Source organism: Streptomyces sp. NPDC002784, assembly GCF_053592135.1.
Genome location: NZ_JBSFVD010000001.1, coordinates 417,971 through 474,534, shown reverse-complemented (window position 1 = coordinate 474,534; position 56,564 = coordinate 417,971). Strand labels below are relative to the sequence as shown.

The following is a 56,564-nucleotide window of genomic DNA, read 5'->3' as shown; positions in this document are numbered from 1 at the left end:
GGTTCGGGGTCGGCTGCGGGTGGGTGGGGGCTGGTCGCGCAGTTCCCCGCGCCCCTGGGTGGGCTTGGTGCGGGGTGCTTGGTCAGTTCTGGGGTGGTCGCGGGGGATGCTCTGCTTCAGCCTTGGCCGACTGCGCGCCTCGGCTGCGGCCGACTGCGCCTAGGGTTGGCCGGTTGCGCCGCCCAGGCTTTGGCCATCCGCGCCGCTCCAGCTACGGCTGACTGCGCCGCTCCAGTCTTGGCTGGCCGTACGGCTTCAAGTACGGCTGGCCTGCGCCGTCCCAGTCACGCTTGTCTGCGCCGTTGCAGCCTTGGCCGGCCGCGCCGTCCCAGCCAGGCTTGTCTGCGCCGGTCCGGCCGGGGGCGGCCGCGTCGCTCCAGCCGCAGCCGACTGCGCCGCCCCGGCCTTGGCCGGCCGCGCCGTCCCAGCTACGGCTGTCTGCGCCGCTCCGGCCTTTGCCGGCCGTGTCGGTCCAGCCACAGCCGACTGCGCCGGTCCGGCCGGGGGCGGCCGCGTCGCTTCAGCCGCGGGCAGTCGTGCCGCAGGGCGGCACGGGTGGGCGCGGGCGGTGACCCGGCAGTGCCGGGCTGCGCGACCCACCTGCACCCGGCCCGGCGCCGGTTGCCGGAAGCGGCGGTTGTTACTCGACTCTTCTCAGTGCGTCCGCCGGGCGGAGGCGGGAGGCTCGCCAGCCGCCGAAGGCGCCTGCTGTCAGGCCGCCTGTCACCGCCAGGCCCACCGCCAGGGCGATCGTCGTCGCGCTCACCGGGGCCGTGAGGGCTACTTCCAGGGCCGTGGAGGTCTGCTGGGCCGCGGGGCCGCCCATACCGCCGCCCCCGGGGCCGCCGCCCGTGGCGCCCAGCTGCGCTTCCAGCGTCGGGCTGATCGCCGTCACCGCGTAGGCGCCCGCCAGGCCCACCGCGATGCCCAGGACGCCGCCCACCAGACCGTTGACGACCGCCTCACCGACGACCTGCCGGGTCACCCGGCCGGACTTCCAGCCCAGCGCCTTCAGCGTGCCGAACTCCCGCACCCGGCGCGACACCGCCGACGACGTCAGCAGGCCCGCCACCAGGAACGCCGCCACCAGGACCGCGACCGACAGCCACTTGCCGACGCTCGACGCCAGGTCGGACGCCGTGGACAGCGACCCCGACACCGTGTCCGCCAGGTCCGCCGAAGTCGTCACCGTCGTACCGGAGATGTTCTGCTGGATCTCCGACTTCACCGCGTCGATCCGCTGCGAGTCGGTCGCCTTGACGTAGATCGTGGTGACCTTGTTCTTCGAGTCGCTCAGCGTCTGCGCCTGCTGCAGCGGGATGTAGAGATCGGCCGCCGCGTCCCCGCTCTCGGGCGTGGCGATGCCGATCACCTTGAACTTGCTGCCCTTGACGGTCACCGTGGAGCCGACCTTCAGCTCCTTCTCCTTGGCGTACGACGCGTCGGCGACGACCACCTCGGCGTTCGTCTCGGACGCCTTGAACGTACGACCACTCGTGATCGTCGAGGAGGTCAGCGGACCCAGCGCCGGCTCGGTGACATCCGTGCCGTAGACCGAGTAGTTGTTGACGTCGAACTCGGCGCCACCGCCCTGCACCCGGCCCTCGGGCGCCTGCGTCCCGCCGCCGGGACCGCCCTGCGCCTGGCCGCCCCCGTCCTGCTGGAACTCGCCGCGCCGGAACTGCCCGCTGACCTTGATGACCTGAAGGCTCAGCCCGCCCACCGCGTCCGCGACCCCGTCCTGCGCGCCGACCTTGTCCACGGTCGAACTCGCCAGCGTCTGGAAGCCCTGGACCATGACCCGGTCGCTGCTCTGCTCCTCCTCGGAGTCGCTGTCCCGCGCGTCGAACTCGAAGCGCGGCCGCTGCGCCTGACCGCCTTCCGCGGCGGCCGCCTTGGTGACGGTCATGTCGGTGCCGAGCCCGTACAGCGACTCCAGGACCCTGTCCTGGGCCTTGCCCATGCCCGAGGACACGGAGTTGACCACGATGACCAGGGCGATGCCCAGCGCGAGGCCGGAGGCGACGACGAGGGCCGCCTTTCTGCGGCGGCGCAGTTCGCGCCTCAGGTAGGTGAAGAACATGCGCCGCAAGCTAGGCAGGGCGCGTGATGAAGGGATAAGGCCGCGATAAGAGAAGGATGAGAAGGCTGTCCGCGAAGCAGGAACCATGTCGTATCCGACTGTGCTTGTGTGGGCGCATGACGGCTCACACGGTGGAATACGTCCGGTACCGCATCCCTGAGCAGCAGTCGGCGGAGTTCATGGCCGCCTACACCCGCGCCGCGGCCAGCCTCGCGGCGGCCCCGCAGTGCGTCGACTACGAACTGGCGCGCTGCGACGAGGACTTCGAGCACTACATCCTGCGGATCACCTGGACCTCGACCGAGGACCACATCGAGGGCTTCCGCACCTCGGAGCTGTTCCCTCCCTTCCTGGCCGAGATCCGCTCCTTCATCAGCCACATCGAGGAGATGCGGCACTACATGCCGACCAGCGTGCGCGGCACGGGCTCGGCGGTGCCCACGCTGTACGCGTGGGCCGGCGGGGCCGAGGCGCTCAGCCGGCTGACCACGGCCTTCTACGACAAGGTCGCCAAGGACGATCTGCTGGCCCCGCTGTTCGAGGGCCTGGACCCGGAGCACGCCGAGCGCGTGGCGCAATGGCTCGGCGAGGTCTTCGGCGGCCCGACCGGCTACTCCGACACCCAGGGCGGCCACGGCCACATGGTCGCCAAGCACATGGGCCTGGCCATCACCGAGCCCCAGCGCCGCCGCTGGGTCAACCTCATCCAGGACGCGGCGGACGAGGCGGGCCTGCCCACGGACGCGGAGTTCCGCTCGGCGTTCGTGGCCTACGTGGAGTGGGGCACCCGGCTGGCGGTCCACTTCTCCGGCTCGGACGCGCGCACCCCGGCGGAGCAGCCGGTGCCGAAGTGGAACTGGGGGGCGGCACCGCCGTACCAGGGCTGAGGGGTCAGGGGGCGGACCGTGCCGTGGAGCCGGACTTCGTGGCGTCCGCACCCCAGCTCGCCAGCAGCCGCAGCGCCTCCGCGGACGGGGAGCCCGGCTCGGGATGGTAGGTGATCAGGGACTGTTCCGAGCCGTCCGTCAGGGTGAACGTCTCGAAGTTCAGGGTCAGTTCGCCGACCAGCGGGTGCCGCAGGCGCTTGATGCCGTAGCTCTTCTCCCGCACGTCGTGGGTGGCCCACAGCAGCCTGAACTCCTCGCTCTTCACGGAGAGTTCGCCCACCAGCGAGGAGAGCCGGGGGTCGTCGGGGTGGCAGCCCGCGTCCATGCGCAGGTAGCTGACGATGTCGGACGCCTTCTGGTCCCACTCCACGAACAGCTCCCGGTACTCCGGCTTCAGGAACACCAGCCGCGCCCAGTTCCGTTCCTGCGCGGGCAGTTCGGCCCAGTCACCGAAGACGGCCGCGGCCATCGGGTTCCACGCGAGGATGTCCGTGCGCCGTCCCGTGACGTACGCCGGGACGTTCTCCAGCGACACCAGCAGCTGCCCCAGCGACGCCCGGGCCTGCTCGCTCCGCCCCGCCGGCTTCTTCTTGTGCTGCTTGGGCTTGGCCAGATGCGTCAGATGGGCGTGCTCGGCGTCGGTGAGCCGCAGCGCCCGGGCGATGGAGTCCAGCACCTCCGCCGACACATTGCGTCCGTTGCCCTGTTCGAGCCGGGTGTAGTACGCCACCGACACCCCGGCCAGCTGCGCCAGCTCCTCGCGCCTGAGCCCCGGCACCCTGCGGTGCCGCCCGAAGTCCGGCAGCCCCACGTCCTCCGGCTTCAGCCGGGCACGCCGGGTGCGCAGGAACTCGCTGAGCTCGGCGCGCCGGTCCAGGCCGCCGGGCTCCTGCGGGGATGCGGGCTGTTCGTCCATGAGCCCAGTATTCACGGTCGTACGCCTACCAGCCTGACCCCGTCAGTAGTAGGAACAGCAGACGTACGCAAAGCGGTGACCTGGGTGGATGCCGCCGGGTGGGGCAGGCTGGACAGCGTGCCCGGACAGAAGGCAGCCGGGCGTGCAACCCCTAGGAGATCCACTCCCATGACCACTGTCGCTGCGTACGCCGCCCCCTCTGCCAAGGCCCCGCTCGAGCGCACCACCATCGAGCGGCGTGCCGTCGGCGAGTTCGATGTGCTGATCGACATCAAGTTCGCCGGTATCTGCCACTCGGACATCCACCAGGCCCGCGAGGGCTGGGGCGAGGCCATCTTCCCGATGGTGCCCGGCCATGAGATCGCGGGCGTGGTCACCGAGGTCGGATCCGGTGTCACCAAGTTCGCCGTCGGCGACCGCGTGGGCGTCGGCTGCATGGTCGACTCCTGCCGTGAGTGCGACAACTGCAAGGCCGGCCATGAGCAGTACTGCACCGGCGGCGGCATGATCGGCACGTACAACGCCCTCGACAAGAACGGGGAGCCCACCTACGGCGGCTACTCCCGGCAGATCGTCGTGGACGAGAACTACACCGTCCGCATCCCGGACGGTCTGTCCCTCGACGTGGCCGCGCCGCTGCTGTGCGCGGGCATCACCACGTACTCCCCGCTCAAGCACTGGAACGCCGGCCCCGGCAAGAAGGTCGCGGTCCTCGGCATGGGCGGCCTCGGTCACATGGCCGTCAAGATCGCGCACGCGCTCGGTGCCGAGGTGACGGTCCTGTCGCAGTCCCTGCGCAAGAAGGAGGACGGGCTGCGGCTGGGCGCGGACCACTACTACGCCACCAGCGACCCGAAGACCTTCGAGGAGCTCCGGGGCAGCTTCGACATCATCCTGTCCACGGTCTCGGCCCCGCTGAACCTGGACCAGTTCCTCTCGCTGCTCAGGACGGACGGCGCCTTCGTGAACGTCGGCGCCCCCGAGGAGCCCGTCGCGCTCAACCTGTTCTCGGTGATCATGGGCCGCAGGTCCCTCGCCGGGTCCAGCATCGGCGGCATCCGGGAGACCCAGGAGATGCTGGACTTCTGCGCCGAGCACGGCCTGGGCGCGGAGATCGAGCTGATCGCCGCGAGCGAGATCAACGAGGCGTACGAGCGGGTGCTGGCGAGCGACGTCCGGTACCGCTTCGTGATCGACACGGCGACGATCTGACGGCCCCGGCCGCGGGCCTCACCGCCGGCCGCGCCACAGACTCCGGGGCCGCGAGCGGCGGTCCCGGAGTGTCCCGGCCGGACCAGCCGGTCACGCTAGGACGGGACGGGGGCGCCGGTGTCCGCCGTGCCGGGGCCCGGGTCCTCGGCGGGCTCGGCGAGCTGCTCACGCAGGTAGCCCCAGGCCACCGCGATCAGCGCGGCGACCGGTACCGCGAGCAGACTGCCCACGATGCCGGCCAGGCTGCCGCCCAAGGTCACCGCCAGCAGGATCACGGCCGCGTGGAGGCCGAGCCCGCGGCTCTGGATCATGGGCTGGAACACGTTGCCCTCGAGCTGCTGCACCACCACGATGATGGCCAGCACGAACAGCGCGTCCGTCAGCCCGTTGGAGACCAGCGCGATGAGCACCGCGACGAAACCGGCGAACAGGGCACCGATGATCGGCACGAACGCCGAGACGAAGGTCAGCACCGCCAGCGGAAGCACCAGGGGCACGCCCAGGATCCACAGGCCCAGGCCGATCAGCACGGCGTCGAGCAGGCCGACAGCCGCCTGGGAACGCACGAACGAGCCCAGGGTGTCCCAACTGCGCGCGGCCACGGTCGGGACGTCGGTGGCGAGCCGGCCGGGCAGCTGACGGGCGAGCCACGGCAGGAACCGCGGGCCGTCCTTGAGGAAGAAGAACATCAGGAAGAGCGCCAGGACGCCGGTGACCAAGCCGTTCAGCACGGTGCTCACACCCGTGACGACCGCGCCGGTGATGCTGCCCAGACCGTCCTGGGCGCGGGAGACCGCGCTGTCGAAGGCCTTGTTGATCTGCGCGTCGTCGATGTTCAGCGGCGGCCCGGCCGCCCACTCGCGCAACTCCTGCACACCCTTGATCACACCGTCGGTCAGTTCCCCGGACTGGGAGGAGACCGGCACCGCGATCAGCGCCACGATGCCCGCGGCGACCAGCAGGAACAGCACCGTCACGACCGACGCGGCGAGCGCGGGCGACCACCCGCGACGGAGCAGGAAACGCATCGGCGGCCAGGTCAGGGTGGTCAGCAGCAGGCCGATCACGAGCGGCCAGACGATCGACCACATCCGGCCCAGGAGCCACAGGCTCACCGCGAGCATGAGGAGTATCAGCAGCAACTCTCCGGAGGTCCGCGCCGATGTGCGCAGCGCGGCCCGGACCTTCGTGGAACTCAATGTGGCAGTCACGCAGGGCACCCTATGGGGACTCATGCCCCATGGGCACCACTGGTAACTTGCTGGACGGCTACTCGGTCGTCGCTTCCGGAGCCGCGACCAGGCCCGTCGGGCAGGACGCCCCCCAGTTCGTCTCGAACGGGGCGCTCAGCTTCACGCCGGTCCCGCCGATGCCGCAGTAGCCTCCCGGGTTCTTGTCGAGGTACTGCTGGTGGTAGCCCTCCGCCGGGTAGAAGGCGCGGCCCTCGGCCGGAAGGATCTCGGTGGTGATCGTGCCGTAGCCGGAGCCGGTGAGGACCTGCTGGTAGGCCGCGCGGGAGGACTCCGCCGCTGCCGCCTGGCCGGGGGTGTGGGTGTAGATCGCCGAGCGGTACTGCGTGCCCACGTCATTGCCCTGCCGGAAGCCCTGGGTCGGGTCGTGGGACTCCCAGAACGTCTTCAGCAGCTCGCCGTACGAGACCACCTTCGGGTCGAAGACCACGCGGACGACCTCCGTGTGGCCGGTCAGGCCCGAACAGACCTCCTCGTAGGTGGGGTGCCCGGTGTATCCGCCCTGGTAGCCGACGAGAGTGGTCCACACGCCCGCGGGGAGCTGCCAGAACTTGCGCTCGGCGCCCCAGAAGCAGCCCAGGGCGAAGTCGGCGACCTCCAGGCCCTCGGGGTAGGGGCCGAGCAGCGGGTTGCCGAGGACGGTGTGGCGGTCGGGGACGGTGAACGCCGGCTCGGGACGGCCGCCCAGCGCCTGCTCGGAGGTCGGCAGCTGAGGCGAACGGCTGTTCAGGAACATGCGGTCTCCAATCCCACGGGGTTCGCTCGGTTCAACAGGTCCGCGACCCCGGGCATTCCTCAGTGCGGCAGCGTCGCCGGGCTGCCGCCGTTGGCCTCGTAGCCGGCGACCGCCAGCGCCCGGTACACCGCGAACTCGGCGGCCGGGTCCGGGGAGAGCGTCCAGGGCAGGGCGCCGACATGGCCGTCGACGTGGACCAGCTGGTTCATGGCCTCCGCCCAGCGCTCGGCGCGCACCAGGAAGAACACCAGCAGATGGCGCACGTGCGCCAGCATCGGGTCGTCGGGGCGCGCCGAGTGCACCGCGTGCAGCGCGCCGTGCATCGCTTTGGTCACCACTTCGCTCTGGTAGAAGCCGCTGACCAGGTTGACCTCGGGCAGATGCTCGAAGACGGCGAACAGCGGCATCGCCGCGAGCAGCGAGCCCCGCGGCGCCCGGGCCGCCGCGGCCTCCGCGAAGCCGTACGCCTGCTCACGCGAGCCGTGCCACTTCTCGCACCAGTAGTGCAGGGCGGCCAGGTGCGCGCCCATGTGGGTCGGCGCGCGGTCCAGGATCTTCAGCCACAGCTGCTCGAACTCCGGCTGCGAGTAGGCCAGCCCCCGGGCCACCGACAGCTCGACGATGTACGGGATCGGGTCGCCGGGAGCCAGCAGTGCCGCATCGCCGCAGGCCGCCCGCGCCTCCTCCATGATGATCCGGAACTCGTCCGTGCCGGGCGCCGCGGTGCGCCACGCCTGCTGCACCAGGAACTCCGCGTGCACGGCCGCGCCGCCCGCGTCCTTGGCCTGCTCGGCCCGCCACACCCGCAGCCACTGCCCGCCGGGCGTGTCACTGACCCCGCCGGGCCGCTGCTGGAGTTCGAGGGAGGCGGCGCCCGCGAAGGCCTGCACCCGCTGCCAGCGCAGCTCGCCCTCCGTCTCGGTGCCCGCGAGCAGCTGCGCGGCCGCCCGGTGGTCCTGCGTGCGCTGCACCAGGTCCAGCACGTCCAGCAGGTCCTGGTCGGGTCCGGGCATCCGGACGTCCAGCTCCTCCTGCCGTACGAACCCGTAGTTCGCCGGGTCCGCGGCGTCCGGGTGGCCGGGCGGGACCTGCTCGATCATGCCCCGCCGGCGCCGCATGAACGGCAGCACCACGAAGCCGATCATGACCAGCGCCACCAGGACCCAGAGAATCTCCATGCCACAAGGGTTCCAGACCGCACTGACAATTGGCCAACCCGGTCCGCGCCCTGTGGAAAACTCCTGCGTCCGCCATCAGCGCCGTGGGAGCACTACGCTCGTGACCCATGAGCGACAGGCACATCAGTCAGCACTTCGAGACGCTCGCCATCCACGCGGGCAACACGGCGGACCCCCTGACCGGCGCGGTCGTCCCGCCGATCTATCAGGTCTCGACCTACAAGCAGGACGGCGTCGGCGGCCTGCGCGGCGGCTACGAGTACAGCCGGAGCGCCAACCCCACCAGGACCGCCCTGGAGGAGAACCTCGCGGCCCTGGAAGGCGGCCGTCGCGGGCTCGCGTTCGCGTCCGGCCTGGCGGCCGAGGACTGTCTGTTGCGCACGCTGCTCAGCCCCGGCGACCACGTGGTCATCCCCGACGACGCCTACGGCGGCACCTTCCGCCTGTTCGCGAAGGTCGTCGCCCGCTGGGGCGTGGAGTGGTCGGTCGCCGACACCAGCGATCCGGCCGCCGTACGGGCCGCCATCACCCCGAAGACCCGGGCCGTGTGGGTGGAGACCCCCTCCAACCCGCTGCTCGGCATCACCGACATCGCCGCGGTCGCCCAGATCGCCCGGGACGCCGGCGCGCGGCTCGTCGTCGACAACACCTTCGCCACGCCCTACCTCCAGCAGCCGCTGTCGCTCGGCGCCGATGTCGTGGTGCACTCCCTGACCAAGTACATGGGCGGCCACTCCGACGTCGTCGGCGGTGCGCTGATCGTCAGCGACGAGACGCTGGGCGAGGAGCTGGCCTTCCACCAGAACGCGATGGGCGCCGTCGCCGGTCCCTTCGACTCCTGGCTGGTGCTGCGCGGCACCAAGACGCTGTCGGTGCGCATGGACCGGCACAGCGAGAACGCCACCAAGGTCGCCGACATGCTCTCCCGGCACGCGCGCGTGACGGACGTGCTCTACCCGGGCCTGCCCGAGCACCCCGGCCACGAGATCGCCGCCAAGCAGATGCGGGCGTTCGGCGGCATGATCTCCTTCCGCGTGGCGGGCGGCGAGGAGGCGGCCGTCGAGGTCTGCAACCGCGCCCGGGTGTTCACCCTCGGTGAGTCCCTCGGCGGTGTCGAGTCGCTGATCGAGCATCCGGGCCGGATGACCCACGCCTCCGCGGCCGGCTCCGCGCTGGAGGTCCCGGCCGACCTGGTCCGCCTGTCCGTCGGCATCGAGAACGTGGAGGACCTTCTGGAGGACCTCCAGCAGGCGCTCGGCTAGTCCCTCACCAGCCCGTGAGCGGTGGAGTCACCTCCGACGGCGGCTCCGCCCAGGGGCGGGTCAGCAGGGCCCACACCAGGAACGCCACCGACGCGGCGAACATCAGCAGCCACATCAGCCGCAGGGCCGCCCTGCGCCGCCGCAGCATCCGCCCGCCGCGCCGCACGGCGTCCGCGCAGAGGCCGGGCGGTACCGCGGGGGGAGTGCGCTCCATGATCCGCCGTGCGGCGGCCTGCCGTTCGTTCCGGTTCATGACGCCGCCGCTCCCGCCGGTACGGCCACGGGCGCGGGCCCGCGCGGCGGGTGCAGCAGGGTCGCCGTCGCCCGGTCGCAGATCGTCCGCACCCGTTCCAGGGGCAGACCGAGCAGCGCCGCCGTCTGTTCCTCGGCGACCCCCTCGTACAGCCGTATGACGAGGATCAGGCGTTCCTGCGGGCCGAGGACGGCCAGTGGGCTGTCCGGGTGCGGGCGGGCCCGGCCGGAACTGCCGTGCTGATGCCACGCCCCGCGCGCGAAGCGGGTGGCCAGATACTGCCGGGCGTGGTCGTAGGGATCCTCCCCGCGCAGCCGGTCCCAGCCGGCGTACGTATGGGCGAGGGCGAGCGTCAGCAGGCGCCGCGCGCGCGGGTTGTCGGCCGGTGCCTCCGCCGTGAGCAGCGTGGCGGTGTGCAGCAGCCGGCCCGCCGCACCCGCGACGAACGCCTCGAACTCCCGGACCCGGCGGACGTCTTGGAACGCATGCCGTTCTCGCACCGCGCCTCCCGCCTGAGGGCGACCCCCTGAGTGAGCGGATCCCGGCCACGTACGGGCGTACGAAGAGGACCCGGTTTCATATGAGGCCAGGGGCGGCCCGGGGTCAAGAGCCGGGCGGCACGTGTGTGCGGACCCGGTAGTCCCTAGGACGCCGAGGCCGGGGCCGGCTCGGCGCCGGGCATGCCGTGTGCCGCCATCCGGGCGGACAGCGCGCTGTTGAAGCGCGTCAGGAGCGTGCAGAACGCCTCGCGCTCCTCCGGCGCCCAGTCGTGTGTCAGCTCGGCCATCAACTGACGCCTTGAGGAGCGCACTTCCTCGAGCCGGGACTGCCCGCGCGGGGAGAGCTGCAGCACCACGGCCCGCCCGTCCTCGGGGTGCGAGGTGCGCTTGACGAGCCCGGTGTCGACGAGCGGGGCCACCTGCCGGGTGACCGTCGACGAGTCGATCCCCATGCTCGCGGCGAGCGCCTTGACCCCCATGGGGCCTTCTTTGTCGAGGCGGTTGAGCAGCAGGTATGCGGCGCGGTCCATGGAGTTGCGCACCTGCCCGACCCCGCCGAGCCGGGTCTGTTCGGCACGGCGGGCGAACACCGCCACCTCGTGCTGCAGCGTGTCGAGGAGACCGGTGTCACCGACGGTCGACATGTCCATCGACATTTCAGGTGTTGTGGGCATGGCCGGGGGCTCACTTCATGAAGGGGTGCTGGGTTGGGGGACAGGTTACGCGGATGGGGCGCGGGCCGTACCGGCGCTGCGCAAACCAGTCTCGGTGGATGGTCACGGCGGGAGCCCGCACGTGTGAACTGCGAGACTTGAGTCATGAGCTACCGCAAGGCCGACCCGCTGCCGCCGGTCACGCTCGACGACGTGCGCGGCGCCCAGAAGATGCTCACGGGCGTGGCTCGGGTGACCGCGATGGAGGGCAGCCGGCACCTGTCCCAGCTCGTGGGCGCGCCGGTGCACTTCAAGTGCGAGAACCTCCAGCGGACGGGTTCGTTCAAGCTGCGCGGCGCCTACGTCCGGATCGCCGGGCTGCTGCCCGAGGAACGGGCCGCGGGGGTGGTCGCGGCGAGCGCCGGCAACCACGCGCAGGGCGTCGCGCTCGCCTCTACCCTGCTCGGGGTGGGCTCCACGGTGTTCATGCCGCACGGCGCCCCGCTGCCGAAGATCAGCGCCACCCGGGACTACGGCGCCGAGGTGCGGCTGCACGGCCAGGTGGTCGACGAGACGCTGGCCGCCGCCCAGGAGTACGCGGCCGAGACCGGCGCGGTGTTCATCCACCCCTTCGACCACGCCGACATCATCGCGGGCCAGGGCACGGTCGGCCTGGAGATCCTGGAGCAGTGCCCGGAGGTGCGCACGATCGTCGTCGGCATCGGCGGCGGCGGGCTCGCGGCCGGGATCGCCGTCGCGGTGAAGGCGATCCGGCCGGACGTGCGGATCGTGGGCGTGCAGGCGGCGGGCGCCGCGGCCTACCCGCCCTCGCTGGCGGCCGGGCGTCCGGTGTCGGTGCACAACCCGGCGACGATGGCCGACGGCATCAAGGTGGGGCGGCCCGGCGACGTGCCGTTCCGGATCATCGGCGATCTGGTGGACGAGGTCCGCACGGTCACCGAGGACGAGCTGTCCACCGCCCTGCTGCTCTGCCTGGAGCGGGCCAAGCTGGTGGTGGAGCCGGCCGGGGCGAGCCCGGTCGCGGCGCTGCTGAGCGACCCCGGCGCCTTCGAGGGCCCGGTGGTCGCGGTGCTGTCGGGCGGCAACGTCGACCCGGTGCTGATGCAGCGGGTGCTGCGGCACGGCATGGCGGCGCAGGGCCGCTACCTGGCGGTACGGCTGCGGCTCACGGACCGGCCGGGCGCCCTCGCCACGCTCCTCGGGGTGTTGTCAGTGGTGGACGCTAACGTCCTCGACGTGAGCCATGTGCGGACCGATCCCCGGCTCGGGCTCACGGAGGCGGAGGTCGAGCTGCACCTGGAGACGAAGGGGCCGGCGCACTGCGCCGAGGTCGGCCAGGCCCTGCGCGAGGCCGGTTACACGGTCATCGCCTGAGGGCTCGGCCGAGGGCATCGGTTGCGGGCATCGCTGAGGGCATCGGTCGAGGCCAGAGGCCCCTTGGTCACTCGTTCGAGTAATTCCGTTGAGAGACGCGATACATCGCGTTATGGTGTGTGTCGTGCCACACCTCAGACCTACCGAACCATCCCCGACGACGTGGAGACTGATATGCCAGGCGCCATCCATGCCGAAGGTCTGGTCAAGACCTTCGGCGACGTAAAGGCACTGGACGGTGTCGACCTCGATGTGCCGGAGGGCACCGTCCTCGGCCTGCTCGGGCCGAACGGCGCGGGCAAGACCACCACCGTCCGCTGTCTGACGACCCTGCTGCGCCCCGACAGCGGCAAGGCCGTCGTCGCCGGTATCGACGTGCTCAAGCACCCCGACGCGGTGCGCCGCTCCATCGGCCTCTCCGGCCAGTTCGCGGCGGTCGACGAATACCTCACCGGCCGCGAGAACCTCCAGATGGTCGGCCAGCTCTACCAGATGCGGGCGAAGGCGGCGAAGGCCCGCGCGGCCGAGCTGCTGGAGCAGTTCGACCTCGCCGACGCCGCGGACCGCCCGACCAAGACCTACTCGGGCGGGATGCGCCGCCGCCTCGACCTCGCGGCCGCCCTGGTGGTCTCCCCGCCCGTGATGTTCATGGACGAGCCGACCACCGGCCTCGACCCGCGCAACCGCCAACTGCTGTGGGACGTCATCAAGCGGCTCGTCTCCGGCGGCACCACCCTGCTGCTGACCACCCAGTACCTGGAGGAGGCCGACCACCTCGCCCATGACATCGCCGTCGTCGACCACGGCCGGGTCATCGCCCAGGGCACCTCGGACCAGCTCAAGGCCCGCACCGGCGGCGAGCGCGTCGAGGTCGTGGTGCACGAGCGCGAGCACATGCAGTCCGCCTCCGAGGTGCTCAGCGGCTTCGGCAAGGGCGAGACCACCGTCGAGGAGCACATGCGCAAGCTCACCGTTCCGGTGACCGGTGGCGCGAAGCTCCTCGCCGAGGTCATCCGCGAGCTGGACACCCGAGGGATCGAGATCGACGACATCGGGCTGCGCCGCCCGACCCTCGACGACGTCTTCATGTCCCTGACCGGTCACGCGGCCGAGATGCGGGACAAGGAATCCGACAAGGAGGCAGCCAAGTGAGCGCCGTCACCGACGCCGTGCCGGTCACGGCCCCCGCCCACCCGCTCGTCCAGTCCGTCCGGGACTCCCTGGTCGTGGCCAAGCGGAACCTGATCCGCATGTCCCGGATCCCGGAGATGGTCATCTTCGGGCTGATCCAGCCGATCATGTTCGTGGTGCTGTTCAGCTATGTCTTCGGCGGCTCCATGAACATCGGCGGCACCACGGAGTCCTCCGTCTACCGCGAGTTCCTGATGGCCGGCATCTTCGCGCAGACCGTCACCTTCGCCACCGCCGGCGCCGGGGCGGGCATCGCCGACGACATGCACAAGGGCCTCATCGACCGCTTCCGGTCCCTGCCGATGGCGCGGGGCGCGGTGCTCACCGGCCGCACCCTGGCCGACCTGGTGCAGACGGCGCTCACGCTGTTCGTGCTGGCCATGGTCGCGCTGCTGGTGGGCTGGCGTACGCACACCAGCTTTGGCGAGGTGCTCGGCGCCTTCGGCCTGCTGCTTCTGCTCGGCTACGCGTTCACCTGGGTCGGAGCGCTGATCGGCCTGTCGGTGCGGACTCCGGAGGCCGCCACCTCGGGCGGACTGATCTGGCTGTTCCCGGTCACGTTCATCTCGAACGCGTTCGTGGACTCCAGCCGGATGACCCCCTGGCTCCAGCACGTCGCCGACTGGAACCCCTTCAGCGCCACGGTCCAGGCGTGCCGCGAGCTCTTCGGCAACCCCGGCGTCTCGCCCTCCGACGCCTGGCCCATGCAGCATCCGGTGTGGGCGTCGCTGATCTACTCGGTCCTGATCATCGCGCTGTTCCGGACGCTGGCGGTCCGCAAGTACCGCTCCGCGGCGGCATGACAACGCCCCCGGCGTCACAAGGACGCCGGGGGCGGGTCAAGGGCGTACGGCCGGGGGCCGGGGTCAGCCGCTGTAGGGCTCGGCCTTCAGGATCCGCACCGAGGCCTTCTTGCCGTTCGGCAGCTCGTACTCCGCGTCCTCGCCGACCTTGTGGCCGATCACGCCGGAGCCCAGCGGGGACTGCGGGGAGTAGGTCTCGATGTCGGAACTCGCGTACTCGCGCGAGGCGAGCAGGAAGGACAGGGTGTCGTCCTCGTCACCGTCGAAGGCGATCGTCACGACCATGCCGGGCGCGACCTCGCCCTCCGCCGAGGTCGGCGCCTCGCCGACCTGGGCGTTCTCGAGAAGCTGGGTCAGCTGGCGCACACGGAGCTCCTGCTTGCCCTGCTCCTCCTTGGCCGCGTGGTACCCGCCGTTCTCGCGCAGGTCGCCCTCCTCGCGCGCGGCCGCGATCTTGGCGGCGATCTCCGTGCGCGCAGGACCAGTAAGGTACGCAAGCTCGTCCTTGAGCTTGTTGTACGCCTCCTGGGTCAGCCAGGTGACGGACTCGCTGGTCTGGGTCACAGGTGCTCCTCGTCGGTACTGGGAATACAAAGCATCGCCCTACCCAGAAGAATGTTCCTTCACGGAAGGGCGAAACCACGAGCCTAACAATTCCAGGGCGTCAGGGGGAGGACATAAGCCACCAGAATTACGTCAACGCAGGTCAGCGCCTACGTATTGCGGGCGAACCCGCTCCGGGCCCGGGCGGGCCGGGTCAGTCCGCGTGACAGCCGAGCAGCTCGGCCGTCGTGCCCAGCGACGTCGTACGCAACGTGACGACCTCGTCGATCCGTGTGGCGTCCCCGTCGAAGCGGAAGTCCGCCCGGCCGACCTCGGCGCCGTTCTCCGCCTGCGAGCGGATCGTGCAGTAGCCGGAGGCGCCGGCGTCCTTGCGGACCTCCAGATGCACCTTGACCGAGGTCTTCGTGAAGTCGTACTCGATGACCTCGGCGCTGATCTTGTTCTGGCCGACGTAGTGATAGCCGAAGTAGCCCACGACCACCACGAGCAGGGTTCCGAGGACGGCGGCGGCGAGCTTGAGCCGGTGGTCGGCGCGCTCGTCCGAGGAGCGTCCGTACCGGCCCTCGGGCGGGCGTGTGCTCGCCGTGGTCATGATCGTCCTCTCGCGGGGCGGGCGGTGGAGCAGGCCCCGGAATTATTCGGCCCCCGATTCGGTCACTATAGAAGCCGCCGTTTGCGCCCGTTCATCCGGGTGCGCCGACCGACGAGGATTGAGTCTTGACTGACCAGCTGCGACTGATGGCCGTCCACGCCCACCCCGACGACGAGTCGAGCAAGGGCGCGGCCACCATGGCGAAGTACGTGTCCGAGGGGGTGGACGTGCTGGTCGTGACCTGCACGGGCGGGGAGCGCGGCTCCATCCTGAATCCCAAGCTCCAGGGCGACCGGTACATCGAGGAGAACATCCACGAGGTACGCAAGAAGGAGATGGACGAGGCCCGCGAGATCCTCGGCGTGAAGCAGGAGTGGCTCGGTTTCGTCGACTCCGGCCTGCCCGAGGGCGACCCGCTGCCGCCGCTGCCCGAGGGCTGTTTCGCCCTGGAGGACGTCGACGAGGCGGCCGGTGAGCTGGTCCGCAAGATCCGCTCCTTCCGCCCGCAGGTGATCACCACCTACGACGAGAACGGCGGCTACCCGCACCCCGACCACATCATGACCCACAAGATCTCGATGGTGGCGTTCGAGGGCGCGGCGGACACCGAGAAGTACCCGGAGGACGAGTTCGGACCGGCGTACCAGCCGGTCAAGCTCTACTACAACCAGGGCTTCAACCGCCCCCGCACCGAGGCGCTGCACCAGGCGCTGCTGGACCGGGGCATGGAGTCGCCGTACGGGGACTGGCTCAAGCGCTGGGACGAGTTCCAGCGCACCGAGCGCACGCTGACCACGCACATCCCCTGCGCCGAGTTCTACGAGATCCGCGACAAGGCCCTGATCGCGCACCGCACCCAGATCGACCCCGACGGGGGCTGGTTCCGGGTGCCCATGGAGCTCCAGAAGGAGGTCTGGCCGACGGAGGAGTACGAGCTGGCGAAGTCCCTCGTCGATACCTCCCTCCCCGAGGACGACCTCTTCGCCGGCGTCCGCGACAATGCCTGACATGAGCGCAAGCGCAAGCCTGGCAATGACCCAGCTGGCCACCCTCGCCAAGGAGGTCGACGAGGACAAGGTCACCCCCGGTGTCCTCGGCTTCATCGTCTTCGCGGTGATGGCACTGGCCGTGTGGGGCCTGATGAAGTCGATGAACAAGCACATGGGCAAGGTGGCCTTCACGGAGGCCCCGGACCCGAAGGCGGACGCCCCCGAGGACGCCGGGAAGGGCTGAGTTCACCGCGCGTGGCCGGCCGGTGACAGCAGCGGGTGCGCCGACTCCGGCCGTACGTGACCGGAGTGGGCGCCCGGCCGGCCGCGGCGGCGGACGAACACGTCCGAGGCGTCGACGCTGACGAACCGGTAACCGGTAACCGGTGGTCGAGGACGTCGGACCGGCGCGGGCGCGGTCCCGATGCCCGCGCGGCCGACGCCCGCCCGTTTCTCGGCCCGAAGGCGTCGCGCGGCGCGGCCATCTGGACAGCAGCAGCGAGTCCGCGGTGAACGGCCGGTCCGTCGGCAGGGGCGTGCTCCAGCCGAGGGTGAGCGGCTCCTCGCCCGCGCACTGGACCGCCCGTAGATCAGGGCGCGGCGAGCGCCGACCTGCCGATCGCGGCCGGTCCGTGCAGGACGAGCGGCTCCGGATGTTCTCCGGACATCGCGAGCAGCAGCTCGGAGGCTTCCCGGTCCCGCCCGGCGAACCAGCCCCCGAAGTGCGGCGGCCCCGTCGGCTCACGCAGTCCACACCCCACCGGACCTCCCCAGGGCCACACCCTCGCCTGCGCCCCCCCCACGTTCCAAGCCGCGGACCCCGCCCGCCGGATCACCGCCCCGCCGTCACCACCGCCACCCCCATGACCTCCCGGGCATGCCGGCTCGGCACCATGCCCAGCCGCCAGGCCTGCCAGCCCGCGTCCAGGTTCACGCCCCGCTCCAGCAGCAGCTGATACGCGCCGACGTACTCCTCCAGCTTCTCGTCCCGCACCGGATGACCGCTCCGGGCCAGTTGCGCCAGCTCCTCCTGGGCCACCGCCGTGCCGACCTCCACCCCACCCGGCGCCGCATACGGCAGCAGGGTGCAGCGCAGGAAGCGGGCCCAGTCCTCGCCCCGGCGGTCGCCGTAGGAGGTGAACAGGCCCACCGCCTCGTCGCACAGCGACAGTGCCTGCTGGGTACGGGAGTTACCGGCGTCCACCACCGCCAGCTCCAGACAGGTCCACGCCTCGCCGTGCGCGACGCCGATGCGCTGGAAGTCGGCCCGGGCGTCCACCAGCAGCTGGCGCGCGAAGCCGGAGTTGCGCAGGGAACCGGTCTGCGCCGCCCGCAGATCGCGCGTCGCCCGCGCCGAGTGGTGGCGGGCGCACGCCAGGCCGTACACGTCCCGCATCCGGGAGAACATCGTGCGGGAGCGCTCCAGTTCGCGGACCGCCTGGTCCAGGCCGCCGGTCTCCTCCAGCGCCTGGCCCAGGTAGTAGACCGTCCACGCCTCGCCGCGCGCGTCCTCGTTGTCGCGGTGCCGGGACGCCGCCTGGCGCAGGCCGTCCACCGCCGCCGAATGATCGCCGGCCACCAGCCGGGCCCGGGCCAGCTGGGTCAGCGCCCACGCCTCGCCCCGTGCGTCGCGGGTACGGCCGTACAGGTCGAGCGCGGTGCGCAGTTCCCGCTCCGCCCGCGGGACGTCGCCCATCCGCAGGCCCAGCTGGCCCAGCTGGAAGTGCGCCCACGCCTCGCCGTGCACCGACTCTCCCGCCCGGTGCAGTTCCAGCGAGCGGTTCAGCAGGTCCAGCGCCTCCGACAGATGGGCCCGGTCCCGCTGCACCGCCGCCAGCGCGTGCATCGTCCAGGCCCGGTCCGTGGCCAGCTGGGGCGGATCCTGCAGATCCAGCGCCTCGCGCAGCTTCTCCGCCGCCTCCGTCAGCCGGCCCTGGTGGTGCAGCGTGATGCCCAGCGAGCACAGGGCCCGGGCCGCGCCCGCGTCGTGGTGGGCCTCCATGTACAGGTCCACCACCGACGCCAGCGTCGTCCTCGCCCGGTCCAGTTCACCGAGCTGGCGTGCGGCGATGCCCGTACGCCACTGCACCGAGCGCAGCAGCAGGCCCTGGTCCACCGCCTGGGCCAGGTCGCTGATCTCGCCCAGGCGGTACAGGTCGCCGCGCAGCAGGCAGTAGTCGCACAGGGCCCCGAGCAGTTCCAGGACCGCCGCCTGGTTGACGCCGTCCGCGTGCCGCAGCGCCGAGGTGATGAAGCTGGACTCGTCGTCCAGCCAGCGCAGGGCCTCGTCCAGGGAGGTGAAACCGTGCGGGCTGAACCGGTCGGAACGGGTGGACACGTTGCCGTCGACCAGGCGCAGCACCGAGTCGGCGAGGTCGGCGTAGTTGACGATCAGCCGCTCCTGCGCGGCGGCGCGCTCCGCCGGTTCCTCCTCGTCCAGGAGGCGGGCGTGGGCGAAGGCGCGGACCAGGTCGTGCAGCCGGTAGCGGTTGCCTCGGACGTGATCGAGCAGGCCCGCCCCGGACAGGGCGGTCAGCTGGCGGGCGGCCTCCGGCTCGTCCGTCGCCAGCAGCGCGGCGGCCGCCGCCGTGCCCAGCGAGGACCGTCCGGCCAGGGCCAGCCGGCGCAGCAGACGGCGGGCCGGTTCCGACTGGTCGGTGTAGCGCAGCCACAGCACTCTCTCGACCGGCTCCACCGGCCCGTACGCGGCCAGGTCGGTGGCGAGCCGGCGGGGGGTCCGCGGGCCCAGCGAGGAGCCCGCGATGCGCAGCGCCAGCGGCAGACCACCGCACAACTCACGGATCCGGTCGGCGGATTCGGCGTCGTAGGGGCCCGTGGCGTCCTGCGCCACCGCCGTCAGCAGCTCCTCCGCGCCCGCCGCCGCCAGCGGCTCCACCCGCAGGTGATGCACCCACGCCGGCAGGTCCGCGGGCAGGTCGAGGGCTTCGCGGGCCGTCACCAGGACCAGGCTGTCGGAGCGCTCGGGCAGCAGGGTGCGCACCTGCTCCGGGTCCGAGGCGTCGTCCAGGACCACCGTGACCGGCAGCCCGGTCAGATGCTGGTGGTACAGCTCGCTCAGCCGCTTGACCTGCTGGTCGGGGGAGGAGCGCTCGCGGAACAGCAGCTGCTCGCGCGGCGCGCCCAGCCGGTTCAGCAGATGCAGCAGGGCGTCCCGGGTGGACAGCGGCGGCTCCTCCGCCGTGCCGCCGCGCAGATCGACCACGCACGCCCCGCGGAACTGGTCCCGCAGATCGTGTGCCGCCCGCACCGCCAGGGTCGTACGGCCGCTGCCGGGCGCCCCGTGCAGCACGACCACCGTCGGACGGGTCTCCGTGTTCGCCCGGGCCGCCTGCACCCACTGCCGGATCCGCCCCAGCTCCTGGCGCCGCCCCGCGAACGGCTCCTCCGGCTCGGGGAGTTGACCGAAGGACTGCTCCAGCACCTTCCGCCCCCGGGCCGCCGCGCTCTTGTCGGTGCCGCGCAACCGCGGGCCCTGCTGCTTGGGCCCCGTCGACGCGCTCAGCATCCGCTGCTGATCGAGGAAGGGCCGGATCCCGCGTACCTCCAGCGCGGTCAGCCACTGCAGCCGCAGCTGCTCGGCCCCGCCGGGCTGCCCGGCCGCCCCCGCCCGGTGGTGCGCGGCCGGCAGATGCACCCCGGCCACCTTCACCACCGTCGTCGCGGCGCCCACCACCCCCACGGTCACGCCCGCGCCCACCGCGGTCCCCGCACCGGTGCCGAGCGCCAGGTCGGCGAGGACGGCGGCGATCCCCGCCACGCCCGCCACCAGCAGCGGAGTGCCGCCGCCCTCGCGGGCGTAGCGCTGGCCGAAGGTGAGCCGGCCGGCCTCCGCCTCGTCCAGCGCGCGGACGTACGCCTCGTACTCCTCGGCCGCCGACTGGGCCATGGCGTCCAGCGCGCCCCGCGCCCGGGACAGCAGCACCGCGCCGTCGGTGCGCCCGCCCGAGCGCCGCACCTCCTCCTCCACGGCCCGAGCCAACAGCCGCTCGGCCTCCGTCCGATGGCTGTCCCGCATGTCAGGTCCCCCTCCGGCGGCAACACTTCCTTGGTCAAGTGTGCTGCGGACGGGACGCCCTGGGGAGGGGGCGGCAAGATCGGGCTTGTGGGGTGTGCTGCCCGGCGGTCCCCGGGGTACTGCGGCAGGATGGATCCCATGCCGAACCGACTGGCCCATGAGACGTCCCCCTACCTGCTCCAGCACGCCGACAACCCGGTCGACTGGTGGCCCTGGTCGGACCAGGCGTTCGAGGAGGCGCGCCGGAGCGGCAAACCGGTGCTGCTCAGCGTCGGATACTCCAGCTGCCACTGGTGCCATGTCATGGCGCACGAGTCCTTCGAGGACGAGACGACGGCCGCGTACCTGAACGAGCACTTCGTCAACGTCAAGGTCGACCGCGAGGAACGCCCCGACGTGGACGCCGTCTACATGGAGGCCGTGCAGGCCGCCACCGGGCAGGGCGGCTGGCCCATGACCGTCTTCCTCACGCCCGACGCCGAGCCCTTCTACTTCGGCACCTACTTCCCGCCCGCCCCCCGCCACGGCATGCCCTCCTTCCGGCAGGTCCTGGAGGGCGTCCAGCAGGCCTGGACCGGCAGGCGGGACGAGGTCACCGAGGTCGCCGGGAAGATCGTCCGCGACCTGGCCGGACGGGAGATCTCCTACGGCGACTCCCTGGCGCCCGGCGAGGAGGAGCTCGCGGGGGCGCTGCTCGGGCTCACCCGGGAGTACGACCCGGTGCGCGGCGGGTTCGGGGGAGCGCCGAAGTTCCCGCCGTCCATGGTCGTGGAGTTCCTGCTGCGCCACCACGCCCGCACCGGCTCCGAGGGCGCCCTGCAGATGGCCGCCGACACCTGCGAGCGGATGGCCCGGGGCGGCATCTACGACCAGCTCGGCGGCGGCTTCTCCCGGTACTCCGTGGACCGGGAGTGGACCGTGCCCCACTTCGAGAAGATGCTGTACGACAACGCCCTGCTGTGCCGGGTCTACGCTCACCTGTGGCGGTCCACCGGATCCGAGCTCGCCCGGCGGGTGGCGCTGGAGACCGCCGACTTCATGGTCGGCGAACTGCGCACCGCCGAGGGCGGGTTCGCCTCCGCGCTCGACGCCGACAGCGACGACGGCACCGGCAAGCACGTCGAGGGCGCCTACTATGTCTGGACCCCGCAGCAGCTGCGCGAGGTGCTGGGCGAGGACGCGGAACTCGCCGCCCAGTACTTCGGCGTCACCGAGGAGGGCACCTTCGAGGAGGGCTCCTCCGTGCTGCAACTCCCGCAGCAGGAGGGCGTGTTCGACGCCGAGAAGGTCGCCGGGGTCCGCGCGCGCCTGCTCGCCGCGCGCGCCGGGCGGCCCGCCCCCGGACGGGACGACAAGGTCGTCGCCGCCTGGAACGGGCTCGCCATCGCCGCACTGGCCGAGACCGGCGCCTACTTCGACCGCCCCGATCTCGTCGAGGCCGCGGTGTGCGCCGCCGATCTCCTCGTACGCCTGCATCTGGACGAGCACGCGCGGCTCGCCCGTACCAGCAAGGACGGGCAGGCCGGGGCGAACGCGGGGGTGCTGGAGGACTACGCCGACGTCGCCGAGGGGTTCCTCGCGCTCGCGTCCGTCACCGGGGAGGGGGTCTGGCTGGAGTTCGCCGGGTTCCTGCTCGACCATGTCCTCACCCGGTTCGTCGACGAGGAGTCGGGTGCCCTGTACGACACGGCCGTGGACGCCGAGCGGCTGATCCGCCGCCCGCAGGACCCGACCGACAACGCCGCCCCCTCCGGCTGGACCGCCGCCGCGAACGCCCTGCTCAGCTACGCCGCCCAGACCGGTTCCGAGCCGCATCGCAGCGCCGCGGAACGGGCGCTGGGCGTGGTGAAGGCGCTCGGGCCGCGGGTGCCGCGGTTCATCGGCTGGGGGCTCGCCGCCGCCGAGGCCCGGCTGGACGGGCCGCGCGAGATCGCGGTCGTGGGCCCCTCGCTCGACGACCCGGCGACCCGGACCCTGCACCGCACGGCCCTGCTGGGCACCGCGCCCGGTGCGGTGGTCGCCGTGGGCGCTCCGGAGAGCGACGAGCTGCCGCTGCTGGCGGGGCGGCCGCTGGTCGGCGGTGAACCGGCGGCGTACGTCTGCCGCAATTTCACCTGTGACGCCCCGACGACCGACCCGGAGCGGCTGCGCGAGGCGCTGAGCGGCTGAGAACAGCGGTCGGGGGCGGTCCCGCGCTGTCCAAATGGGGCGTGTGTTCGGTTAGATCCCGCTCTTCGCCGCCCCGTTCCGAAACACGCTATTTATCGGAACAGCTCCCGCGCTTCACAGTTCCCCCCTAATCTCTGCACAGTGACGCGACGGCCGTGACTGGCCGTCGCGACAGGGGGTTTGGGGATCTGGGGGGATCTGTTGCTCACGTCTGTCTTCATCGCTGTCGTCTCACTGGCCCTGTTCTGGATGGCGGCGTTCACCCTGTGGTGGCAGATGCACGCCTGGCGTACGCCTGAGGTGCTCGCCTCCACCCGGTTCAGCAGACCGGACGGCGGCGAGCATCTGTCGTTCTCGCTGCTGCTGCCGGCCCGCCACGAACAGGCCGTGCTCGACCACACCATCCAGCGGCTGCTGGAGTCGAGCCACACCGACTTCGAGATCATCGTCATCGTCGGCCACGACGACCCGGAGACCACACAGGTCGCCGAGCGGGCCGCCGCACGCGACCCGCGGGTCCGGGTGGTCGTCGACACCCACGAGAAGAAGAACAAGCCGAAGGCCATGAACACGGCGCTGCCGCACTGCCGCGGCGATGTCGTCGGGGTCTTCGACGCCGAGGACCAGGTCCATCCGGAGCTGCTCGCCCACGTCGACCACGCCTTCCGCTCCACCGGCGCCGATGTCGTCCAGGGCGGGGTGCAGCTGATCAACTTCCACTCCAGCTGGTACAGCCTGCGCAACTGCCTGGAGTACTTCTTCTGGTTCCGCTCCCGGCTGCACCTGCACGCGCAGAAGGGGTTCATCCCGCTCGGCGGCAACACCGTCTTCGTCCGCACGGACGTGCTCAGGGCGGCCGACGGCTGGGACCCCGACTGCCTCGCCGAGGACTGCGACCTCGGGGTGCGGCTGTCCAGCGTCGGCAAGAAGGTCGTCGTCGCCTACGACTCCGACATGGTGACCAAGGAGGAGACGCCCGGCAGCCTGATGTCGCTGCTCAAGCAGCGCACCCGCTGGAACCAGGGCTTCCTCCAGGTCTACCGGAAGAAGGACTGGAAGCAACTGCCCACCTTCGGGCAGCGGCTGCTGGCCCGCTACACCCTCACCACGCCGTTCCTCCAGGCCTTCACCGGCGTGATCATCCCGCTCAACGTGGCCATCGCCCTCTTCCTCGACGTGCCGGTGTCCATCGCGTTCATCACCTTCCTGCCGGCCGTCACCGCGCTCGTCACCTTCGTCTTCGAGGTGGTCGGACTGCACGACTTCGGCAAGCAGTACGGGCTGCGCGTCCGGTTCGTGCACTACCTGAAGCTCATCGTCGGCGGTCCCTTCTACCAGGTGCTGCTCGCCGGAGCCGCGATCCGTGCCGTCTGGCGCGAGCAACGCGGCCGTAACGACTGGGAGTTGACGACCCATGTCGGCGCACATCTCCACCCGGCCGAAGTGATCCGAGAGGACGTTCCTGCGTGACCTCCACCCTTCCCGCGGTGACCACCGAGGTCCCCGCGCAGCGGCAGCCTGCGCCGGAGTTCCGTTCGACCGGTCGAACGACCCCGCCGAAGAAGCTGCGTACCTCTCGACCCGACATCGTCCTGTGTGCCGTGCTGCTCGCGGCGATCCTCGTCGTGCAGGGCTGGAACATCGCCGACTACCCCACGCTCAGCGACGACGAGGGCACCTACCTCGCCCAGGCCTGGGCGGTCCAGGAGGGCAAGGGGCTCGCCCACTACACCTACTGGTACGACCACCCGCCGTTCGGCTGGATCCAGATCGCCGCGCTGACCTGGATACCCTCGCTGATCAGCCCCGACTCGATGACCGTCGGCTCGATGCGCGCGGTCATGCTGGTCGTCAGCGGGATCAGCGCGGTCCTGGTGTACGTGCTCGGGCGGCGGCTGTCGCTGCCGCGCTGGGCCGCCGGGCTCGGCATGGTCCTGTTCGGTCTCTCGCCGCTCTCGGTGATCCTCCAGCGCGAGATCTTCCTGGACAACCTCGCCGTGATGTGGACGCTGCTGGCGTTCACCCTCGCCGCCTCGCCGAGCCGGCACCTGTGGCACCACTTCGGCGCGGGCATCGCCGCCGCCACCGCGGTGCTGACCAAGGAGACGATGCTGTTCGTCCTCCCGGCGATCCTCGTCACCATGTGGCGGCACAGCCACCGCGACACCCGCAAGTTCGCGGTGACCGGCGCGATCACCGCCTGCGTCCTGATCGGTCTGTCGTACCCCCTGTTCGCCCTGCTCAAGGGCGAGTTGTTCCCCGGCGCCGGGCACGTGTCGCTGTGGGACGGCGTCAAGTACCAGATGACCAGGCCCGGTTCCGGCTTCATCCTCGACCAGGGCTCCGGTTCGTACGGGGTCCTGCAGTCGTGGCTCTACTACGACCGCGTCCTGCCCCTCGGCGGTCTCGCGGGCGCCCTGCTGCTGCTCGCCACCTGGCGCTGGTCGGTCACCGCCCGCGCGCTCGCCGGGCCGTGTGCCGCCGTGGCGATCCTCGCCCTGGTCGCGATGCGCCCGAGCGGCTATCTGCCCGCGATGTACATCATCCAGGCGCTGCCGTTCCTCGCCCTCGTCCTCGCCGGCGGCACCGCGTCGGTCGCCCATGCCGTCCTGCGCAAGGGACGGCTGCACCCGGCGGGCCGGTACACCCTGGCGGCCGTCCTCGCGATCGGCGCCGGCGCCTATGTCGTCCCGCGCTGGTACGACGGCGGCCGCACCGCCGTCACCGCCGACGCCAACGCCCCCTACCGGGCCGCCTCCCAGTGGCTCAGCGCCGAGGTGGAGAACCCGAAGGACACCCGCGTCCTGGTCGACGACGCGCTCTGGCTGGACCTGGTGCACGCCGGGTACCGGCCCGGCGACGGCGTCATCTGGTTCTACAAGGCCGACCTCGACCCCGCCGTCACCAAGACCATGCCCCGCGGCTGGCGCGACCTCGACTACGTCGTCGCCTCCCCGACCGTACGGCGCGACGCGGCCGACCTGCCGAACGTGAAGGCGGCCATGGAGCACTCCAGGCCCGTCGCCGTCTTCGGCAAGGGCGAGGACCGCATCGAGATCCGGCAGATCCAGACCGCGGGAGGCGGCGTCCGATGAGCCAGGAATACACCACCCCGATCCCGGATCTGGAGGCGGCCGAGGTCCCCGAGCCCGGCGCCGTCACCATCGTCGTACCGACCTTCAACGAGTCCGCGAACATCCGCCGGCTGCTGCGCCTGATCACCGAGTCGGTGCCCGCCCGGCTGCCCTGCGAGGTCGTCTTCGTGGACGACTCCACCGACGACACCCCCGAGGTGATCACGGAGGCGGCGCAGGACTGCCCCTTCCCGGTGGCAGTGATCCGCCGGGACGACCCCGTCGGCGGGCTCGGCGGCGCCGTCGTGGAAGGGCTGAAGGCGGCCACCTCGGACTGGATCGTCGTGATGGACGGCGACTGCCAGCATCCGCCCTCGCTGGTCCCGGAGCTGGTGGCCACCGGCGAGCGGACCGGCGCCGCACTCGTCGTCGCCTCGCGGTACATCAAGGGCGGCAGCAGGGCCGGGCTCGCCGGGAGTTACCGGGTCGCCGTCTCCCGCGGCGCCACCTGGCTCACCAAGTCGCTGTTCCCGCGCCGGCTGCACGGCATCAGCGACCCGATGAGCGGGTTCTTCGCGATCCGCCGCCAGGCCGTGACCGCCGAGGTCCTCAAGCCGCTCGGCTACAAGATCCTCCTCGCACTCGCCGTGCGCAGCCGCCCGCGCCAGGTCGCCGAGGTGCCGTTCGTCTTCCAGGACCGGTTCGCGGGCGAGTCCAAGTCGAGCGCCCAGGAGGGGCTGCGCTTCCTGCGTCACCTGGCCGGACTGCGCACCGCGTCCCCGGCCGCCCGCATGGTCGGCTTCGGCCTGATCGGCGCCTCCGGGTTCGTGCCCAACCTGCTCGCCCTGTGGATCCTCACCGGCTTCGGCATGCACTACCTGCCGGCCGAGATCGTCGCCAACCAGTTCGGCGTGGCCTGGAACTTCCTGCTCATCGAACACCTGCTGTTCCGTGACCGACGGCGGCACCGGCGCTGGTGGGACCGCGCCGGCCGGTTCGCGCTGCTCGCCAACGCCGATCTGGTGCTCCGCATCCCGCTGATCGCGCTGTTCGTAGCCGAGTTCGGGATGGGCGCCCTGTCGGCGACCGCGCTCGCCCTGGTCACCACCTTCGTCCTGCGCTTCGCCGCCACCGAGGCGCTGGTCTACCTGCCCCGCGGGAACGCCGGCGGGGAGCCGCACGGGAGCCGCACAGCAAGGAGCACCGCATGAGACACCGACGGAGAACCGCCCTGTTCGCGGTGGGCACCCTCACCGCCGGGCTGCTGCTGACCACACCCCACCCCGCCTCCGCCGCCAACCTGATCAAGAACCCGGGCTTCGAGACCGCCGGCACCGGCGACATGCCGTTCTGCTGGTCCAAGTCCGGCTGGGGCGACAACGACTTCTCCTACGAGACCGTCGCCGACGCCCACTCCGGCGCCAAGGCCATGAAGGTCACACTGACCCGCCGGACCGAGGGCGACCGCAAGGCGCTGATCACCGAGTCCGCGAACTGCGCGCCCGCGGTGACGCCGGGCAAGCAGTACGACCTCGGCCTCTGGTACAAGACGACCACCCCGGACGCCAACCTCACCCTCTTCCGGCACGACACCACGGCCGGCTGGCAGTACTGGACCGACCTCAAGACGCTGGACATGGCCGGGAGCTGGACCGAGGCCACCGTCCGCACCCCCGAGGTCCCGCCCGGCACCGACCGGATCAGCTGGGGCGTCTCGGTCTACGGCACCGGCTCGGCGACCACCGACGACTACACGATGGACCAGGTCCCCGACGTCACCCCGCCGCCGGAGTGCACCGGCACCGCCCAGGAGTGCGCGAACGGCCGCTGGGACGTGCTGCCCGTGCAGAACCCGGTGCGCTCGATGCACTCCGTCGTGCTGCACAACGGCAAGGTGCTGCTGATCGCGGGCTCCGGCAACAGCGAGGAGATGTTCGAGGCGGGGACCTTCACCTCCGCGGTGTACGACCCGGCCAACGGCACCTACAAGATCATCCCCACCCCGAAGGACATGTTCTGCGCCGGCCACGTCCAGCTCCAGGACGGGCGGGTGCTGGTGATGAGCGGCAACAAGGGCTATCCGTCGGCGGACGGCACGATCGGCTACCAGGGGTACAAGGACTCGTACATCTTCGACCCCGTGACCGAGACGTACACCAGGACCAACGACATGAACGACGGCCACTGGTACCCGTCGGCGACCATCCTCGGCAACGGTGACGTGATCTCCTTCGGCGGGCTGAAGGAGGACTCGACCGGGTCGGTGACGGCGGAGGTGTTCTCGCAGGCCGAGCAGAAGTGGCTCGAACTGTGGAAGGTCAACCAGACCTGGTCGTACTGGGGTCTGTACCCGTCGATGATCCTGATGCAGGACGGCCGCCTCTTCTACTCCGGCAGCCATGTCTTCGGCAACAACATCCCGGGCACCGGCTCCGCGGTCTACGACTACGGCGCGAACACGGTCACCCAGGTGCCGGGGCTGCAGAAGAAGGACGAGCGGGACCAGTCGGCGAGCGTGCTGCTGCCTCCGGCGCAGGACCAGAAGGTCCTCACCCTCGGCGGCGGCAACATCGAGTCCAACCCCGACGCCAACCGGCTGACCGACATCATCGACCTCCAGCAGCCGAACCCGGCCTACGTGGCCGGGCCGCCGATCCCGCAGGGCACGGTCGACCTCGGCAACGGGCGTGTGGCGCAGACCGGCGACCAGGGCAAGATGTACGTCTCCGCCGTACTGCTGCCCGACGGCAAGGTGCTGGAGACGGGCGGCGCCCTGCACAACCGCGCCGACCCCGTGTACGAGACGTCGATCTTCGATCCGGCGACGGAGACGTTCGACCCGGTCGCCGCGGACCCCGAGGCGCGGGGCTACCACTCCTCGGCGTTCCTGCTCCCGGACGGCCGGGTGATGACCACCGGTGACAACCCGGGCAACGGCTCCTGGAACCACAACGTGTCCATCTACACCCCGCCCTATCTCCTCAAGGGCGAGCGCCCGGCGATCACTTCGGTGATCGACACCGAGTGGAACTACGGCGACACCCAGCGGATCACCGTGGACCGGCCCATCGCCAAGGCGGAGCTGATCCGCCCGGCGGCGGTGACGCACTCGTCGGACCCGAACCAGCGGTTCGTGGACCTGCCGCTCTCGGTGGACGGCAACACCGTCGACCTGAACGTGACGAGCAACCCCAACCTGGCCCCGCCCGGCTGGTACATGCTCTTCGCGGTCGACGCCAACGGTGTTCCGTCGGTCGCCAAGTGGGTCCATCTGCAAGGACCCGCGGCCCTGAAGGCGACGGACGCCTCGGCGCACGTGCACTCCTTCGCCGGCGACCTGTCCGGCAAGGTCACCGGCCCCGGCAAGAGGAGGTCCGCGCAGCAGGTCAGCCCGACCGTCGCCGGCTGCGACCGCCACTACGGCTCGGCGAACGTCTGCGTCCCGACCGAGTTCCCGCCGAACGTGAAGGCGACGACCAGGGCCCGCTGCGACTGGCTGAAGCAGAACGACTACGGCCGCCTGAAGGTGAACGGCAAGGACGACCCGCTGAGGCTGGACCGGAACGGGGACGGCGTCGCCTGCGGAAAGCGTGACGTCCGTACCCGCTAGGCGAATTCGGTGAGGGCGCGTTCCACGATGGCCACCAGCTGCTCGTGGTGCGCGCCCTTCCAGTACGCCCGGCCGCACTCCTGGCACTGGGCGAACACGTCGTAGGACCGCTGGGTGCCGCCGTGGAGCTGGTCGGCGACCTCCTCCTTCGTGGCCGTCCTGAGCAGGCCGTTGCAGGCGGTGCAGCGGGTCCACGGGTGCAGGTCGGGGCGGAACCGCTCCAGGACGTCCCGGAGCTGGTCCTCGGGGTGGGTGCTGTAGACATAGGCGCCCGCCCACAGCTCGCGGCGGCGCAGCAGGCCCCGGTCGCGGCTGAGCATGACCCGCTGCTCCGCCGCCGAACGCGCCGCGAGGGCCGGATCCCCGATGTCCGTCGACTCGTACGCCGTGTCCACGCCGAGCAGCCGCAGCCGCCGGGCGAGGGTGCCCAGATGGACGTCGAGCAGGAAGCGCAGCGGAGCGCCCGGCACCCGCTGGGGGCGCTCGACCGCGTTCACCCGGACCGAGTCGCCCGCCGCGGCGACGTAGGACACCGGCACCTCCCGGCCGTCCACCTCCAGCGTCCCGACCTCGGTGAGCGGCACGCCGAGGGACTCCACGACATGGCCGAGGGAGGAGACTCCGTCGGTGACGAGGGCGGTGGCGCCGGACCGGCGGCCGTGCGGGACGAACAGGGCCAGCTCGGGGACGACTTCGAAGCGGATCTCCGGTGCGGTCACCCGGTCAGGATGCCATGGCGCGGGGGAGCCGGCTCAGGGCTTTTCCGGGGGCAGACCGTGTTCGAGGACGTCCAGGGCGCGGTGCACCAGGGCCGGGAGGTCGTCGGCGAAGTCGTGCTCGGCCCAGTACAGGGTGATCTCCGTCAGGCCGCCGATCAGGGACATCGTGTGGACGCGGAGCTCCGGACCGCCCGGGTCCTGGCCGGTGCGCTCGGCGATGGCCTCGGTGAGCATCCTGCCGGTGGCCGACATGGTCTCCAGCAGCCGGGAGCGCACCGCCGGTACCCGGGCCATCAGCCGCGCCCGCAGCCTGAGGACCTCGGGGTCCTCCTCCAGGGCGAGAGCGACGGCCTTCGTCATCACCTGCCGCAGGGTCCGCGGCCACGGCTCGTCGGCCGGCCGCTCGCGGATCTCCGCCAGCAGGACCGGGGCGAACTCGTCGGTGAGGACGATGTCCTCCTTGGCCGGGAAGTAGCGGAAGACGGTGGACGGCGACACCTCGGCGCGCTCGGCGATCTGCTCGACGGTGGTGGCGTCGTAGCCCTGCTCCCGGACGAGCGCGAACATCGCGGTGCGGATCGCCCTCCGGGTCCTGATCTTCTTCCGCTCCCTGAGTCCCAGCTGGGAGAGGTCGGCGGAGGTGGTGCGTGCGGCCGTCATACGGGCCATTGTCGGGCACCGGGGTCACGGGTCCCCGCCGGCAGGGGCTAGGCGTGCTGGTAGGCCACCAGGGAGATGCCGACGTAGTGCACGACGAAGGCCGCCAGGGTGAAGGAGTGGAAGACCTCGTGGAAGCCGAACCAGCGCGGTGAGGGGTTGGGCCGCTTGATGCCGTAGATGACGCCGCCCACGCTGTACAGCACGCCGCCGACGATCACCAGGACCAGGACCGCGATGCCGCCCGAGCGCATGAAGTCGGGCAGGAAGAAGACGGCGGCCCAGCCCATCGCGATGTAGCAGGGCGTGTAGAGCCAGCGCGGGGCGCCCACCCAGAAGACCCGGAAGGCGATGCCCGCGAGCGCGGCGGCCCAGATCCCCCACAGCAGCCACCGCCCCGTGCTGTCCGGCAGGAGCAGCATGGTCAGCGGGGTGTAGGTGCCGGCGATGATCAGGAAGATGTTGGAGTGATCGAGCCGGCGCAGGATGCCGTCCATGCGCGGGCTCCAGTCGCCCCGGTGGTACAGCGCGCTGACGCCGAACAGCAGACACGCCGTGAAGGCGTAGATCCCGCAGGCCAGGCGGCCTCTGGGGGAGTCGGCGAGGGCGGTCAGCACCAGGCCGGCGATGACCACGGCCGGGAACATGCCGAGATGCAGCCAGCCCCGGAGCTTGGGCTTGACCGGATGGGGCAGGGAGAGCGCGACTGGACCGCTGCCGTCGGCGGCCGGGGGGTCCATGGGCGCGTCGGGGACGGACGCATTCATAGGGTGAATCGTACCTACGGGGCCGTAGGTGGCGGATCAGGGTGTGGCCGCCCGCTGACGCGGACGTGGCCAGCCTCACGCTCGCTCACCTGTGACGCCCTCTGGACATATGGGCACTCGCGTCGGATGATCAAATGAGTGCGGTCGGCACCGGATGAGCGCCAGGTACCCCTCTGGCAAGCATCCGGGTCGCAGCCCCCACGGGGCCTCCAACCAAAAATCCCTCATTTAGGAGCAATCGTGGCGCGCGACATCGCGGCTCCCCCCGGCGTCCCCACCACCCATCAGGAACTGATCTCGTGGGTCGACGAGATCGCGGAACTGACCGAGCCGGACAACGTGGTCTGGTGCGACGGATCCGAGGCCGAGTACGAGCGCCTGTGCGAGGAGCTCGTGGCGAAGGGCACCTTCAAGCGGCTCGACCCGATCAAGCGCCCCAACTCCTACTACGCGGCCTCCGACCCCACCGACGTGGCGCGTGTCGAGGACCGCACCTTCATCTGCTCCGAGAAGGAAGAGGACGCGGGCCCCACCAACCACTGGAAGGCGCCCGCCGAGATGCGGGCCATCTTCACTGGAGAAGAAAACAGCTTCGCGGGGGAGAAGGGCATCTTCCGCGGCTCGATGAAGGGCCGGACGATGTACGTCGTCCCGTTCTGCATGGGCCCCCTCGGCTCGGACCTCTCCGCGATCGGCGTCGAGATCACCGACTCCGCCTACGTCGCGGTCTCCATGCGCACCATGACGCGCATGGGGCAGCCCGTCCTCGACGAGCTGGGCTCCGACGGCTTCTTCGTGCGTGCCGTGCACACGCTCGGAGCGCCGCTGGCCGAGGGCGAGGCGGACGTGCCGTGGCCCTGCAACTCCACCAAGTACATCTCCCACTTCCCGGAGTCCCGCGAGATCTGGTCCTACGGCTCCGGCTACGGCGGCAACGCCCTGCTCGGCAAGAAGTGCTACGCCCTGCGCATCGCCTCCGTCATGGCCCGCGACGAGGGCTGGCTCGCCGAGCACATGCTGATCCTGAAACTCACCCCGCCGCAGGGCGAGCCCAAGTACGTCGCCGCCGCCTTCCCGAGCGCCTGCGGCAAGACCAACCTCGCCATGCTGGAGCCCACGATCTCCGGCTGGACCGTCGAGACGATCGGCGACGACATCGCCTGGATGCGCTTCGGCGAGGACGGCCGCCTGTACGCCATCAACCCCGAGGCCGGCTTCTTCGGCGTCGCGCCCGGCACCGGTGAGCACACCAACGCCAACGCGATGAAGACGCTGTGGGGCAACTCCGTCTTCACCAACGTGGCGCTGACCGACGACAACGACGTCTGGTGGGAGGGCATGACGGAGGAGACCCCGGCCCACCTCACCGACTGGAAGGGCAACGACTGGACGCCCTCCTCTCAGACCCCGGCCGCCCACCCCAACGCCCGCTTCACCGTCCCCGCCGCGCAGTGCCCGATCATCGCGCCCGAGTGGGAGGACCCCAAGGGCGTGCCGATCTCCGCGATCCTCTTCGGCGGCCGGCGCGCCACCGCCGTACCGCTGGTCACGGAGTCCTTCGACTGGAACCACGGCGTCTTCCTCGGCGCGAACGTCGCCTCCGAGAAGACCGCCGCCGCCGAGGGCAAGGTCGGCGAGCTGCGCCGCGACCCGTTCGCCATGCTGCCGTTCTGCGGCTACAACATGGGCGACTACATGGGTCACTGGGTCGACGTCGCCAAGGGCAAGGACGCCGCGAAGCTCCCGAAGATCTACTACGTCAACTGGTTCCGCAAGAACGACCAGGGCAAGTTCGTCTGGCCCGGCTTCGGCGAGAACTCCCGGGTCCTGAAGTGGATCGTGGAGCGGCTCGAGGGCAAGGCCGAGGGCGTCGAGACCCCGATCGGCGTCCTGCCGACGAAGGACGCCCTCGACACCAAGGGCCTCGAACTGGCCGACTCCGACCTGGAGTTCCTGCTCACGGTCGACAAGGAGGTCTGGCGCGAGGAGGCCGCGCTGGTCCCCGACCACCTCAACACCTTCGGCGACCACACGCCGAAGGAACTGTGGGACGAGTACCACGCGCTGGTGCAGCGCCTGGGCTAGTCCCTCCCCCATGAACCCCCGCGGCCGGCCTCCGATGGGAGCCCTGACCAGTGATCGTCACGGGCCGGCCGCGGGCGGCAGCAACACGCCCTCCCTCGCGCCCCCTTGAACACGGGATCTTCACCCCTGTTACATGGGGGGCGCACGGGTCCCACCGCTTCCGGTGGGGCCCGACACAGCCTGTGGGGGGCACAGTTGAATACAGCACACCGTTCCGGACGCCTGGCGGCCACCGTCCTCGCCGCGGTCCTCGCCGGGACCGGACTCACCGTCGCCACGGCGCCCGCGGCGCACGCGGCGGCCTCCGACAACGTGGCCAAGCTGCCGTTCACGTCGTACTCGGCGCTGGCCGTCGACAGCGTCCACCAGCGCGTCTTCCTCGCCGACGCGGCCGTGGGCACCAGCTCCACCTACGGACAGGTCGCCGTCTACACCTTCCAGGGCGAGCGCATCTCCACCATCCACACCAACTACCACGTCTCCGGCCTGGCCCTCAGCACCGACGCGAGCACGCTGTACGTCGGCGAGCGCTACCGGATATCCGCCTACGACACCGCCACGCTGGCCATCAAGAGCGCGCCCAGCGCGCCCAGCGACCAGTGCGGGCGCGAGGTCGTGGTCGCCGGAGGCAAGCCGTACTACACCTCGCAGTGGGCCGACAACCTCACCCAGTGCGCCACGGCAACCTCCACCATGGACACGATCGTCAACGGCGGCTGGCAGCGCACCGGATGGAACGACACCGGCAAGCTCCTGCTCGAGGGCGGCCCGAACGACACCTTCGTGATGGGGCAGGGGCTCAACTCCTCGGCGCCGAACCCGTTCCTCAGCGTCTTCGACGGCAGCGGCGAGACCCCGGTGCGCGACGCCACCCGCCGGTTCGCCGACGCCACCGGCCAGGGCGCGCTGGACCTCAAGGACATCGCCGTCTCCCCGGACGGGGCGAAGATCGCCCTCGCCGACGCCAAGACCGGCACCCGGCTGCTCAACACCGGCGACCTGTCCGACGCGGCCACCGGCTACCAGGCCCTGCCGGCCGGTGCCACCGCCAGCTCCGTCGCCTTCAGCGGCGACGGCGCGTACCTGGCGCGCGGCGCCTCGGCCACAGGCGCCACCCCCGACCTGCTGGTGCAGCCCGCGGACCCCGGCGACGCCACGGCCCCGCTGGAGTTCGTCTTCGAGGGCAGCCAGGACGGTGACCGGGTCGTGCCGCGCGGCATGGAGTGGTCGGCGGACGGCTCCCGGCTGTTCGCCGTCACCACCAACGCCACCGGCGGCCAGTACTGGCTGCACATCATCCAGCCCCCGGCCGTGCAGTACGACGTCCGCTTCACCGGCGGGCTGACCCACAGCCCCGCCCAGGCGGTCGCGGGCGAACCGCTCGCCGTGCGCGGCAAGCTGGAGTGGGACGGCCCGGCGCCCGGGCAGCCCTTCAAGGTCACCGCCAGCCGTACGGACGCGGCCGGCACCCACGACCTGGGCACCTTCACGGTCAAGGAGGACGGCTCCTACACCGTCCTCGACGAGCCCGGTCTGCTCGGCGACGCCACCTACCGCGTCTCCTTCCTCGGCGACCTCACCCACCGCCCGGCGGACGGCCCCACCACCACGGTCAGCGTCGGCAAGGCGCCCACCTCGATCGCGCTCACCGCCCCGGCGGAGGCCTCGATCAGCTCGGGCGTGGAGATCACCGGCACGTTCACCGCGCAGGGCAGGGCGCTGCCCGACCGGGCGGTGCTCAAGGTCGAGCGCACCGACCGCCTCGGCACCGGCACCCTGTCGTCGGTGACGGTCGGCGCGGACGGCACCTTCACCCTCAACGACATCCCGCGCGCCCGCCGCGACGTCACCTACACGGTCAGCTGGCCCGGCGACGACCTCCACCTGGGCGCCACGGCGTCCGCGACGGTCCACGTCACGCGCTGATCCCGCCCCCGCCCCGGTCCTCCAGGTACCGGGTGTGGGTCTCCTGGCGGCGGGCCTCCGTGTCCCGCAGGCCCGCCGCCAGGCTCTCCGCCTCCTGCCGCAGCAGACCGAGCTGACGCTCCAGATGCCGCTCCGGCGCCTCCTGTCCCGGCGTCAGCCGCGTCCACCACCTCGCCCGTACGAAGCTGTCGACGGCCTCGGGAAGGTCCTGCCGTACGGCCCGCCCCAGGGTGTGCAGGCCCTCCGGGTCCCCGGCGAGCAAATGGGTGGCCCAGCCCGGCGCCAGCAGCGCGGTGAGCAGGTTCGTCAGCTCGGTCAGCTGTCCCTCGGCGGCCGGGGGCAGCTCGACCTCCGCCAGATATCCGCACAGCTTCTCGAAGTCCCGGCGCAGCTCCTGCAGTTGCTCCGACGGGTCCGGGAAGGCCGGCAGGGCGGGCCGCTCCGGCGGGGCGATCAGCGCGCCCGCGCCGTACAGTCCCGCGACGACGACCGGCCAGTACGGGCCCGCCACCCCGGCGAAGGTCATTCCGAGCCCGGCGATCCCGCAGACGCTGCCGGCGATGTTCGTGCGGGACTCGAGGTATCTACTGATAGCCACGGATCTCCTCGAAGGCGCCGTCCAGCGAGCCCTGCCGGGCGTCGAAGAGACGGCCGCCGGTCAGTTCGGCGATGTGCTCCAGCTCGGCCCGGTCGGAGTCGCCGAAGAGGATGGGGAAGACGGGCGTGCCGCGCCGGTCCCGGTCGAGCCCGGCGTAGAAGGCGTCGAACTCCTCCGCCTCGGCGCCCGCGGTGTTCTCGCCGTCCGTCATCAGCACGATCGACGTGAACGTGTCCCGCCCGGCGCCGAGATGGCCGTACGCCTCCTCCAGCGACGTGTAGATCGCGGTGTCGCCCTCGGCGGTGAGCGCCGCGGTGTCCTCGCGGATGGCGTCGAGTCCGGTAGCCGGGTCCGCGGGGTCGACGACGTGGGTACGCACGCTCTTGACGTCCGAGCCGAACGGCATCAGCGTCACCTCCTCCCGCTCGCGGAAGTCGCCGGTGAGCCCGGTGAGCGCCGACTTCAGGCGGGTCAGGCGGTCGCCGCGCATCGAGCCCGAGGTGTCGAGGACGTACACCGTCCGGGACGGGCGGCGCAGTTCGTTCTCGTAGGCGTCGAGCAGCCCGTCGGCGACGGAGCGGCTGCCGGGGAAGGGCAGTTCGCGGCGGCGGCCGGGGTCCAGGCCCGCCCCCGGGGTCACGGAGGCGACGACCGGGCGGCGGTGGGTGAGGTCGGTGATCTCCTGCTGCAGGTCCGGGCCGCGCAGGGCCTCGGCCAGCCGGCGCACGGTCTCCCGGGTGCCGGCGTCCGTGGCGGCGAGCGTGGAGAGGGGGTAGTCGGCGGTGACGACACCGTCGCTCGGGCGGATCACGGTCAGATCCGGGATGCCCTTGAGCACGGACTCGTAGTTGAGCATCGCGTCCACGTCCCCGCGCCGCTCGTAGGCGGCCGCCAGCCAGCCTGAGGAGCCCGAGGTCAGCCGCTGGCCCCGGAAGAACTCCTTCAGCCGCGGGCGGGCCTGGTCGACGTCCGCGTCCGTGAGCGCCGACTGGGCGCCGGAGAGGGCGGAGGCGACCGAGACGAGCGTGGCGAACCCGGAGTTGGAGCGTGCCGGGTCGGTCATGCCGTACGTCAGCTTCCCGTCCCGTACCGCCCGCTCGACCTGTGACCAGGTGACCTTCTCCGGCTTCCAGCCCAGCTCGCGCACGGTGTCCGGCCTGACGCCGATGGCGACCGGGCTGCTCATCACCGGGGTCTCCGAGACGACCTTCCTCGCCGCTTCGGGGCGCAGCCGCAGATAGTCGTTGGACGACAGCCACACGGCGTCGAACTTCCCGTCCGTGCCGCCCTTGGCGAGCAGCTCCACGGCGTCCAGGGTGCCCAGGTAGGTGGCGTCGACCTTGATTCCGGTGTCCTGCTCGACCCGGTCGAGCACCGGGGTCATGTCGGCGAGTTCGCTGGAGGCGAGGACGCGCAGGGTGCCGGGCTCGGGGGAGTCGGGCTCCTTCTCCCCCTGCGCGGTGCAGGCGGTGGCGAGCAGGGCGACGGTGAGCAGGGCGGCGCGGCGTCTCATCCGAGGCCCCCGTCCAGCGCGCCCCGGTTCCGGCTGCGCTCCAAGTAGGCGGAGGCGTGCTGGAGTTCGGAGGTCAGGTTCTCCACGGTCGTCGCCATCGCCTCGGTGGCCTGGACCTTGTACGTGTCGATGGCGTCCAGGGTCCGGTAGATCTGCTGGAACGCCGACCGCAGGGTCTCCGCGCCGACCGCGGGGTCGGCGGCGATGCGCTGGATCTCCCCGCTCTGCGTGGCGAGCATCTCGGCGTTGCCCCGCACCAGGTCCTCGGTGGTCCCGCGCAACGCGTTGACCTGCTCGATGACCTTCTTCTGGTTGTCCAGCGCGGACGCCAGCATCACCGAGATCCGCAGCGCCGACACGGTCGTGGTGGCGGCCCGGTCGACGCCCTTGATCAGCTCGTCGTTGTTGCGCCGTACGACGTCCATGGCGAGGTAGCCCTGCGCGCACACCGCGAGCTGGGTGAGCAGGTCCTGGTGCTTCTGCCGGACGGGGAAGAGGACATCGGCGCGGAGCGTGTCGGCCGCCCCGGGATCGCCGACCCCGGCGATGTGCTCCTCGACGGCGGTGTCGAGGGCCTCGGTGAGGACGACGTACTCCTGGAGCTTGCCCATGGTCTCCCACAGACGGACCCGCTCGGTCTGCAACGCCGCGTTGTCCCGGCGCAGTTCGTCCTGGCCGCCGCGCAGCGTGCCCACGATTCTGTTGAGAGTGCCCTGTGCGGAGGCGTACTTGGCGACGTGGTCGCGCAGCCGGTTGCCACCGGGCAGCCGGGAGAGGAACTTGCGGCCCTTGGAGGCGGGTATGTCACGCGGGTCCAAGTCCTCGACCACCCGGCGCAGTTCCACCAGCGAGCCCGCGACCTGCGACTGGGCGTCCCCGCCCTTGTCGGGCAGGCTGCGCACGGTGCGCTCCAGCATCCGGTTGGACTGCGCGGCGGCGCTGCGCATCTCACCGGCGCCGAGCGCGGTGATCTCCCCGACCTTTCCGGCGAACTCCGGGGAGCGGGCGTCGAGGGCCGCGAGCGTGTGGACGTAGTCGGCGGCCTTCTGCGCGATGCCCGCGCGGACGCTCTCGTCGACGGGGACCAGCCCGCCGGCCTTCTCCCGCGGCACCGGCGCGACGGCCTCGGGCGGGGTGAGCGTGAAGGTTTCCTCGGTCATGTGCGGTTCCCCCCTAGGATCCGGCCCGGCGCGCCATGTCGTGCAGCACCGCGGAGGTGGGCACGGGCACCTGCCGGACGCCGGTGAGCTGCTGGTTGAGATAGGCCGCGTGCGCGGCGGTGGCCGAGGTGAATTCGGCGCCGGCGCCCTGCGGCCGGAACCCGTGCCGGACCGCGAGCTCGCGCAGCCGGGGGTCCGAGCCGAGCAGGTCGCCCAGCGCGCGGCCCTCCTCGGTCAGCGGTACGACGGTGTGGTCGCTGTTGGCGGTGGTGTCCGGGTAGAGGACGGTCAGGTCGGCCACGCCGCCCTCGCCCTGCCCGAGCAGTGCGGCGACCTGCGACTCGTAGACGAGGACCAGCGGGTTCCCGGCGCCGCTGACGAAGTCCCGGAACGCCGCGTCCGTGCTGGACTGCTGGGCGCCCTGCACGCTGACCAGCTTGCGCATCAGCGGCGCGGTCGCCTCGACGTCCTCGGCGCTCGCGGCGACCCGGCCGCCGCCCGCGACCCAGGAGGCCGCGGCGAGGTACAGGGCGCCCGAGTTGGAGGTCTGCGGGTCGGTCGAGGCGATGAAGAGGGTGCCGGTCAGCTCCCCGTGCTTGTCGGCGCCCTTGAGCTGCTGCCAGGTCCTGTCCGCGCGGGCGGCGTCGAGGTAGGCGGTCATCCTCAGGGTGCCGCGGTGCTCCCCGTCCAGCGTCGCCAGGCCGTTGTCGGCGAGGACGTCGGCGGCGCTGCGGTGGGCCACCACGACGAGGGGCGAGTAGAAGGGCCGCGGCAGCGGCTGGCGCACCTCGTACTTGGCGGCCAGCTCGTCGGCGGGCGCCTTGCTGGAGGGGAAGGCGAGGTCGTACCCCTTGAGGTCGAGCCCCTCCATCGCCCAGGACCCGGACGTCTCCGTCCGCACGGTGTAGCCCTGGGCGGCCAGGGCCTCCACCACGTCGGGATCGGCGAAGAACTCCGCCTTCTCCGATCCGATCACTGCTCGCACGGTCTTCGTTGCCGTGCCCGTGTCCCCGGATTCCCGGCCCGCCACGACAGCCGCCACCACGCCGCCGATCAGCATCACCGCGAGGACGATTCCGATGATTCGTCTCACACGCCGAGAGTGCTCCCGGAACCCAACATTCCCCGCCACGCCCGATGAACGCCAGGAGTCATACCGACTCCGTTCCTGCAACACCCCAAGGGGGCCCGGAAAGGGGCGCGGGGAACGGCGCGAGCAACCACCCACGACAGGCAGCCGCCGACGCGACAGAAACCCCTACGGCGACAAGGCACCGCGGCTCAGGCCAGCGCAGTGCATGGCGCCCGGTCCGCGCGTCGCTGCGGGTGCACGCGGACCGGGGCCGACTGTGGGCGCCCCGAATGGGGCGCGGGGAACGGCGCTAGCAACCACCCACGACAGGCAGCCGCCGACGCGACAGAAACCCCTACGGCGACAACGCGCCGCCGCTCAAGCCGCGCAGCACGCGTGCGCGTCCATGCGCTCGGCCGCCAGGATCGCCGCCGCCGTGTCGGCGCGGGACGCCGCGACGACCAGGGCGCGCCCGGCGAGCGTGTGCGCCCGCTGGTGCAGCGCCGGCAGATCACGGGCCACGCCCGTGGGCACCGCACGCACCGCGGCGCCGCCCCGGAGCCGGGTCACCTGCTCCGCGAGCCGCTCGGTGGCGGCGTCCAGGTCGGCGGACGGGGCCAGGGCGCGCAGTTCGTCGGTGACCGCCAGCAGTGCGGCGAGATGGCCCGCCAGCTGGATGTCCAGCTCCTCCTCGCGCGTCCGGTGGGGGAAGTCGGAGGTGGTGCCGGCCATCGTGTGGACCGACTTGGTGCGGATCGGTTCGTACATGGGGGATGGCCTCCTGTGCTCTGACAGGAAACCATCCTAGCTTAGATTCCGTCTAAAGTTGAGCCGGGCGTAGATCCGCTCCTCAAGGCTGGCTGTAGCCGTCGAGGAAGTTCCCGATCCGGGTCACCGCGTCCCGCAGATCCCCGACCGTCGGCAGCGTCACGACCCGGAAGTGGTCGGGCTCGCTCCAGTTGAACCCGGTCCCCTGGACCACCATGATCTTCTCGCGCCGCAGCAGGTCCAGGACGAGCTGCCGGTCGTCCTTGATCTTGTAGACCTGGGGATCGAGGCGGGGGAAGAGATAGAGGGCGCCCTTGGGGCGCACGCAGCTCACCCCGGGGATCTGCGTGAGCAGCTCGTAGGCGACGTCCATCTGCTCCTTGAGCCGCCCGCCCGGCAGGACCAGGTCCTTGATGGTCTGCCGCCCGCTGAGGGCGGCGACGACACCGTGCTGACCGGGCATGTTGGCGCACAGCCGCATATTGGCGAGGATCGTCAGGCCCTCGATGTAGGAGTCGGCATGGGCCCGTGGACCGGAGATCGACATCCAGCCGACGCGGTAACCGGCCACCCGGTACGCCTTCGACATGCCGTTGAAGGTGAGGGTCAGCAGGTCCGGGGCGACCTTGGCGGTCGGGGTGTGGGTGGCGTCGTCGTAGAGGATCTTGTCGTAGATCTCGTCGGAGCAGACGAGGAGGTTGTGCCGGCGCGCGATGTCCGTGAGCCCCTTGAGCACGGCCTCGTCGTAGACGGCACCCGTGGGGTTGTTCGGGTTGATGATGACGATCGCCTTGGTGCGGTCGCTGATCTTCCGCTCCACGTCGGCGAGGTCGGGCATCCAGTCGGACTGCTCGTCGCAGCGGTAGTGCACCGCGGTCCCGCCGGACAGCGACACGGCGGCGGTCCACAGCGGGTAGTCCGGCGAGGGCACGAGCACCTCGTCGCCGTCGTCCAGCAGTCCCTGCATCGCCATCACGATCAGCTCGGAGACGCCGTTGCCGACGAAGACGTGCTCGACGTCGGTCTCGATGCCGAGGGTCTGGTTGTGCATGACGACCGCGCGGCGCGCCGCGAGCAGCCCCTTGGCGTCGCCGTACCCATGGGCCGAGGAGACGTTGCGGAGGATGTCCTCCAGGATCTCCGGCGGGCACTCGAACCCGAAGGCCGCGGGGTTGCCGGTGTTCAGCTTGAGGATGCGGTGTCCCGCCGCCTCCAGCCGCATGGCCTCCTCGAGAACCGGACCCCGGATCTCGTAACAGACATTGGCGAGCTTGGTCGACTGGATCACCTGCATGCCGGTGAGCTTACGGCCCGGTAACGCCCCATGGGCCGTGTTTCCCACCACATGAGACGGGTGGTTTGGGAGGTTATCGCCGACGGCTGTCCCCCGTGCGCCTCCCGTCTCTACAATGCGCGGCCATGCCCAGGCCACCGCAGCACGGAAACGGGACGAACGGCGTGAATGCTCCCAACGGTGTCACGGGTCCTCACGGCGAGGGTCCCCAGGGCCCGCCGCGGGTGTACGTCCCGCAGGCGGCTCCGTCCCCCGACTACGAGGAGTACCGCGATCCGGCCCTGGCGCACGGCTGGCAGAACGCGTACGACGAGACGAGCGAGCTGCCGCGGGTGACCGGCGCGCCGGGCGGCGGCTGGGAGCCCGGCACCGGTGGCCGGGCCGCCCGCCGCTCGCACCGCCGCCGGGATCAGCGCCGCCCCCTCCTGATGGCCGCCGGCGCGCTGGGCACGGTCTCGGTCGCCGCCCTGGTGGCGGGCTTCGGGTTCTCCTCCGACTCCTCCTCGGGCGGCTCGGAGGGCAAGAAGGACCCGGCCCGCTCGGCGCAGGACGACACCGGCACGCCGGCGGACGAGGACCGCACGCCGGCGGGCGACGCCGGCACGCCGGCCGACCCGTCCGCCGCCCCGTCCCCGACTCCGCCGGCCGCCGCGTCCGAGGCGCCGGGCACCACGGCCACCCCCGGCGAGGCGGAGCCGACGCAGCCACGGACACCCGGCGAGGACTCCGCCGCCCCCGCGACCACGGCCCCCGCCGCCGAATCCCCCGAGCCCACCGCCACCGCCATCGCCCCCACCGCCTCGGGCGACACCGGCCCGGGCAACTCCGGGAAGAAGCCCGGAAGCGGCTCGGGCAGCACCAAAAGGCCGCGGTAGGCGCCTCGGGTCGGCCGCCGTGGCCGGAAACGACTGCTTGTTCCCGGCACCCCCTCACACAACAATGCGCATGACAAATCAGCGGGTGGCCGGAAGATCTCCGGTCACCTTCGGTGCAAGAGGGGACCCCCACATGAGAAAGCCTCTCGTCGTCGCGCTGTCCGCCCTGGCCCTGGCCGGGGCCGGCGCGGCACCCGCGGTCGCCGCTCCCGACCGGAGCGACAGCGCCGCGCCCGCGATCCAGGCCGTCACCTTCGCCGGGACCGTGTCGCTCAGCAACTGCTCCGGTTCCGTCGTGCGGATGCCCGACTCCGAGGACAACGACCCCGCGCTCGTGCTCACCAACGGCCACTGCCTGGAGACCGGCTTCCCCCGGCCCGGCGAGGTCGTCGTCGACCGGCCCTCCAGCCGCTCCTTCGGGCTGCTCAACTCCGCCGGCACCCGGGTCGCCACCCTGCGCGCCGCCAAGATCAGCTACGCGACGATGACCGACACCGACGCCGCGATCTACCAGCTCACCCGCACCTACGCCGAGATCAGGTCCTCGTACGGCATCAGCGCGCTCACCCTCGGCGACACCCGCCCCGTCGCCGGCACCGCCATCAGCGTCGTCTCGGGCTACTGGAAGCGGATCTACAACTGCTCCGTCGACGGCTTCGCGTACCGCCTGAAGGAGGGCGACTGGACCTGGAAGGACTCCGTCCGTTACACCTCCGCCTGCGACACGATCGGCGGCACCTCGGGTTCGCCGGTGCTCGACCGGGCCACCAACACGGTCGTCGCCGTGAACAACACCGGCAACGTGGACGGCCAGAGCTGCACCGTCAACAACCCCTGCGAGGTCGACGCGAGCGGCAACGTCACCGTCCGCCGGGGCATCAACTACGCCCAGCAGACGTACCAGTTCCCGGCCTGCTTCGGCATCGACAACAAGCTGGACCTGAGCGCGAGCGGCTGCGTCCTGCCCAAGCCGTGACCGTTCACCTCACGGGCGTGCGCCGCACCGACCGGCCCGCCAGCACGTCCGTCCGGCGGCCGTCCTCGATCACGAAGCGGCCGTCGATCAGGACGTACGGGATGCCGGTGGGCAGCCTCCTCGGCTCCTCGTACGTCGAGCCCGCCGCCACCGTCCGCGGGTCGAACAGGACGAGGTCGGCCCGGTAGCCCTCGCGGACCAGACCGCGGTCCGGCAGGCGCAGCCGGGCCGCGGGGCGGGAGGTGAGGTGCGCGACGCACTCCTCCAGCGACAGCACCCCCAACTCCCGTACGTAGTGGCCGAGGTACCGCGGGAAGGTGCCGTACGCCCGCGGGTGCGGCTTGGTGCCCTGGAGGATGCCGTCCGAGCCGCCGGTGTGGACGCGGTGGCGCATGATCGACCGGACGTTCTCCTCGTGGCCGACGTGCTGGAGGATCGTGGTGCCGAGGCGGTCCGCCAGGAGCAGCCGGCGGGCCGTGGTCCAGCCGTCCAGGCGGTGGCCGACGTGCGCGGCGAGGGCGGGGTCGCTCACCCCCGAGATCTCGATCGTGTCCCACTCGACGGGCACGCCGTGGCAGCCGTCCGAGCCGGTCACCTCCAGGTGGTGCCGGATCCGCTCGGCGCTCTCCTCGTCCGCCAGCCGCGCCAGCACCGCCTCCGGGCCGCCCTCGCTCGCCCAGCTCGGCAGCAGCGCGGCCAGCGTCGTGCAGCCGGGGGTGTACGGGTAGGTGTCGAGGCTGATGTCCGCGCCGGCCGTCAGCGCCTCGTCCAGCAGGTCCAGCAGCTGCGGCGCCCGGCCCTTGTTCACGCCGAAGTTCATCGTGGCGTGCGCCAGATGGAGGGCGCAGCCCGCCTCCCGGGTCAGGGCCACCATCTCCGCGTACGCCTCCAGCGCGCCCGCCCCGTAGGAGCGGTGGTGCGGGCAGTAGTAGCCGCCGTACGACGCCACCACCCGGCACAGTTCGGTCAGTTCGGCGTCCTCGGCGTACATGCCGGGGGTGTAGGTCAGGCCCGAGGACATGCCGACCGCGCCCTGCTCCAGGCCCTCCGCGACCAGCTGCCGCATCCGCGCCAGCTCCCCGGGCGTGGCCGCGCGGTCCTCCCAGCCGACCGCGAGGGCGCGGACCGTGCCCTGGGGGACGAGGTAGGCGGCGTTCACGGCGACGCCCCGGTCCAGGCGGTCCAGGTACTCGCCGACCGAGCGCCAGTCGAAGTCGATGTCGTCGCCGTGGCCGTTCCAGCCGGTGATCGCGCGGCGCACCTCGGCGAGCGTACGGTCGTCGGCCGGCGCGTACGACAGCCCGTCCTGGCCGATCACCTCCAGTGTCACGCCCTGCGCGGCCTTCGCGCTGTGGTCCGGGTCCCGCAGCAGGGCCAGGTCGCTGTGCGCGTGCATGTCGACGAAGCCGGGCGCCAGCACCAGCCCTTCGGCGTCCAGCTCGCGCACGGCGGAGGGTCGCTGGCAGCCCGCCGCGGCCGCCTCGCGCACGATCGAGACGATCCGGCCGTCGTCGACGACCACGTCGGCGCGGTAGGCGTCGGCGCCGGAGCCGTCGACCACGTCGGCGTCCCGGATGACCAGGTCCTGCACAGCGGGCCTCCTAGAAGAACGTACGGATGTAGTCGACGACCGTGCCGTCCGCCTCGGCGACCGGGATCAGCGGCCACTTGTCGAAGGACGTGCACGGGTGGGAGAGGCCGAGGCCGACCCAGTCGCCGACCTCCAGGTCCGCCCCGGGTGCCGTGCGCAGCCACGCGTGCTGGTCGGACAGGGCGGTCACCTCGATGCCGGCCGCCGGCCGCTCCACGCCGTCCCGGCGGACCACCTGGGCGAGGGGCAGGTCGAGGTCGTAGGCGGCGTCCCGCTTGCCGGCGTTGACGAAGGCCTGCTCGGCGGAGGGGCGGGAGACCACCTGCGTCCACAGCCGGAACGCGGGCTCCAGGGCGCCCTCGGCGGGGACCCGGTTGAACGGGGTGAGCTTGCGGTAGTGGCCGTCGTCGTGCGAGACGTAGGCGCCCGAGCGCAGCAACTTCAGTACCGGCAGCGAGAGGTGCGGGATCTGCGCGAACACGTCGGCGACCGCGTCGAACCAGGCGCTGCCGCCCGCGCTGACGACGATCTCGTCGGTGTCCGCGAACCGCCCCGCCCGGTCGAAGTCCCCGGCCAGCGCCACCAGCCGGCGCAGCCACGCGTGCACCCGCTCCGGGGTGGCCCCCGGCACCTCGCCCTCGTACCCGGCGACGCCGACCAGCCGCAGCGCGCGGGCGGCGGCCACCGCGTCGGCGACCGCCGCGCACTCGGCCTCGGTGCGCACACCGGTCCGCGCGCCCTCGCCCGCGGCGAGTTCCACGACGACGTCCACGGGCCGGGCGGCGCCCGTGAGCGCCGCGTCCATCAGCTCCACCCCGCGCACGGAGTCGACGTAGCAGACGAACCGGAAGTCCGGGTCGGCGGTGAGTTCCGCGGCCAGGCGGCGCAGGGCCGCCGCGTCCACCAGCTCGTTGGCGAGGAACACCCGGCGGATCCCGAACTCCCGCGCCACCCACACCTGATGGGGCACCGCGAGCGTGATGCCCCAGGCGCCGTGCTCGATCTGGCGCCGGAAGAGCTGCGGGGCCATGGAGGTCTTGCCGTGCGGGGCGAAGGCCAGGCCGTGGCGCTCGGCGTACGTCTCCATCAGGCGCAGGTTGTGCTCCAGGCGCTCGGCGGACAGGGCGAGCACGGGGGTGGCGAAGCCGTCGGTGTCGGTGAAGAGGTTGCGCCGCTCGGCCGCCAGCTCGCCGACGGTCAGGCCCATGGCGTCCGGCGGCAGGCCCTTGAAGCGGTGGTCGACGCGTTCCTCGGCCAGACGGGCGAGCGCTTCAGCGGCCATGGGGCCTCCCTGATCCGGTGCGTTGCATTATTTGCAACGCTCATTGCGTATGTCGCTTACTGCTGTCTAACATCTCGGCCAACACGAGCACAAGGCTGGGGAGCTACGACGATCGTGACCATCACCGGGACCGGCAACACCCTCGACGTCGTGGACGTCGTCGCGCTCGGCGAGTCCATGGTCGCGTTCCTGCCCGCCCGGCCGGGCCGCCTCGCCGACGTGCCCTCCTTCGACCGGTCGATCGGCGGCGCCGAGTCCAACGTCGCCTGCGCCCTGGCCGCCGCCGGACACTCGGTGCGGTGGGTGAGCAGGGTGGGCGCCGACGGCTTCGGCGACCACCTGGTCGAGGCGATCGGCTCCTACGGCGTCGATGTGTCGGCGGTGGGCCGGGACCCGGCGCGGCCCACGGGCGTGTACTTCCGCACCGCCGGCGACCGCGGGACGGACGCGCACGAAGTGGCGTACTACCGGGCCGGCTCGGCGGCGTCCGCGATGAGCGTGCGGAACGCGCAGGCGGGCCCCGGACGCGTGCTGCACCTGTCCGGGATCACCGCCGCCCTCTCCGACAGCTGCCTGGCGCTGGTGCAGAAGCTCACCGAACGCGGCCCCGGCCGCCCGCTCGTCTCCTTCGACGTCAACCACCGGGCCGGCCTGTGGCGGGACCCGGCCGCGGCCGGTGACGTCCTGCTCGGCCTCGCCCGCGGCAGCGACCTCGTGTTCGTGGGGGAGGACGAGGCGGCGCAGGCATGGGGGGTGGAAGGCGGCCCGGACGGGATCCGGGAACTGCTGCCCGAGCCGGGAGTGCTGGTGGTGAAGGAGGGGGCGAAGGGCGCGACGGTGTTCCAGGAGTCCGCCCGCGTCTTCCAGCCCGCCCTCCGGGTCGACGTCGTGTCGGCCACCGGCGCCGGGGACGCCTTCGCCGCCGGGTTCCTCTCCGCCACCCTGCGCGAACTCCCGCTGCGGGACCGGCTCCGGCACGGCCACCTCTGGGCCGCCGCCGCCCTCACCGCCCCCGGCGACCTCGCCCCGCCCCCGGCCCGCGACACCGCCGACCGGCTGGCCGCCCTCGGCGACGAGGCGTGGGGGAGACTTCGACTCGGCCCCGGCTGGACACCGGCCGCACCCCGGGCCGAGGAGGAGGTACGCACCCCATGAGCCAGACCGTAGACCGCGCGCTGAGCATCCTGCCGCTGCTCGCCGAGGGCCCCGCCGACCTGGGCCAGGTCGCCGACCGCCTGGGGGTGCACAAGTCCACCGCCCTGCGCCTGCTGCGCACCCTGCACGAGCACGGCATGGTCTACCGCCAGTCCGACCAGCGCTACCGCCTCGGCGCCCGCCTGATCGCCCTCGCCCAGGAGGCGATGGAGAACCTCGACATCCGCGAGATCGCCCACCCCCACCTCGTACGCCTCAACGAGAAGTGCGGACACACCGTCCACCTCGCCGTGTACGAGGAGGACGAGGTGCTCTACATCGACAAGGTCGAGAGCCGCTACCCGGTCCGCATGTACTCACGGATCGGCAAGCCGGTCGCCATCACCGTCGCCGCCGTCGCCAAGCTGCTCCTCGCCGACCTGACCGAACCCGAGCGCCGCGCCCTCGCGGAGAAGCTCGACTACCCCATGTACACGTCCCGTTCGACACCCAACGCCCCCGCCTTCCTGCGGGAGCTGGACACGGTGCGCGAACAGGGCTGGGCCACCGACCTCGGTGGCCACGAGGAGTCCATCAACTGCGTCGCCGCCCCCATCCGCGGCGCGGACGGCAGGGTCGTCGCCGCGATGTCGGTCTCGGCCCCCAACGTCGTCGTCACCGCCGACGAACTCCTCACCCTCCTCCCGCTGGTGCGCCGCACCGCCGACGAGATCAGCGGCGAGTACTCAGGCAAGACCCCGGCAAAGGACCCCGTATGACCGACAAGACCGCGCTCACCCCGCCGACCCACACCACCCCGCCCGCGAAGTTCTCGCACGGCGTGCGCAAGGGCAACATCCTCCAGGTCGCCGGCCAGGTCGGCTTCCTGCCGGCCGAGGAGGGCAAGCCGCCCACGCCCGCCGGCCCCACCCTGCGCGAGCAGACCCTGCAGACCCTCGACAACGTCCAGGCGATCCTCGAGGAGGGCGGCGCGAGCTGGGACGACGTGATGATGATCCGCGTCTATCTGACGGACGTGGCCCACTTCGCCGAGATGAACGAGATCTACAACGCCTATTTCGAGGCGCAGCACCTCACCGCCCCGCCCGCCGCGCGCACGACGGTCTACGTCGGCCTTCCCGCGGGCCTGCTCATCGAGATCGACGCGCTCGCCGTCCTCGGCTGACGCTCACTCAACTCCCGTACCACCCCCACGGCATGGCCCCTCGCCGGGCCATGCCGCGATCCCCCCTGCCCGAAAGCTGTATGTACGTAGCAAGAGGACCCCCATGACACCACCCCCGCACACCGGCGGCCTGCTCCTCCTCGTCGACGGCACCGCCGGTCTGCTCACCGTGGCCGCCGTCGGCATCGCGCTGCTGCTCTTCCTGATCATCCGGGTCCGGCTCCAGCCGTTCGTCGCCCTGCTCGCCGTCTCCATAGCCGTCGGCCTGCTCGCCGGCCTGTCGGTCACCGAACTCTTCGGCACCGTCCAGCGCTCCGACGCCGTCTCCACCATCGAGACCGGCATGGGCGGCATCCTCGGCCATGTCGCCATCATCATCGGCCTGGGCACCATGCTCGGCGCGATCCTCGAAGTCAGCGGCGGCGCGGCCGTGCTGGCGTCCCGGCTGCTCGGGCTGTTCGGCGAGAAGCGCGCCCCGCTCGCCATGGGCATCACCGGCGTCGTCTTCGGCATCCCGGTCTTCTTCGACGTGGGCATCTTCGTCCTCGCCCCGATCGTCTACGCCGCCGCCAGGCGCTCCGGAAAATCGATCCTGCTGTACTGCCTGCCCCTGCTCGCGGGCCTGTCGATGACCCACGCCTTCCTGCCCCCGCACCCCGGCCCGGTGGCCGCGGCCGGACTCCTCCACGTGGACCTCGGCTGGGTCATCCTCATGGGCGTCGTCTGCGGCATCCCGGCCGTCCTGGCGGCCTGGGTGTACTCCGCCTGGATCGGCCGCCGGATCTTCGTCGCCGTACCGCAGGACATGGTCGAGGCGGCGGAGGAGGCCAGGCGCGCCGTCGAGCACGAGCAGCGCGAGCCGCGTGAACAGCCGGTCGCCCTCGGCACGGTGCTCGCCATCATCGGTACGCCGCTGATCCTGATCCTCGCGGCCACGTTCTCCTCGATCGCCCTCGACCCGTCCACCCCGCGCTCGGTCATCGAGTTCTTCGGCCACCCCTTCGTGGCGCTGACGATCGCGCTGCTGCTCGCCTACTACGTCCTCGGCGTCCGGCGCGGCTGGTCCCGCAAGTCCCTGGAGACGGTGTCCACGTCCTCCCTCAAGCCGGTCGGCAACATCCTGCTGGTCGTCGGCGCGGGCGGGGTCTTCGGCGCCGTGCTGAAGGCGAGCGGGGTGGCCCAGGCGCTGTCGGACACCTTCAACGACGTGGGCCTGCCGGTGATCGCGTTGTCCTACCTGATCTCCGTGGTGCTGCGGGTGGCGCAGGGCTCCGCGACGGTGGCGATCGTCACCACCGCGGGCATCGTCGCGCCGCTGCTGGCGGAGGGGAACCACTCGCAGGCCTTCGTCGCCCTCGTCATCATGGCCATCTCGGCCGGTTCCATCTTCGCCTCGCACGTCAACGACGGCGGCTTCTGGATGGTGGCGAAGTACTTCGGCATCAGCGAGCGGGACACCCTGAAGACCTGGACCGTGCTGGAGACGGTGCTGTCGGTGGTGGGGTTCGTGGTGGCCGCCGGGTTGAGCATCTTCGTATAACGATGCCGGTGCCGACTGTGTGCGGCACAGGTTCGTCGACCATACTGCCCGCTGTGGAGCAGCGCATAGGATCGAGCAGCCAGCCCCTGGAGGGCGCCGGATTCGACCCGGCCTTCGTCCCCGGGCTCACCCCGCCCGTGTCCATGGTGAAGCGGGCGCAGGAGCCGGCGGAGCCCGAGGAGACGGACGCGAAGGCCGTGGAGGCCGCGGAAGCGGTCGAGGTCGTCAAGGAAGCGGTGGCGGAGGCAGCGGCCGAGGAGGACGAGACCGCCGCCGAAGAAGTCGCGGACGACGGGCCGGTCTTCGAGGCCGCCGACCGCCGGGCCAGGATCGTCGCCGACCGCCGCGGGGTCCGTCTCTGCCTGGACGACCAGGAGTGCGAGTTCCGCTGGGACGAGATCGGCGCCGTGGAGACGGAGACCGCCCGCTTCGGCAAGCGGTACACCGTCACGGTGCACACTCCTGACCGCCGTTGGTACCCGATCGAGATCGAGGCGGCGGCCAGGAGCCGCTTCGCCGAGTGGGAGTCACAGCTCGACGCCGTGCTGGACGCCTACTTCGAGGAGTCCGACTAGCAGTACTCCGACTAGCAGTACTGGGACTCCTTCCCGATCGACCGGTACATGCAGTCCGCGTTCTCCAGCAGCTGCAGCACCGCGTCCCGGTTGCGTGAGGTCTCCCGCTCGATCACCTCGTCGGGCGGGTAGAACCCACCGCCGGAGCTGGAGCGCGGATACATCTCGAAGGTGTACCCGAAGATCTTGTGGGTGCCCCAGAGGTAGTCGTCGATCGACCCGTCGGTGATGTACAGATCGCTGGCCTGCTCCGCCGTGTAGCCGTTGCTGGCCGCCATCTTGCCGCCGACCGTCGCGAAGGCGTTGCGGTCGTCGGCCGTCATCCCGGTCGTGGTGTCGGAGTACGTGTACCCGAACGGCCACAGCACCAGTTCGCTGTAGGTGTGGAAGTCGATCCCGGCCTTGATCTGCTGCACGCCGCCGATGACCCGGCTGCGCACGAAGCTCGCCACGACCCGCACCTCGGGCGCGGACTCGGGCGCCGAACCCCGGTAGGTGTCGGAGGACGTGGAGCCGGAGGAGCCGCCGCAGCAGCCCCAGCGGTAGTTCCAGTTGCGGTTGAGGTCGGTACCGACGTAGGAGGAACCGGAGTTGGGCTGCCGGTTCTTGCGCCAGGAGCGGTACGAGCCGGTGGCGATGTCGTACTCGCCGCCGTCCGGGTTGATGTCGGGGATGATCCAGATCTCGCGGTTGTTCACCATGCTGGTGACCCGGGAGTCGGAGCCGTAGTCGGAGGTCAGCTCGCGCAGCAGGTACAGCGCCATCTCGACGGTGAGGTGCTCGCGGGCGTGCTGGTGGTGGGTGAACAGCACCTCCGGCTCGGACTCGTCCGTGCCGACGTTGTCGCTGATCTTGATGGCCGTGATGTTCCGGCCCTGGTACGACGTGCCGATCACCCGGGTGCTGGCGATGGCCGGGTTCGCCGAGACGATCGAGTTGATCGCGCTCGTCATCTCCGCGTAGTTGTGGTACCGGGAGTCGGCCGACGGGAAGTCGAGCAGCCGGGCGTCGTCCGCGCCGCCCGAGCGGTCCGGTACGGCGCCGAGCGGCGTGACCTCGTAGCCGAGGCCGCGCAGGGTGCGGATCTGGTCGGCGCGGCCGGAGACCACCAGGCCGTGCGCGTCGACCTCGTCCACGGTGACGCCGGTGCGCTGGATCGCGGTGCGGTCCTTGGCGGTCGAGTGGGTGTGGATCTCGTACTGGCGGACGGTGTCGGCGGAGGGTGCCGCCCGGGTGCCGCTGTCGGCGTTGGCCGTGACGGTCGCGGAGAGGGGTGCCGCGAGGGCCAGGGCCAGGAGGGTGGCGAGCGTGGCGGTGCGTCTGCCGCCGCGGGCGCCTGAGCCTCGTATGCGAAGTCGCATGAATTCTCCTTGTGTCTCCAGGGCTTCCGGGATCTCCGGAAGGTGGGGAGTGGAGCAGGGGGTGGTTCAGCGACGTACTGGTGCGGGTGGCGCTCATCGTCCGTGCGTGGCATGAGCGGGTCAAGGCGGAAAACGGCCTCGATGGCGGGAACCCGTCTCGGGGGTGATGAGCGGGCAGTGTACGCGTGCGGGCGGCATGTGACGCGGGCCTGGCGGAAGGTGCACTCGGGCGTGTGAGGCTGGTGTGCGGGTCCGGGCCGAAGGGGGGATGGTGAGGGGTCCCTGGCCAAGAGGGGGCCGAACTCCGGCTCGATCCTCGGACCGCGATCCCAGAGAACTGGACTGGCTGATCATGGGCGGATCAGCGCCACGACAGGACGGCCTCGCGGTCGTCCCCGGCTCGCCCGAGCCGACCAGCTTCGTGGACCGGCGCGCCGAACTAGCTGCCGGGCGGCGGCTGTTGGCCAGATCACGCCTGGTCACCCTGACCGGGCCCGGTGGAGTCGGCAAGACCCGCCTCGCCACGCGCCTCGCGGACCGGGTCCGCGGCGCCTTCCCGGACGGGGTCCGGTTCGTGGGGCTGGCGGGACTCGACGACCCGGCCCTCGTCCCGCACGCCGCCGCCGACGCGCTGGGCCTGCACGACCACAGCGGCCGGCCCCCGCTGGACGCGCTCGCCGGGCACCTGGGGGAACGGCGGCTGCTCCTCGTCGTCGACAACTGCGAGCACCTGCCCGCCGCTTGCGCGGAGCTGATCGCCGCCCTGCTCCACGGCACCCCGCACGTGCGGGTCCTGGCGACGACCCGGCACCGGCTGGGGCTGCTCGGGGAGCACCTCCTGGAGCTACGGCCGCTGCCGGTGCCCGACCCGGACGGTGACCTGTCCGACGCCCGCCGCCATCCCGCGCTCGCCCTGTTCGCCGACCGGGCCGCCGCCGTGGACCCCGCCTTCCGGCTGACCCCGGACAACCGGGCGGCCGTGGCCCGCCTCTGCCGCCGCCTCGACGGACTCCCGCTCGCCATCGAACTTGCCGCGGGACGCCTGCGGGACCTCGGACTCGACCAGCTGGAGGCGGGCCTGGACGCCCGCGGGGAGCTGCGCGCGACGGTCGACTGGAGCCACTCGCTCTGCACGGCGCAGGAACAGCTGACCTGGGCCCGCGCCTCGGTCCTGGCGGGCGGCTTCGACCTGGAGACGGCGGAGGCGGTGTGCGCGGACGGGGTACGGCTGCGCCCCGCGGACGTCGTGGAGGCGGTCAGCGCTCTGGTGGACAAGTCGGTGCTGATCAGGGAGACGGCGGCCGGAACCGTGCGGTACCGCCTCCTCGACACCCTCCGCCACTACGGCCTGGCCCGCCTCCGCGCCCTCCCCGGCGAGGAACCCACCGCGCGCCTGCGCCAGCGAACGTGGATGCAACACCTGGCCGACACCTACGAACGCGCGTGGTTCGGCCCGTCCCAACGCCACATCGTGGCCCGCCTGAAAGCCGACCAGGACAACTTGCGCACAGCCCTGAACTCCAGCCTTTCGGGCTGGGGGGAGAGCGGTGAGGGGCCTGGGGGGTGGGGTGACGGGTGTGGGGTCGGGGGCGAGGGGTTCGGGGGGTGGGGTGAAGGGTGCGGGGCTGGGGGCGAGGGGTTCGGGGGGCGAGGCGAGAGGTGCGGGGCTGAGGGCGAGCGGTCCGGTGGGCGGGGTCAGGGATGCGCGGTTGGGGGCGAGGGGCTCGGCGGCGCGGGTGGGTGTTCGGCCGTGCGGAGTCGGTGCGGTGTCGTGCCGGGCGGGAGCTCTGCGGAGTTGGACGACTGCCCTGCCGTAGCGCGGGACTGCGCAGCCGCGCCCGGCGCGCTCGTGACCGTCGCGGGTGGCCAGGTGGCCGCGCCCGGCGAGCCCTGTGCCGTCGTGGGCGGGCAGGTGGCCGGGTTCGGCGGGTCCTCGGTCGTCGTAGGCGTGCCTGGCGGGTGCCGTGCCGCCGGCGGCGGGCACGCCTCCCGCGCAGGAGTCGGCGTGGGCGGTGGGCGGGTCGGGGGGCTTCGGTTGGTGGGGGCTCTGTGGTTCTACTGGCATGCCTGTGGGGCTCCGCAGGAGGGGCGGTACTGGGTGGAGCGGGCCCTGGCGGTCAATCCCGAGCCCACCGCGGAGCGGGCCCGTGCGCTGTGGGTCGCCGGGCTGCTCGCCGCCGTCACCCGGGATCTCGCGCACGGCCGGCGGCTCGCCGAGGAGGCCCGCGCGCTCGCCCTCGCGCTCGGCGACGAGGCCGAGGCGGCGCACGCCGGTTACGTCATCGGCGTCATCACCCTCTTCCTCGACGACCTGCCCACCGCCCTCGCCCACTTCGAGGCCGCCGCGGAGCGGGGCCGCGTCCCCGGCCAGCACCTCAGCCTCGTCGGCCTGGAGCGCGTGGAACTCGCCTGCGCGCTGGGCTTCCTGGGTGAGGCGGACCGGGCCGTCGCCGTCTGCGAGGAGACCCGCCGGCTCTGCGAGCTGCACGGCGAGGAGTGGGTGCACTCGTACGTACTGAGGATGCTCGCCCTCGCCCACACCGTGCAGCGGGACTGGCCGGCCGCCGAACGCCACGCCCACCACGCCCTGCGCCTCAAGCTCGCCGTCCACGACGTCACCGGCATCGCCCTCACCCTCGACCTCCTGGCCCGCATCGCCACCGAGACCGGCGCCCACGAGCACGCGGCCCTCCTGCTCGGCGGCGCCGACCGGGTCTGGTCCGACATCGACCGCGACCGCTGGGGCTCGGCCGCCCTGCGGACGCCCCGCGAGGACAGCGAACGCCGCGCCCGCGCGGCCCTCGGCGAGCCGGCGTACGAGAAGGCGTACCGGTACGGCCGCGAGCTGGAGCTGACGGAGCTAGTGGGGCACGCGCTCGACGAGGGCCGCGGCACCCCGGACCCGGCCGGCGGGCCGAAGGGCTCCCACCTCACCCCCCGGGAGTCCCAGGTGGCCGACCTCGTGGCCCAGGGCCTGGCCAACCACCAGATCGCCGACCGCCTGGTCATCGCCCGGCGCACCGCCGAGGGCCACGTGGAACGCATCCTCGGCAAGCTCGGCCTCGACAACCGCAGCCAACTCGCCGCCTGGGTCACGGCCCGGCGCTGAACCACCACCGCACACGGCACAGACAGGGGAACGCGTGAGCAGTCAACCGCAGGTGTTCGACCACCGTATGACCGCCCCCGGCACCGACGACGCCTTCGTGGCCGCCGCCGTCCCCTTCCTGGCCCACGCCCTGGACAGCCCCGGCGAACCCCCGCCCGTCGCCGTCGCCGCCCCCGCCAAGCTGGACCTCCTGCGGGACGCCCTCGGCGCCGACGCGAAGAGCGCCGTACTCCTCCCGCACACCGACTGGTACACCGGATCCGCCGCCAACGCCGTCGCCCAGGCCGCCGGTTACCTCGCCGCGCACGCCGGCCCCGGCGGCCGTATCCACCTGCTGATGGAACCCGTCTGGAACGGCCGCGCCGGACGCTCACCGCGCGAGAGCGCCGAGTGGATCCGCTACGAGGCCCTCGCCAACCTCCTGTTCGCCCCGTTCGCCACCACCGCCCTGTGCGTCTACGACACCCGCACCGCCGGCCCCGCCCTCATCGCCGAGGCCCGCCGCGCCCACCCCGGCACCGGCGTGTACGAGGACCCGGTACGGCTCGCCGCCGAGCTGGACGCCGTACCCCTGCCACCACCCCCCGCGGACGCCCGGCGGCTGACCGGCGCGGACGCCGGGGCGGTACGGGCCTGGGCGGGCGGCAGCGGGCTGCCGGACGCGGACGCCGAACTGTTCGCGCTGGCCGTCACCGAGGCGGCGGCCGCGCTCGGCCCGCTCACCGGCGTCCGGCTGTGGGGCGAGGCGCCGGCCTGCGTCTGCGAGCTGCGCACCGCCCGCCGCGTCGACAACCCGCTGGCCGGCTTCGTCCCGCCGGACACCGGCGAACTGGAGCCGGGCCAGGGCCTGTGGTACGCCCGCCAGGTCTGCGCCTACGTCGACGTCCGGGACGACGCGGCGGGGGCGACCGTACGCCTGCAGTACGGGTAGGACACGGGGCCCGCGGGCGGGGAAACAGGTATATCTACCCGTGCGCCCCGCCCGCGGCCCGACGACCATGGACAGCATGCTGCAACTCCGGA

49 protein-coding genes (1 of these 49 cut by a window edge) are annotated in these 56,564 nt (G+C 71.8%); 25 read left to right on the top strand and 24 right to left on the bottom strand.

All coding sequences use genetic code 11. From position 1 onward, the window contains the following. Positions 1-640 precede the first annotated feature (640 nt). Positions 641-2,083, bottom strand: a complete 1,443-nt coding sequence (locus tag ACWD1Z_RS02145; protein ID WP_451114775.1) for an ABC transporter permease — start codon at positions 2,081-2,083, stop codon at positions 641-643. Positions 2,084-2,199: 116 nt separating this feature from the next. On the opposite strand from ACWD1Z_RS02145, the gene ACWD1Z_RS02140 reads away from it, so the two are divergent. Then, positions 2,200-2,970 carry a globin domain-containing protein gene (locus tag ACWD1Z_RS02140; RefSeq protein ID WP_451114774.1) on the top strand — a complete coding sequence of 257 codons (771 nt, stop codon included), beginning with the start codon at positions 2,200-2,202 and terminating at the stop codon, positions 2,968-2,970. Between the two features lie 4 nt (positions 2,971-2,974). Here the strand turns inward: ACWD1Z_RS02140 and ACWD1Z_RS02135 are convergent, their stop codons facing one another. Next, positions 2,975-3,886, bottom strand: coding sequence for a helix-turn-helix transcriptional regulator (locus tag ACWD1Z_RS02135; RefSeq protein WP_451114772.1), 912 nt, complete (start codon positions 3,884-3,886; stop codon positions 2,975-2,977). A gap of 168 nt (positions 3,887-4,054) precedes the next feature. On the opposite strand from ACWD1Z_RS02135, the gene ACWD1Z_RS02130 reads away from it, so the two are divergent. Next, on the top strand, positions 4,055-5,098 hold the full coding sequence (locus ACWD1Z_RS02130) for an NAD(P)-dependent alcohol dehydrogenase (RefSeq protein WP_451114770.1): 1,044 nt from the start codon (positions 4,055-4,057) through the stop codon (positions 5,096-5,098). A 95-nt stretch (positions 5,099-5,193) separates the two neighbouring features. Here ACWD1Z_RS02130 and ACWD1Z_RS02125 read toward each other — a convergent pair whose 3' ends face one another. Genes ACWD1Z_RS02125 through ACWD1Z_RS02115 form a run of 3 tightly spaced genes read right to left on the bottom strand, consistent with a single transcriptional unit; the run spans position 5,194 to position 8,262 of the window. Continuing rightward, positions 5,194-6,309 carry an AI-2E family transporter gene (locus tag ACWD1Z_RS02125; RefSeq protein WP_451114768.1) on the bottom strand — a complete coding sequence of 372 codons (1,116 nt, stop codon included), beginning with the start codon at positions 6,307-6,309 and terminating at the stop codon, positions 5,194-5,196. A 58-nt stretch (positions 6,310-6,367) separates the two neighbouring features. Next, complete coding sequence (gene msrA / locus ACWD1Z_RS02120; RefSeq protein ID WP_451114766.1) at positions 6,368-7,084, bottom strand: peptide-methionine (S)-S-oxide reductase MsrA; 717 nt, start codon at positions 7,082-7,084, stop codon at positions 6,368-6,370. 59 nt (positions 7,085-7,143) lie between these two features. Then, positions 7,144-8,262 (bottom strand): hypothetical protein, encoded by a 1,119-nt coding sequence (locus ACWD1Z_RS02115; protein WP_389415224.1) that lies wholly within the window; start codon positions 8,260-8,262, stop codon positions 7,144-7,146. 107 nt (positions 8,263-8,369) lie between these two features. Here ACWD1Z_RS02115 and ACWD1Z_RS02110 point away from each other — a divergent pair, with 107 nt between their 5' ends. After that, positions 8,370-9,524, top strand: a complete 1,155-nt coding sequence (locus tag ACWD1Z_RS02110; RefSeq protein ID WP_451114764.1) for a cystathionine gamma-synthase — start codon at positions 8,370-8,372, stop codon at positions 9,522-9,524. Between the two features lie 4 nt (positions 9,525-9,528). Here the strand turns inward: ACWD1Z_RS02110 and ACWD1Z_RS02105 are convergent, their stop codons facing one another. From ACWD1Z_RS02105 to ACWD1Z_RS02095, 3 genes are all read right to left on the bottom strand, one after another. Further along, complete coding sequence (locus tag ACWD1Z_RS02105; RefSeq protein WP_451114762.1) at positions 9,529-9,777, bottom strand: hypothetical protein; 249 nt, start codon at positions 9,775-9,777, stop codon at positions 9,529-9,531. Continuing rightward, positions 9,774-10,277, bottom strand: a complete 504-nt coding sequence (locus ACWD1Z_RS02100) for a sigma factor-like helix-turn-helix DNA-binding protein (protein WP_451114760.1) — start codon at positions 10,275-10,277, stop codon at positions 9,774-9,776. The genes ACWD1Z_RS02105 and ACWD1Z_RS02100 overlap by 4 nt, the downstream gene beginning before the upstream one ends. A gap of 143 nt (positions 10,278-10,420) precedes the next feature. Next, the gene (locus ACWD1Z_RS02095) at positions 10,421-10,933 is read right to left on the bottom strand and encodes a MarR family winged helix-turn-helix transcriptional regulator (RefSeq protein ID WP_250078845.1); all 513 of its coding nucleotides are present in this window, start codon (positions 10,931-10,933) and stop codon (positions 10,421-10,423) included. Positions 10,934-11,095: 162 nt separating this feature from the next. Between ACWD1Z_RS02095 and ilvA the strand changes: the two genes are divergently transcribed. The 3 genes from ilvA to ACWD1Z_RS02080 all read left to right on the top strand — a co-directional run bounded on the left by ilvA (position 11,096) and on the right by ACWD1Z_RS02080 (position 14,319). Beyond that, the gene (ilvA, locus tag ACWD1Z_RS02090) at positions 11,096-12,325 is read left to right on the top strand and encodes a threonine ammonia-lyase (RefSeq protein ID WP_451114758.1); all 1,230 of its coding nucleotides are present in this window, start codon (positions 11,096-11,098) and stop codon (positions 12,323-12,325) included. 174 nt (positions 12,326-12,499) lie between these two features. After that, positions 12,500-13,477 (top strand): ATP-binding cassette domain-containing protein, encoded by a 978-nt coding sequence (locus tag ACWD1Z_RS02085; protein ID WP_451114757.1) that lies wholly within the window; start codon positions 12,500-12,502, stop codon positions 13,475-13,477. Next, on the top strand, positions 13,474-14,319 hold the full coding sequence (locus ACWD1Z_RS02080; RefSeq protein WP_389415218.1) for an ABC transporter permease: 846 nt from the start codon (positions 13,474-13,476) through the stop codon (positions 14,317-14,319). Before ACWD1Z_RS02085 ends, ACWD1Z_RS02080 begins: the two co-directional genes overlap by 4 nt. Before the next feature lie 63 nt (positions 14,320-14,382). Here ACWD1Z_RS02080 and greA read toward each other — a convergent pair whose 3' ends face one another. Both greA and ACWD1Z_RS02070 read right to left on the bottom strand, forming a co-directional pair. Continuing rightward, positions 14,383-14,883: a transcription elongation factor GreA gene (gene greA / locus ACWD1Z_RS02075; RefSeq protein WP_250078836.1), complete on the bottom strand. Its 501-nt coding sequence runs from the start codon at positions 14,881-14,883 to the stop codon at positions 14,383-14,385. A gap of 193 nt (positions 14,884-15,076) precedes the next feature. Then, on the bottom strand, positions 15,077-15,475 hold the full coding sequence (locus tag ACWD1Z_RS02070; RefSeq protein WP_451114755.1) for a DUF4307 domain-containing protein: 399 nt from the start codon (positions 15,473-15,475) through the stop codon (positions 15,077-15,079). Between the two features lie 125 nt (positions 15,476-15,600). Here ACWD1Z_RS02070 and mca point away from each other — a divergent pair, with 125 nt between their 5' ends. Both mca and ACWD1Z_RS02060 read left to right on the top strand, forming a co-directional pair. Then, the gene (gene mca / locus ACWD1Z_RS02065) at positions 15,601-16,482 is read left to right on the top strand and encodes a mycothiol conjugate amidase Mca (RefSeq protein WP_451114753.1); all 882 of its coding nucleotides are present in this window, start codon (positions 15,601-15,603) and stop codon (positions 16,480-16,482) included. Beyond that, positions 16,475-16,708 (top strand): hypothetical protein, encoded by a 234-nt coding sequence (locus ACWD1Z_RS02060; RefSeq protein WP_451114751.1) that lies wholly within the window; start codon positions 16,475-16,477, stop codon positions 16,706-16,708. The genes mca and ACWD1Z_RS02060 overlap by 8 nt, the downstream gene beginning before the upstream one ends. A 346-nt stretch (positions 16,709-17,054) precedes the next feature. Here ACWD1Z_RS02060 and ACWD1Z_RS02055 read toward each other — a convergent pair whose 3' ends face one another. Both ACWD1Z_RS02055 and ACWD1Z_RS02050 read right to left on the bottom strand, forming a co-directional pair. Next, positions 17,055-17,225 carry a hypothetical protein gene (locus tag ACWD1Z_RS02055; protein WP_451114749.1) on the bottom strand — a complete coding sequence of 57 codons (171 nt, stop codon included), beginning with the start codon at positions 17,223-17,225 and terminating at the stop codon, positions 17,055-17,057. A gap of 71 nt (positions 17,226-17,296) precedes the next feature. Further along, the gene (locus ACWD1Z_RS02050) at positions 17,297-20,500 is read right to left on the bottom strand and encodes a tetratricopeptide repeat protein (protein WP_451114748.1); all 3,204 of its coding nucleotides are present in this window, start codon (positions 20,498-20,500) and stop codon (positions 17,297-17,299) included. A 138-nt stretch (positions 20,501-20,638) separates the two neighbouring features. Here ACWD1Z_RS02050 and ACWD1Z_RS02045 point away from each other — a divergent pair, with 138 nt between their 5' ends. The 5 genes from ACWD1Z_RS02045 (at position 20,639) to ACWD1Z_RS02025 (ending at position 29,353) form a co-directional block, all read left to right on the top strand. Then, on the top strand, positions 20,639-22,669 hold the full coding sequence (locus ACWD1Z_RS02045) for a thioredoxin domain-containing protein (RefSeq protein ID WP_451114747.1): 2,031 nt from the start codon (positions 20,639-20,641) through the stop codon (positions 22,667-22,669). A 201-nt stretch (positions 22,670-22,870) separates the two neighbouring features. Next, positions 22,871-24,139 carry a glycosyltransferase gene (locus ACWD1Z_RS02040; RefSeq protein WP_451114746.1) on the top strand — a complete coding sequence of 423 codons (1,269 nt, stop codon included), beginning with the start codon at positions 22,871-22,873 and terminating at the stop codon, positions 24,137-24,139. Next, positions 24,136-25,764: an ArnT family glycosyltransferase gene (locus ACWD1Z_RS02035; protein ID WP_451114745.1), complete on the top strand. Its 1,629-nt coding sequence runs from the start codon at positions 24,136-24,138 to the stop codon at positions 25,762-25,764. Before ACWD1Z_RS02040 ends, ACWD1Z_RS02035 begins: the two co-directional genes overlap by 4 nt. Next, positions 25,761-26,954 carry a glycosyltransferase gene (locus tag ACWD1Z_RS02030; protein ID WP_451114744.1) on the top strand — a complete coding sequence of 398 codons (1,194 nt, stop codon included), beginning with the start codon at positions 25,761-25,763 and terminating at the stop codon, positions 26,952-26,954. Before ACWD1Z_RS02035 ends, ACWD1Z_RS02030 begins: the two co-directional genes overlap by 4 nt. Then, a complete protein-coding gene (locus ACWD1Z_RS02025) occupies positions 26,951-29,353 on the top strand; it encodes a galactose oxidase-like domain-containing protein (protein ID WP_451114742.1) in 2,403 nt (800 codons plus the stop codon). The genes ACWD1Z_RS02030 and ACWD1Z_RS02025 overlap by 4 nt, the downstream gene beginning before the upstream one ends. Here the strand turns inward: ACWD1Z_RS02025 and ACWD1Z_RS02020 are convergent. The 3 genes from ACWD1Z_RS02020 to trhA are packed head-to-tail and all read right to left on the bottom strand — an operon-like array spanning position 29,350 to position 31,496. Then, positions 29,350-30,072 (bottom strand): Mut7-C RNAse domain-containing protein, encoded by a 723-nt coding sequence (locus ACWD1Z_RS02020; protein WP_451114740.1) that lies wholly within the window; start codon positions 30,070-30,072, stop codon positions 29,350-29,352. The two genes, ACWD1Z_RS02025 and ACWD1Z_RS02020, sit on opposite strands and share 4 nt — an antisense overlap. Before the next feature lie 33 nt (positions 30,073-30,105). Continuing rightward, positions 30,106-30,732 carry a TetR/AcrR family transcriptional regulator gene (locus ACWD1Z_RS02015; protein ID WP_451114738.1) on the bottom strand — a complete coding sequence of 209 codons (627 nt, stop codon included), beginning with the start codon at positions 30,730-30,732 and terminating at the stop codon, positions 30,106-30,108. Between the two features lie 47 nt (positions 30,733-30,779). Beyond that, entirely contained in the window at positions 30,780-31,496 is a 717-nt protein-coding gene (trhA, locus tag ACWD1Z_RS02010) for a PAQR family membrane homeostasis protein TrhA (RefSeq protein WP_451114737.1), read from the bottom strand. A 240-nt stretch (positions 31,497-31,736) separates the two neighbouring features. On the opposite strand from trhA, the gene ACWD1Z_RS02005 reads away from it, so the two are divergent. After that, positions 31,737-33,581 carry a phosphoenolpyruvate carboxykinase (GTP) gene (locus ACWD1Z_RS02005; RefSeq protein WP_451114736.1) on the top strand — a complete coding sequence of 615 codons (1,845 nt, stop codon included), beginning with the start codon at positions 31,737-31,739 and terminating at the stop codon, positions 33,579-33,581. Between the two features lie 195 nt (positions 33,582-33,776). Beyond that, positions 33,777-35,507, top strand: coding sequence for an Ig-like domain repeat protein (locus ACWD1Z_RS02000; RefSeq protein ID WP_451114735.1), 1,731 nt, complete (start codon positions 33,777-33,779; stop codon positions 35,505-35,507). Here the strand turns inward: ACWD1Z_RS02000 and ACWD1Z_RS01995 are convergent. The 6 genes from ACWD1Z_RS01995 to ACWD1Z_RS01970 all read right to left on the bottom strand — a co-directional run bounded on the left by ACWD1Z_RS01995 (position 35,497) and on the right by ACWD1Z_RS01970 (position 41,912). Further along, entirely contained in the window at positions 35,497-36,105 is a 609-nt protein-coding gene (locus ACWD1Z_RS01995) for a hypothetical protein (protein ID WP_451114733.1), read from the bottom strand. The genes ACWD1Z_RS02000 and ACWD1Z_RS01995 overlap by 11 nt on opposite strands. Further along, a complete protein-coding gene (locus tag ACWD1Z_RS01990; protein WP_451114731.1) occupies positions 36,092-37,618 on the bottom strand; it encodes a substrate-binding and vWA domain-containing protein in 1,527 nt (508 codons plus the stop codon). The genes ACWD1Z_RS01995 and ACWD1Z_RS01990 overlap by 14 nt, the downstream gene beginning before the upstream one ends. Further along, positions 37,615-38,778, bottom strand: a complete 1,164-nt coding sequence (locus ACWD1Z_RS01985) for a toxic anion resistance protein (RefSeq protein ID WP_451114730.1) — start codon at positions 38,776-38,778, stop codon at positions 37,615-37,617. The genes ACWD1Z_RS01990 and ACWD1Z_RS01985 overlap by 4 nt, the downstream gene beginning before the upstream one ends. Positions 38,779-38,791: 13 nt before the next feature. Then, on the bottom strand, positions 38,792-39,871 hold the full coding sequence (locus tag ACWD1Z_RS01980; RefSeq protein ID WP_451114728.1) for a hypothetical protein: 1,080 nt from the start codon (positions 39,869-39,871) through the stop codon (positions 38,792-38,794). 357 nt (positions 39,872-40,228) lie between these two features. After that, complete coding sequence (locus ACWD1Z_RS01975) at positions 40,229-40,618, bottom strand: SCO4983 family protein (RefSeq protein ID WP_451114727.1); 390 nt, start codon at positions 40,616-40,618, stop codon at positions 40,229-40,231. A gap of 82 nt (positions 40,619-40,700) precedes the next feature. Beyond that, entirely contained in the window at positions 40,701-41,912 is a 1,212-nt protein-coding gene (locus ACWD1Z_RS01970) for a pyridoxal phosphate-dependent aminotransferase (RefSeq protein WP_451114726.1), read from the bottom strand. A gap of 164 nt (positions 41,913-42,076) precedes the next feature. Here ACWD1Z_RS01970 and ACWD1Z_RS01965 point away from each other — a divergent pair, with 164 nt between their 5' ends. Together ACWD1Z_RS01965 and ACWD1Z_RS01960 are read left to right on the top strand one after the other, a co-directional pair. After that, a complete protein-coding gene (locus ACWD1Z_RS01965) occupies positions 42,077-42,787 on the top strand; it encodes a hypothetical protein (RefSeq protein ID WP_451114724.1) in 711 nt (236 codons plus the stop codon). A gap of 133 nt (positions 42,788-42,920) precedes the next feature. Next, entirely contained in the window at positions 42,921-43,763 is an 843-nt protein-coding gene (locus tag ACWD1Z_RS01960) for a trypsin-like serine peptidase (protein ID WP_451114722.1), read from the top strand. Between the two features lie 4 nt (positions 43,764-43,767). On the opposite strand, the gene ACWD1Z_RS01955 is transcribed toward ACWD1Z_RS01960, so the two are convergent. Beyond that, complete coding sequence (locus ACWD1Z_RS01955) at positions 43,768-45,354, bottom strand: N-acyl-D-amino-acid deacylase family protein (protein WP_451114720.1); 1,587 nt, start codon at positions 45,352-45,354, stop codon at positions 43,768-43,770. 10 nt (positions 45,355-45,364) lie between these two features. Beyond that, positions 45,365-46,636 carry an amino acid deaminase gene (locus tag ACWD1Z_RS01950; protein ID WP_451114719.1) on the bottom strand — a complete coding sequence of 424 codons (1,272 nt, stop codon included), beginning with the start codon at positions 46,634-46,636 and terminating at the stop codon, positions 45,365-45,367. Between the two features lie 114 nt (positions 46,637-46,750). On the opposite strand from ACWD1Z_RS01950, the gene ACWD1Z_RS01945 reads away from it, so the two are divergent. The 5 genes from ACWD1Z_RS01945 (at position 46,751) to ACWD1Z_RS01925 (ending at position 51,071) form a co-directional block, all read left to right on the top strand. Further along, positions 46,751-47,791 (top strand): sugar kinase, encoded by a 1,041-nt coding sequence (locus ACWD1Z_RS01945; RefSeq protein ID WP_451114718.1) that lies wholly within the window; start codon positions 46,751-46,753, stop codon positions 47,789-47,791. After that, positions 47,788-48,549 carry an IclR family transcriptional regulator gene (locus tag ACWD1Z_RS01940; RefSeq protein ID WP_451114716.1) on the top strand — a complete coding sequence of 254 codons (762 nt, stop codon included), beginning with the start codon at positions 47,788-47,790 and terminating at the stop codon, positions 48,547-48,549. Before ACWD1Z_RS01945 ends, ACWD1Z_RS01940 begins: the two co-directional genes overlap by 4 nt. Continuing rightward, a complete protein-coding gene (locus ACWD1Z_RS01935; RefSeq protein WP_389415189.1) occupies positions 48,546-48,956 on the top strand; it encodes a RidA family protein in 411 nt (136 codons plus the stop codon). The genes ACWD1Z_RS01940 and ACWD1Z_RS01935 overlap by 4 nt, the downstream gene beginning before the upstream one ends. A gap of 103 nt (positions 48,957-49,059) precedes the next feature. Then, positions 49,060-50,496: a GntP family permease gene (locus tag ACWD1Z_RS01930; protein ID WP_451114714.1), complete on the top strand. Its 1,437-nt coding sequence runs from the start codon at positions 49,060-49,062 to the stop codon at positions 50,494-50,496. A 53-nt stretch (positions 50,497-50,549) separates the two neighbouring features. After that, positions 50,550-51,071, top strand: coding sequence for a hypothetical protein (locus tag ACWD1Z_RS01925; RefSeq protein WP_451114713.1), 522 nt, complete (start codon positions 50,550-50,552; stop codon positions 51,069-51,071). Positions 51,072-51,082: 11 nt separating this feature from the next. Here ACWD1Z_RS01925 and ACWD1Z_RS01920 read toward each other — a convergent pair whose 3' ends face one another. Continuing rightward, on the bottom strand, positions 51,083-52,432 hold the full coding sequence (locus tag ACWD1Z_RS01920) for a M14 family metallopeptidase (RefSeq protein ID WP_451114711.1): 1,350 nt from the start codon (positions 52,430-52,432) through the stop codon (positions 51,083-51,085). 352 nt (positions 52,433-52,784) lie between these two features. Here ACWD1Z_RS01920 and ACWD1Z_RS01915 point away from each other — a divergent pair, with 352 nt between their 5' ends. From ACWD1Z_RS01915 to ACWD1Z_RS01905, 3 genes are all read left to right on the top strand, one after another. Further along, positions 52,785-55,541: a LuxR C-terminal-related transcriptional regulator gene (locus ACWD1Z_RS01915; RefSeq protein WP_451114710.1), complete on the top strand. Its 2,757-nt coding sequence runs from the start codon at positions 52,785-52,787 to the stop codon at positions 55,539-55,541. 34 nt (positions 55,542-55,575) lie between these two features. Then, positions 55,576-56,472: an anti-sigma factor RsbA family regulatory protein gene (locus tag ACWD1Z_RS01910; protein WP_451114708.1), complete on the top strand. Its 897-nt coding sequence runs from the start codon at positions 55,576-55,578 to the stop codon at positions 56,470-56,472. A 76-nt stretch (positions 56,473-56,548) separates the two neighbouring features. Next, positions 56,549-56,564: the beginning of an ATP-binding protein gene (locus ACWD1Z_RS01905; protein WP_451114707.1), read on the top strand. Its footprint extends 398 nt past the window's final position; the window shows 16 of its 414 coding nt (coding positions 1-16); the start codon lies at positions 56,549-56,551; its stop codon lies off the right edge, out of view.

Excerpts from the sequence above, each read along its gene's own strand:
- ACWD1Z_RS02130 (WP_451114770.1), top strand. The coding sequence starts at position 4,055 with ATGACCACTGTCGCTGCGTACGCCGCCCCCTCTGCCAAGGCCCCGCTC.
- trhA (WP_451114737.1), bottom strand. The coding sequence starts at position 31,496 with ATGAATGCGTCCGTCCCCGACGCGCCCATGGACCCCCCGGCCGCCGAC.
- ACWD1Z_RS02145 (WP_451114775.1), bottom strand. The coding sequence starts at position 2,083 with ATGTTCTTCACCTACCTGAGGCGCGAACTGCGCCGCCGCAGAAAGGCG.
- ACWD1Z_RS02105 (WP_451114762.1), bottom strand. The coding sequence starts at position 9,777 with ATGAACCGGAACGAACGGCAGGCCGCCGCACGGCGGATCATGGAGCGC.
- ACWD1Z_RS02025 (WP_451114742.1), top strand. The coding sequence starts at position 26,951 with ATGAGACACCGACGGAGAACCGCCCTGTTCGCGGTGGGCACCCTCACC.
- ACWD1Z_RS02115 (WP_389415224.1), bottom strand. The coding sequence starts at position 8,262 with ATGGAGATTCTCTGGGTCCTGGTGGCGCTGGTCATGATCGGCTTCGTG.
- ACWD1Z_RS02060 (WP_451114751.1), top strand. The coding sequence starts at position 16,475 with ATGCCTGACATGAGCGCAAGCGCAAGCCTGGCAATGACCCAGCTGGCC.
- ACWD1Z_RS02050 (WP_451114748.1), bottom strand. The coding sequence starts at position 20,500 with ATGCGGGACAGCCATCGGACGGAGGCCGAGCGGCTGTTGGCTCGGGCC.
- msrA (WP_451114766.1), bottom strand. The coding sequence starts at position 7,084 with ATGTTCCTGAACAGCCGTTCGCCTCAGCTGCCGACCTCCGAGCAGGCG.
- ACWD1Z_RS02095 (WP_250078845.1), bottom strand. The coding sequence starts at position 10,933 with ATGTCGATGGACATGTCGACCGTCGGTGACACCGGTCTCCTCGACACG.
- ACWD1Z_RS01990 (WP_451114731.1), bottom strand. The coding sequence starts at position 37,618 with ATGAGACGCCGCGCCGCCCTGCTCACCGTCGCCCTGCTCGCCACCGCC.
- ACWD1Z_RS01935 (WP_389415189.1), top strand. The coding sequence starts at position 48,546 with ATGACCGACAAGACCGCGCTCACCCCGCCGACCCACACCACCCCGCCC.
- ACWD1Z_RS02070 (WP_451114755.1), bottom strand. The coding sequence starts at position 15,475 with ATGACCACGGCGAGCACACGCCCGCCCGAGGGCCGGTACGGACGCTCC.
- ACWD1Z_RS01940 (WP_451114716.1), top strand. The coding sequence starts at position 47,788 with ATGAGCCAGACCGTAGACCGCGCGCTGAGCATCCTGCCGCTGCTCGCC.
- ACWD1Z_RS02085 (WP_451114757.1), top strand. The coding sequence starts at position 12,500 with ATGCCAGGCGCCATCCATGCCGAAGGTCTGGTCAAGACCTTCGGCGAC.
- ACWD1Z_RS02030 (WP_451114744.1), top strand. The coding sequence starts at position 25,761 with ATGAGCCAGGAATACACCACCCCGATCCCGGATCTGGAGGCGGCCGAG.
- ACWD1Z_RS02045 (WP_451114747.1), top strand. The coding sequence starts at position 20,639 with ATGCCGAACCGACTGGCCCATGAGACGTCCCCCTACCTGCTCCAGCAC.
- ACWD1Z_RS01970 (WP_451114726.1), bottom strand. The coding sequence starts at position 41,912 with ATGCAGGTGATCCAGTCGACCAAGCTCGCCAATGTCTGTTACGAGATC.
- ACWD1Z_RS02140 (WP_451114774.1), top strand. The coding sequence starts at position 2,200 with ATGACGGCTCACACGGTGGAATACGTCCGGTACCGCATCCCTGAGCAG.
- ACWD1Z_RS01920 (WP_451114711.1), bottom strand. The coding sequence starts at position 52,432 with ATGCGACTTCGCATACGAGGCTCAGGCGCCCGCGGCGGCAGACGCACC.
- ACWD1Z_RS01975 (WP_451114727.1), bottom strand. The coding sequence starts at position 40,618 with ATGTACGAACCGATCCGCACCAAGTCGGTCCACACGATGGCCGGCACC.
- ACWD1Z_RS02015 (WP_451114738.1), bottom strand. The coding sequence starts at position 30,732 with ATGACGGCCGCACGCACCACCTCCGCCGACCTCTCCCAGCTGGGACTC.
- ACWD1Z_RS02135 (WP_451114772.1), bottom strand. The coding sequence starts at position 3,886 with ATGGACGAACAGCCCGCATCCCCGCAGGAGCCCGGCGGCCTGGACCGG.
- ACWD1Z_RS01930 (WP_451114714.1), top strand. The coding sequence starts at position 49,060 with ATGACACCACCCCCGCACACCGGCGGCCTGCTCCTCCTCGTCGACGGC.
- ACWD1Z_RS02110 (WP_451114764.1), top strand. The coding sequence starts at position 8,370 with ATGAGCGACAGGCACATCAGTCAGCACTTCGAGACGCTCGCCATCCAC.
- ilvA (WP_451114758.1), top strand. The coding sequence starts at position 11,096 with ATGAGCTACCGCAAGGCCGACCCGCTGCCGCCGGTCACGCTCGACGAC.
- ACWD1Z_RS01950 (WP_451114719.1), bottom strand. The coding sequence starts at position 46,636 with ATGGCCGCTGAAGCGCTCGCCCGTCTGGCCGAGGAACGCGTCGACCAC.
- ACWD1Z_RS01960 (WP_451114722.1), top strand. The coding sequence starts at position 42,921 with ATGAGAAAGCCTCTCGTCGTCGCGCTGTCCGCCCTGGCCCTGGCCGGG.
- ACWD1Z_RS01985 (WP_451114730.1), bottom strand. The coding sequence starts at position 38,778 with ATGACCGAGGAAACCTTCACGCTCACCCCGCCCGAGGCCGTCGCGCCG.
- ACWD1Z_RS01915 (WP_451114710.1), top strand. The coding sequence starts at position 52,785 with ATGGGCGGATCAGCGCCACGACAGGACGGCCTCGCGGTCGTCCCCGGC.